Below are 57,671 nucleotides of genomic sequence, written 5' to 3'. Positions count from 1 at the left end.
CGCCGGTGGAAAGCCAAGGCCGTGGTGCACCGCGCCCAGGTGGCTCAAGCTCGTGAGGCCTATGCTCCGCCGTTGGGGATCGCCCTGCTTGCCGGGTTGACCCGTACCGAGTTGGGGATGCCAAATTCCGGCTTGCCGCCGCTGGTGTTCGGCCGGGGGCTGTGGTCCCCGGCGGCGGAAGAGATGACGCCGAAGAAGAAGCAACGCAGGAAACCGCGTAGCGCTTTGGATGCGCCCTGCCCTTCGCCGGTGTTCACCGCCAGCGTCCCCGGCGCCTGGCAGATCGTCGGCAATCAGGATAAGGCGAGCAGCGAACTGCTGTTGGCCCTGCTCGCCCGCTACCTGCCCGCGGTCCTTGCCGGACGGCTGGAACTGGTACTCGACCCACAGCTCGAATGCCTTCCGGCCAGTCTGATCCTGCTACCCGGGGTGAGTACCGGGCTGCCACCGGCTACAGCGGATCCACATGCAAGCCCGCTGGCAGCACCGGCGGCCGGCGAAGTGCGCTCCCTGTACGTGGTGGCCACCGCAGCACAGCCCTGCGCGGAGTCGATCGTGCTCGGGCTAAGCCGCGCCCCAGTGCCGCAGGGCACCTGGTGGGTGAATCCCCTGTTGCCGGAAGCCGTGCTCGAAGATCCGCAACTGGCCTTGCGGAAGGTGCAGCGGCTGAGCGCACCGCGTTTCGCCCGGCTGATCGATCGATGTCTGGCCCTCGCCGAAACCCACGGGTCCCTCAGCAGCGCTGCGCCGCCGAAGGTCGAGGGACAGCCTGCACAGCGCGGGCTGACCGCCCACATTGGCACCACCACGCAGCTTGATCCGGTGGTTCTGGACTTTGACTCCGACGGGCCGCACATGCTGATCTGCGGCACCACCGGTTCAGGAAAATCCGAGGCGCTACGCCGCATCGTCAAAGAACTAGCCGCCGGCTACTCCCCCGAAGATTTGGCCTTCGCCCTCGTCGATTTCAAGGGCGGAGCCGGGCTTTCGGTCTTCGCCGCATTGCCTCATGTCCAGCTCTTCGCCAGCGACCTCGACGCGGCAGCCGCGCAACGCACCCTGGCTCAATTAGAAGTCGAGGTCACCCGTCGCGAACGGCTGCTGGCCAGCTATCGCTGCAGCGACCTGCTCGAATATCAGCAGCTGAGCGATCCAGTGCCCGCCCTGCCAAGGCTGTTGGTGGTGATCGACGAATTCCGGGTGTTTAGCGAATCAATCCCGGAAGCCAGCCCACGAATCGACCGGCTCGCGGCCGTGGGCCGGGCTCTGGGCATTCACCTGTTGCTTAGCACCCAGCGGCCAGCAGGAACCGTGACCGGGCAAACCCGCGCAAACCTCAATACCGTGATCGCACTGCGCGTTAACGACCCGGGTGAATCTATTGAGCTGGTTGGTATCCGGGACGCTACCTCGCTGCTCAACCCCGGGCAAGCAATCATCCACTGCGCCACGCGGCAGACCCGAAAATTCCAATTTGCGCTCGCCTTCGACCCACCGCCTTATGGTGAGCTAGCCGAACGAGGACCAACGAATCTCGGCGCACGACAGCTCTGCACCTTTGGGACGCCCCCAACTGCCTACGAAGCTGTGGAGGCGCTGCACGACCAGATGGAAACCGTGGCTCAGCGCTGGGCAACGCTTAGATTACCGTGCTCACCGTTTGCCCCGGCACTTCCCGCGCAACCTGAACCTCCCGGTTCGGACTGGTCGCCCGAGCAAGCAGACGATATTTGGTGCGGGTTGATCGACCAGCTAGAGCACGGCACCCTCGATCCATTGGTGCTTGGTGGCGTGGCGAGGCGCAGTCTGTTGGTGTGCGGCCTTCCGGAGGCTGGGCCTCGTCAGCTATTGACCGGCCTGTGTCGGCTGCCGCGCAAAATACTGAGTTTCGGGCCCGCTTTGATCACAGATGAACGCAGCAGCCCGCACCTGCGACAAATTACCGGGGAGGACGTTTACGACTTTCTAGATGCGCTGGACTACCTCGAAGAACGGTGCGAAGACACGCGTCTACTCGTTCTAGTTCATGGTGCCGCGCAGCTGCAATCCTTGCTGCACCCACAGCATTTTCAACGCTTCGACGAAGTTCTCGGGGGTCTCTTGCGTCGAGGTGCAGCAGGCGGCACCACCGTCGTCCTCGCGGTGGATCGTGATCAGGCGCTGCTCAAAGCCGCAGGGCTGTGCACCGAGCAATGGTATTTTCCTTTTCAGGCCACCGAATCGTTGAAAATGGCCTGGCCTCGCCTCCCCGAAGCTGCAAGCGTGGTTGGACGAGGAATATTAGTGTGCGGTACAGACGCTGCACGCACCATCCAGTTAGGTTCGCCCCAGCCCGCGCCCTTCGAACAAGACGCGTGGAATGCGAATATCGATGACTCTGCGTACTTAGCCGAGCAAGGGGCTTTCCCACTTGGCAAACGTTCACTTGTAGATGCCACGATTAGTCTGTCTGCCTCGGCGATGACGCTCCTGATCTGTGGAGACCCTTTAATCCGAGAAGAGCTAAGCAAATGCCTGTGTCACCGGTGGTCACTAGAACGCTTGCGCGGAATCGACGAATTCGAATCACGGCTAGGCCAATTGGCACCAGGGAATATCGCGCTGGTGCTCGAAAATACGAACGACCCACGACTTGCCGGGTTGTTAAATTCTGCGCTGAGCCGCGCGGTGATCCCGGTACTTTTCGTACCGCCTTCCAGCCGGCTTGCCTACGAGATCGGGTCACCGGGCATGGCACTCGATGACCGTTGCGTTGCATTCGTCGAAGCCCACCATCCGCACGATATGCAACCCATGCCGTGGGAACCATTGAGTTCTCAAGAATCGGCACAGCGGGTAAACAAATGGCGCGCGGTCGCCAGTTACCGTGGGCAACCACGCGCCATCTATATCGACATGGGTGAACTCTAGGACTGCGGGCGGTCGCCTAGAAATACGGTTGTCTTGGGTGCAAACAACATCACGACGATAATTCCGGCGATCACGATGGCCGCAATCGCGATACCGCTAAATGGACCTTGCAAGAAGGAGAACGAGAGGATCAACTGGAACAATTGCCACACGATGATCGGTGCACGTGTGAAGGCCTTTCCCTTGAAGAAGTTGAAGGAAACGCTGATCTGCCAAGCGCCGGCTGCGAAGCACAGGACGAGCATGAAAATTCGGCCGCCCATGTTCAAGTCCCCCGCGTCAGCGAGATGCATTAGGTAGTTGACCGCGTAAACCAGGACCGCCACCGCTTCGAGCATTGTCAGGGCAGAGACGGCCAAAACGCTGGGAGGGCGGGACACGGAAGATTCGTTGTTGCTCACGACAACAATTTTCGTGCAAGCAACTCAGGAACTCAAACGCGCAACATCGAAGGCGAATATGGCACCGACCACAGCCCCTTCAGTTAGCGCAGTGAGCCTCGGAATTCCATGTGAGAAAGCACTCAGGCATTCAACCACATTTCACTTCCGTGACTCTTGTTTACTTTCTCGTAACATGAAAACCTAATGTGGTTGGTTAAACGAACACCCCTGCTCGTACCTCTCCAACTCATCGATGACCTTTCCGGTACACACAACGTAACGCACCTGCATTTCCTATTCGCAGTTGTTTTCTGTTTGTGACGATTTCCGGGAGGTCTTCGTTCCCCTAAATATTTCAAGGAGCATCAATAAGCATGGATTGGCGTAGCCGCGCGGCGTGTCTGGAAAAGGACCCGGAACTTTTCTTCCCGGTGGGTAACACCGGTCCGGCCCTATTGCAGATCGAAGAGGCCAAAAGCGTATGCCGTCGATGCGACGTCACGGAAACCTGCCTGCAGTGGGCCATCGAGTCCGGGCAGGATGCCGGCGTCTGGGGCGGCATGAGTGAAGACGAGCGTCGCGCCCTGAAGCGTCGTGCTGCACGGGCCCGTCGCGCTTCTTAGAGTAATAGCTGCACCCGAGGTAGTTCTCGCAACCCGGGTTGCTGTCCGAAATCCGTCAGTGGCAACTCTACTGGCGGATTTCGACTTTAACCCGTGAAATTCTCAGGCCAGCTGAGTAACCTACACTTAGTATCTGTGTTCGAAAGGAGCAAGGTCGTGTCCCAGACTCGCCATCAGTGCTCCCTTGTGGCAGGAGTTTTCTTTGATTAGCCCGGATCGACCAGACTCGCTCGTCGGACAAGTAATTGGTCACCGCTATCGGCTAGATACGCTGATCGCGCTCGGTGGGATGTCACGGGTATACCGGGCGATGGATCAGAATTTGCACCGGTCTGTGGCCGTCAAGGTACTGGACGAGAACTACGCTAGCGAATCGATGGTCCGCGAACGGTTCGAGTCCGAAGCTATTATCGCCGCGAACATCTCCCACCCGAACGTGGTGTCCATCCGTGACCACGCCGTTTCCGGCAGTCACGTGTATCTGGTGATGGAGTACGTTCGCGGACGCAATCTTGCCCAAGTTATCGAGGAACGTGGACGGTTTACTCCACGGCAGATGCTAAGCGTTCTCGAACGAATCTGCAGCGGCCTACGTGCCGCGCACCTCGAAGGCATCGTGCACCGGGATATGAAACCGGCAAACGTTTTACTTTCAGATACTGGCGAAATCAAAATCACCGACTTTGGTCTGGCTCGTGCGGCCAGCGCGCATACTCAGTCCGGGACGCTCGTCGCCACGCTCTCCCATGTCTCCCCCGAGCTAGTTTCAGGGGCGCCCTCCGATTCGCGTAGCGACATTTACGCCGTTGGAATCATGATCTATCAAATGCTCACCGGTCAGCTGCCATTCCCGGTATCCAACCCAGCAGCAATGATGAAGCAACATCTCGATTCGCCGATGCCGTTGCCTTCCACAATGGTTCCAGGGCTCAGCGAAGATCTCGATGAACTGGTGCGCTGCTGCACAGAAAAAGATCCGGATCTCCGTCCGCAGAATGCGGGCTTCTTGCTCGACGATGTCATCCAGATCCGTTCCACGCTGACCGATGAGGAGCTCGATCTTGACGCCGATTCGCTAGGTCAGATTTCGGACTTGGCCCCATTGGCTGCCGAAGCAATGCCTACCACTGTGCAGCAACGACTAGACGAGTGGCAGCGTTACCGTGACGAACAACGCCAACCGTGGTGGTTGAACGAAAATACGCTCGGCGAGACGGCCGCTTCGACGACCGAAGACTACTCTGCGGTTCCCCTCGAAGAGGCCACCACGGTCATCAGCACCTCTCAAGCAACCGAAGTATTGGACCTTCGAGAGGCCCAGCCCACCACTGTGACGCCTCAGCTGTCCCCCGGCGATCCGGTCCAGCCGTTACCGGCAACGAATGCCACCGCGGCTTATTCACGCGATGATTTAGCTGGGTTCGACGATTCAGCTTTGGTGGCTGAGAAACCCGTGGCACCAGCAATTACTCATGGTTCAGCTCGCGCGCAGAAGCAGGAGCAAAAACGTGCGGCGAAACAATGGCGCAAGACCGCGCAAATACCCACCCACCAACTGGTGAACCCTAAATCTGCCGGAAGGCGTTCGGTGATCTTGGTGGTACTCATTTTTATCATCGCATTAGTCGTTGCCGGTGCATGGTTCTTCGGCCGCGGCCCGGGAACCATTATTCGCATCCCATCGCTGACCGGAATGTTGCAAAACCAAGTTGTCGCCCAATTTGATGAGCAAGGCGTGCCGGTACGGGTGGACTCGGTCTATGACGATGAGATCGCTGTCGGCCGCGTAGTGCAATCCCAGCCGAGCACCGGCGAAAGCATGATGAAGTTTCAGGGCGTCGATTTACTGATTTCTCGCGGCCCGGAGCTCTTCGAAATTCCGGCGCTCGAAGGAGTGACTGAGGCGAACGCCACCGAGCAACTTTCGGATCTGGGATTGACCAAAGTGAAGACGAGCCAGGAGTATTCCTCCTCCATCGCTAAGGGACAGGTCATTTCAAGTTCGCCGACCGCCGGTGAAGTGGCGGGGCGGAAAAACACCGTGACTTTGGCGATCTCGCGAGGTCCGGCACCGGTGCAGATTCCTAACCTCGCGGGGATGTCACTGGAGCGCGCCGAGCAGGCACTGAGCGAAGTCGGCTTGAAGCTGAAGCTCGGCGAGCAGCAGTACTCGTCAACAGTTGACCAGGGGTTGGTCGCGGATCAGAGCCCGCGGCAACAGTCCGTTGAGTTTGGCAGCACGGTCACCGTTCATGTGTCCAAGGGGCCAGAATACCTTCAGGTGCCGTCGGTGATCGGTCAAAGCCTGGCCGAGGCGAGTGCAACGCTTGAGGAAGCCGGATTCACCGTCTCGACGCGATCGGTGCTTGGCGGCTTCTCGGACACGGTACGCATGCAGACGCCACTGAACCAGCGCGCCGTACGCGGCAGTGAAGTCAGCCTTTACGCGTTCTAAACCAAAGGCTTCGCTCGTTTAAATATCTCTGGCTTCCCGCGATTGCGGGAAGCCAGAGATATTTAGTGCCACGGGCGTTTAGCGACGACCACGGCTCTGCAGCGCACTGGAAACCAAGAATGCCATTTCCAGGGACTGCTTGTGGTTCAGGCGTGGGTCACAGACCGACTCATAGAGGTCATCGAACTGTTCCTGGCGGATCGGATCGGCACCGCCGAGGCACTCGGCCACGTCGTCACCGGTCATTTCCACGTGCAGGCCACCTGGGAAGGTGCCCAGCGAATCGTGGACCTCAAAGAATCCACGGACTTCGTCCATGACATCGTCGAATTTGCGGGTCTTGTAGCCGTTCTCGCTGGTGACGGTGTTTCCGTGCATCGGGTCGGTTACCCACAGTATCTGGGCGCCGGAGGCGGTGACCTTCTCGACCAAATTTGGCAGCTTTTCGCGAATGTTCTGCGCACCCATTCGGGTAATGAAGGTCAATCGCCCTGGTTCCCGGTTTGGATCCAGCTTCTCGATCAGTTCCAGCGCATCGTCTGGCGAGGTGTTCGGGCCAAGCTTGACGCCGATCGGGTTACGCACGCGTGACAGGAAGTCCACATGTGCGTGATCCAACTGGCGGGTGCGTTCGCCGATCCACAAGAAGTGTCCCGAAGTGTCATACGGCTGACCGGTACGCGAATCGGTACGGGTCAAGGCACGCTCGTAGTCCAGCAGCAATGCCTCGTGGGAAGCGAAGAATTCGGTGCGCTTCAGCGCTTCGAAGTCGGCTCCGCAGGCATCCATGAAGCGGATGGCAGAGTCGATCTCTCCGGCAAGCTGTTCGTAAGCAGAGTGCGCAGGGTTAGCCATGAAGCCGGCATTCCACGAATGCACGCTGCGCAAGTCTGCGAATCCACCCTGGGTGAATGCGCGGATCAGGTTCAGCGTTGCCGATGAGGTGTTGTAGGCCTGCACCAGACGCTTTGGATCACGTGCACGGGACTCGGGGGTGAAGTCATAGCCGTTGACGATGTCACCGCGGAAGGCCGGCAAGGTCACGCCATCGCGAGTCTCATCATTTGAGGAACGTGGCTTAGCGAACTGGCCCGCCATGCGTCCCATCTTGATCACTGGCATCGAAGCACCATAGGTAAGCACAACGGCCATCTGCAAAATGGTCTTCACACGCGCTGAGATCTTATCCGCGGTCGCCGCGTCGAAGGTCTCGGCACAGTCGCCACCCTGCAGCAGGAAGGCTTTACCCTGCGCTGCGGCGGCTAGGCGTTCGCGGAGGACATCCACTTCACCGGCAAATACCAGTGGTGGACGTGAACCCAGTTCGGATATCGAGGCACTATAGTCCGGGTGCTCACGCCAGGTGGGCTGTTGGGCAATAGGCAAATCACGCCACGCATCAAGTTGAGGGTCGGTGGCGGGGCCGGCTACAGAAGAGCCAGGCAATGGGGTTCGGTTTTCTTCGCTCACCTTAACAATTCTACGTCCGCGAGCATCAAAGCACCGCGATGAATGTAACAACTCGACGTAACACACGGATTCTGGAAGTCCGGCGTATTGCGCGAACAACTATTTTTTGATTTTCTTCGGGGCATAAACGTCGACATAGTTCTGCCCGGAAAGCTCGTTGATGGCCTTGCGGATTTCGTCTGCCACGTGACGCAGCGTCTGCGGGTCATCGACCTGTTCGGCATACCTGCTGAAGTCCAGGGGTTCTCCGACGCGGATCCCGATACGACCCGGACGCGGGATACCTTGCCCGATAGGTTGAACCCTGTCTGTGCCGATCATGGCGACCGGAATGACTGGAGCACCAGATTCCATGGCGAGTTTCGCGACTCCCAGCTTGGCTCGGTAAAGCCTGCCATCAGGCGAACGCGTGCCTTCCGGGTAGATCCCTAGCAACTTGCCTTCTCGCAGCGCACGGTTGGCGCTGTCCAGTGAGGCGGCGGAGCCTTTGCCGCCGGAACGGTCCATCGGTAGCTGATTAATATTGCGGAAGAACCAGGCGACGAAGCGTCCTTTGGGCCCTCTGCCGTTGAAGTAGTCGTCCTTCGCGAGAAAAATAACCGGGCGCTCAAGACTCGCGGGCAAGAAGACCGAATCACTGACCGACAGGTGGTTCGAGGCGAGGATCGCGGCACCTTGTTCGGGGATATTTTCGATGCCTTGGAGATCGATCTTGAAGAAGATACGCAACAATGGCCGGACCGCGAACCGTTTAAGAAAGTCGTAGAGCACGGGGTGGCATTTCCTTATTCTCGTCTTCGAACAGCTTTGCGCGGGAGACAACCGGACGGCGCCTTAGCCCACACCATACAATTGTGCACTACGCTCGACAGTGAACCGTTGAATTTTAGGGGTGCACATGATGAAAGATACTTCCTTGGTCCCGGAATCCGAGTCCGTTTCGGACGTGGCTGTATTGCTGATCCACGGTTTCACCGGCTCCACGACGGCCATGCGCCCATGGGCCGACTCGTTGCAGCGCCATGGTGTACACACGAGCGTTCCTATACTTCCCGGACATGAGACACGCTGGCAGGACCTGATCGGCCGACCCTACGGACAGTGGATCCAGGCGACGGAGGATACCTTCGATGACTTGGCGTCCGCGCATCAACATGTTTTTGTCGCCGGGCTGTCGATGGGCGGAGCGTTGGCACTGCATCTCGCATCACGCCGTAATGTCAGCGGAGTGTCTCTGGTGAACCCCGGGCTGGTCATCGATTCGCCGGTTGCTCCCTACGCGGGCTATCTGCGCCGAGTGGTTCGGACCGTCGCTCCGATAAGCAATGACATTGCTTATCCCGGGGCCGACGAGAATGCCTACGAACGGACGCCGGTTGCGGCAGTACATGAGGTGTACAAGCTCTTCGCGCAGACGCGTGCTCGGCTGCCATTGGTGGCCGCCCCAGTACAGTTGCTCCGTTCCGCCGTGGACAACGTGGTTTCGGATGCATCCGTTCATGCCTTGCTCAACGGGCTCGGGCCGGGAATTCTGCGCGAGCGAATTGCGTTATCACGTAGTAGGCATGTGGCGACATTGGATTATGATGCGCCGAAGATTTTCAAAGAATCGCTGCGCTTCATTACTGACGTCGCGGCACGGGAAGAGGCCCAATGAGCCCTGCAGAGAACGAGCCTTCAAAAGCCGAGGACCCGCGCTGGGATCAGTTGGTGGAGAATTTCAAAAGTCTCGACGCGCAAGCTCCTCGCGAGCCAAGCGCTGCCGAACGTGCCACCCACTTGGACAAGCTGTTTAACACCGGGCCGCTCGCTCGCGGACCACGCGACTATGAACCAGTCGATACTCCCGACGAATTCGTTCCTGAAGAGCCAGCCGCGCTGGGCAGTGGCGATCCAATGTTGAATTTGGCATGGGTAGGCGCCGCCGGCGGACCCTTTGGATTGCTGTTTTGCGTGATCTTTTTCCGAAGTGCACCGGGGTTTATTTATCTCGGTTTGGCCGCGGCGGCGATTCTTGGCATTTTTTACCTGCTGCGAAGACTACCGACTCAGCGCGATCCGGGAGATGATGGGGCAAAGGTCTAATCGACTTGGAACACTGCAACGGCTACGTTACTATCGAGTAATATAAATGTGACGCAGCTTACGAGGCGTTATAACCTAGGACACTTACCACAGGAGTTGAGTACCAGATGCGCGAATTTAGCTCGCCACTTCGCATCCACTCGCCGGAAAATTCGAACATCACCGATCTGCTCCTACGACATGCAAATTCGGCAGCGAATCCTGCCTTATTCTCCGTGCCGACCGCCAGTGGGGCTTGGCAGGACATCACCGCATCGCAGTTCGCAGCCGATGCCTCGGCCATCGCGCGTGGTTTCATCGCCTCCGGCATTGAGCAGGGCTCACGCATCGGGCTCATGGCCCGTACCCGCTATGAGTGGACACTCGTTGACTTCGCTATCTGGTACGCGGGATGCATCACCGTGCCCATCTACGAAACCTCCTCCCCCAGCCAGGTCGCTTGGATCGTCGCCGATTCCGAAGCCTGTGCCATGGTCGTTGAATCGCCCAACCACGAAAACGTCGTCCGTCAGGCGGCCCATCAAGAAACCCTCGAATCCTTGGACAACATCTGGCAATTCGAAGGTGGCCTCGATGAGCTGCGCAAGGCAGGCGAAAATGTTAGTGACGAAGAGTTAGAAGAACGACGCACCTCGGCCACGCTGAACGACGTGGCCACCCTGATTTACACCTCGGGCACCACCGGACGCCCCAAAGGTTGCGAACTTACCCACGGAAACTTTGTTGAGCTATCCGAAAATGCTGCAGCTGAACTTCCGCAGTGCGTATATCCGGGTGCCGCGACGATCATGTTCTTGCCGCTGGCGCACGTGTTCGCCCGGTACATCTCGGTACTTGCAGTTTCCGCCGGTTGCCGCGTGGGACACACCCCGGATGTCAAAAATCTCTTGCCTGATTTACAATCATTCAAGCCAAACTTCATCCTCGCGGTGCCGCGAGTCTTCGAAAAGGTCTACAACTCTTCGATGCTCAAGGCCGAAGACGCCGGCAAGGGCAAAATCTTCCATGCCGGCGTGGATGTTGCCGTTGCATATTCCAAAGCCCAAGGCGCCGGCAAGGTTCCACTGGTCCTTAAGCTAAAGCACAAGCTGTTCGATGCCCTGCTGTACAGCAAGTTGCGCGCAGCGATGGGCGGAAACATTCGCCATGCAGTCTCCGGCGGTGCACCACTAGGAGAACGCCTCGGTCATTTCTTCCACGGGATCGGGCTGACTGTCCTCGAAGGCTACGGGCTGACCGAGACTACGGCTCCGATCACCGTGAACACCATCGATCGCATCAAGATCGGCACGGTGGGCCCACCGCTGCCGGGCAACGCTGTGCGCATCGCAGAGGATGGCGAGATTCTAGCCAAGGGCATCTGTGTCATGCGCGGTTACCACAACCGCCCCGAGTTGGAAGCCGAAACCTTCGTCGACGGCTGGTTCCGCACCGGAGATGTTGGCGAGCTGGATGCCGACGGATTCTTGAGAATCACCGGGCGCAAGAAGGAAATCATCGTTACTGCCAGTGGCAAGAATGTAATTCCTGCACTGCTTGAGGACCAGATTCGCGCCGATTCGCTGGTCTCCCAGTGTGTTGTCTTAGGCGATGGCCGGCCGTTCATTTCGGCTCTGGTCACCTTGGACCCAGAGGCATTGCATGGTTGGTTGGAGCGCCACCAGCTCGATACCGCCCTGACCGTGGAAGAAGTCAGCAACCTCGACCAGGTAAAGACCCATGTGCAGAGCCTCATCGACAAAGCCAATACCTCGGTCAGCCGGGCAGAGGCGATCAAGGCCTTCCGGATTGTCCCAACGGACTTCACCGAATCCTCCGGACATCTGACCCCTTCTATGAAGATCAAGCGCGCCGTGGTCTTCAAGGATTACGAAGCAGTCATCGACGAAATCTATTCGGCAGATAAGCCCGTCGCATAGTTCAATACAGCATCGGCAAGTTCCCACGATTCGTGGGATGCAGCGGCCCAGGGCAACCTGCGGCCGCTTTGCTGTGTCTGTTCGGCAAAATTCATTGGGAGCACAACCCGTTCGAAGACCGGCGCCGGGGTGGCAGACGTTCTCGCGCCGAGCTGCACGTACACCAGGTTCTCGGCCAATGCCGTTCGGCCGTTGAGCAGTAGCCACTGCACTAGCTCCATCAGTGCAGGCTCTGCAGTTGCGGAGCCATCGCCCACCACAACCAGCACGTCGGCCTCGTTGAAGCGTCCGGCAAGGGCTGCCTTGACTCGTTCGGGACCCGCGACGCGGACCTGCGAGTTCAGCGTCAGCTGCGCCAACTGGCCTTCAAGAAACACGGCAAGTTCTGCGGCCGGCAGTGCCGCACTAAGCGCGAAGACGGTAATTTTCAAGTTCTCCCGCACTTTGCCCGCCGCGATGGCTTTCGCCCGCAACGCGGCTGGCTTCAGCGTCGGACCTGACTTACGCGCTATCCTCATGTCTCTCCTTGAACAAGAATTTGAGCTCTCCGGACTTCTTGGTGAAACCGAAGCCGTCAGAGAGCATAGTGCCACAACTGCCCGTTGGTGCACTACTCCGGTGGACCGCGCCCAAGCGCATTGATGCCAATGTGCAAAAGGTGTGGCCCCAAGGACCAGTTCAAAGTCCCCGGGGCCACACCTATTGCTCAGCGAATGCTGCGCCTTCGTTGACTTACTTGGGTTCGATGACGAGCAGCAGGTCGCCGCCCTGCACCTGGCTGGTTCCGTCCAACGTTACCTGCGAAACGACACCCGAAGCGTTGGCCGTGATGCCAGCTTCCATCTTCATCGCTTCGATGGTTGCTACCGATTGGCCTGCTTCGATCAGGTCGCCGACCTTGACGTTGACCGTCACGGCACCGGCGAACGGTGCCGCCACGTGGCCCGAATTGGTCGGATCGGCCTTTGGCGCACTCTTCACCGTCGACTCGACCGATTCGTCACGCACCTTGATCTGGCGCGACTGGCCATTGAGCGAGAACACCACGGTGCGCAAGCCCTTCTCATCGGCTTCGGATACCGAGATCAGCTTCACCAGCAGGCGCACACCGGTACCAAGGGACACCACGCGCTCGACCTCTGGGGTCAGGCCGAAGAGGTAGTCGCGGGTGTGCAGCACGGACAGGTCGCCGTAGTTCTCCACGGACTTCTCGAAGTCGCGGGTCGGACCGGCAAAGAGCAAGCGGTTCAAGGTCGCACGGATCGTCTCGTCATCGGCATTGAGCGCCGCCGAATCTTCGTCCGAGAGCTCTTCAACCCGTGGGCGCACGCTGCGGCCCTGCAATGCCTTGGTGCGGAATGGCTCTGGCCATCCTCCCGGAGGATTGCCCAGCTCACCCGAGAGGAACTGGATGACCGAATCCGGGATGTCGAAGTTCTGCGGATTGGCTTCGAAATCTGCCGCCGGTACGCCGGAGCCGACCAGCTGCAATGCCAGATCGCCAACGACCTTGGAGGACGGGGTCACCTTGACCACGTTTCCGAGCATGGCGTTGACCGAGGCATACATGGATTCGATGGCCTCGAAACGCTCGCCCAGTCCCAGTGCGATGGCCTGCTGACGAAGGTTCGAGAGCTGTCCACCCGGAATTTCATGCTGGTAGACGCGCCCGGTTGGTGCAGGCAGTCCGGATTCGAACGGCTTGTACATCGCGCGCACCGCTTCCCAGTACGGTTCCAGCGAAGCTACCGCGTCCAAGGAAAGCCCTGAATCGCGTTCGGTGTGCTCAAGCGCTGCCACGAGGGCGGAGGCAGAAGGCTGGCTGGTGGTGCCGGCCATCGCAGCCGAAGCCACATCCACTGCATCCACGCCGGCATCGATCGCTGCCATCAGGGTAGCAAGCTGTCCGCCAGAGGTGTCATGGGTATGCAGGTGAACCGGCACGTCGAAGCGTTCGCGCAACGCGGTGACCAGCTTCTTTGCGGCGGCCGGACGCAGCAGTCCTGCCATATCCTTGATCGCGATGATGTGTGCACCGGCATCGATGATCTGCTGAGCCAGGTTCAGGTAGTAATCAAGGGTGTACAGCTTCTCGTTGGAATCGAGCAGGTTGCCGGTGTAGCACAGGGCCACCTCGGCGACGGCGGTTCCGGTTTCGCGCACAGCCTTGATGGCCGGAGCCATCTGCGAGACATCGTTCAACGCATCGAAGATGCGGAAGATGTCGATGCCACTCTTCGCGGCCTGCTTTACGAACGCGTCGGTGACCTCGGTGGGGTACGGGGTGTAACCTACGGTATTACGGCCACGCAGCAGCATCTGCAGCGGGATATTCGGCAGTTCGGCACGCAGCAGCTCTAGACGCTTCCACGGATCTTCGCCCAGGAATCGAAGCGAGACATCGTAGGTCGCGCCTCCCCAGACTTCCATGGAGAACAACTGCGGCACGGTATGGGCGTAGGCAGGCGCAGCGGCGAGCAGATCTCGGGTACGCACGCGAGTGGCTAGCAATGACTGGTGCGCGTCGCGGAAGGTGGTGTCGGTAACACCCACGGCCTTCGCGTCGCGCAGCGCCTTGGCAAAACCTTCAGGACCCAGATCCAACAGCTTCTGGCGCCAGCCTGCCGGAGGTGCTACCGATTTCGAAGGGCCGTCGAATGGCGAACGCTCCGGCTCGGAGGATTTGTCCCCCGGGAAGCTCGGAAGCTTCTTGCGTGGATCTATGCCATCGATGCGTTCGCCGTTAGGCTTGTTGACGGTCACGTGAGCCAGGTAGTTCAGTGCCTTGGTGCCGCGGTCCTGAGATTCGTTACCGGTCAGCAGATCCGGGCGCGAGTCAATGAAGTCGGTCGCGACGTCTCCGGCGATGAACTGTGGATCGTTGAGAACATTCTGGATGAACGGAATGTTGGTGGCGACACCACGGACGCGGAATTCGGCCAGCGCACGGCGTGCGCGTGCGACGGCGGTCTTGTAGTCGCGGCCACGACAGGTGAGCTTAACCAGCATGGAGTCAAAGTGCGGGGAAACCTCTGCGCCGGCGTAGATGGTGCCGCCATCAAGACGCACGCCGGAACCACCAGCAGAACGGTAAACGGTAATGGTTCCCACATCTGGTCGGAAGCCATTTGCCGGGTCCTCAGTGGTGATGCGCGACTGCAGTGCCCAACCACGAACCTGGATGTTGTCCTGGCTGATCTCAAGATCGCTCAGCGATTCACCGGAGGCGATACGCATCTGAGCCTGGACGAGGTCAATATCAGTGACTTCTTCGGTAACCGTGTGCTCCACCTGGATACGCGGGTTCATTTCGATGAACACGTGCTGTCCTGCCCGCTCACCGACGGTGTCGACCAGGAATTCGACGGTACCAGCGTTCTGGTAGCCGAGGGTCTGCGCAAACTTCACGGCGTCACGGAACAGCGCCTGACGGATGGACTCATCCAGGTTCGGCGCCGGAGCGATCTCGACGACCTTCTGGTGACGGCGCTGCAAGGAGCAGTCACGCTCATGCAGGTGCACCACATTGCCCTGCTCATCGGCGAGGATCTGCACCTCAATGTGACGCGGGCGAAGGACTGCCTGCTCCAGGAATACGGTCGGATCGCCAAAGGCGGTACCGGCTTCGCGCATTGCCGCACCCATTAGCTCGGGCAGGTCTTCGCGCTTGTCGACACGGCGCATGCCGCGGCCGCCACCGCCGGCAACTGCCTTGACGAAGATCGGGAAGCCAATGCGGTCGGCCTCGGCTAGGAGGAAGTCAACGTCGTCGCTCGGTTCGGAGGATTCCAATACCGGGATGCCGGCCTTGCGCGCTGCCTTCAGCGCAGCGACCTTGTTTCCGGCCAGTTCAAGCACGTCCGCCTTTGGACCGATGAACTTAATGCCGTTTTCTGCAGCCTTGCGGGCCAGGTCTGGGTTCTCCGAAAGGAATCCGTAACCTGGGTAAATCGCGTCAGCGCCGGCTTCTTTGGCGACGCGGACGATTTCGTCAATGTCCAGGTAGGCGCGAACCGGGTGGCCCTCTTCGCCAATCTGGTAGGCCTCTCCAGCTTTCTGGCGGTGGATCGAGTTACGATCTTCATATGGGTAGACGGCAATTGTTTTTGCGCCTAGTTCGTAACCAGCGCGGAAAGCACGAATTGCAATCTCACCGCGGTTGGCGACCAAGATTTTCTCAAACATAGTTTCCCTACATCGATTCAGCACACCCATTTGGAAGACGGGGAAGCGTCCTTCGTGGGACGCTTCGTTCCCATTTTCCTGGGTGTAGGGCCTCGCATAACGGATATTTTTAACCGCTGCTGTGGATACCCTACCGTGACGGGGTGCACAATTACCAAACATTTCGCTCAGTGGTCTGACCACATGACTTACTAGCGTCTGCATACAGTTTTTATGACATGGTTACATCCGTGCTAAAAATCCCACGTTGCGGAGTCGGGGAAATACCGCGTGGCACACTATGATAAAGAGAGACTAAATATTCGGTGGGACGTTTAATCAGCAAGCAGTGAAAGGCGTGGTCTGGTCCGTGCATGTAGTGAGCATCAGCAGCCTCAAGGGTGGCGTAGGAAAAACCTCCGTAACACTCGGATTGGCCTCAGCAGCACTCGCAGCCGGAATTCCGACGCTCGTGATCGATTTAGATCCGCATGCAGACGCGAGCACCGGCTTAGGCGCCCGAGTCAACGGCAAACAGCCAATTGGGCAAATGCTCAAGAATGTTCGTCGTGCGCGACTTCAAGATAATGTCGCAGCCAGCGCATGGCAGTCTAAAGCTGCCGAAAAGAAATCGCGCACACGAATTCCGGTACTCGATGTCGCCGTGGGCGACGCGTTCACCGGAATTTATGATCGCCCAGATCTTCGTACTCGAGATTTGCGCCGTCTGTCGCAGCTATTGAGCCGCACCAGCGGATACCAGCTAGTACTTATCGATTGCCCACCATCGCTTAACGGTCTAACCCGCATGGCATGGAGCGCTTCAGATCAGTTATTGCTCGTCGCTGAGCCAAGCTTGTTCTCAGTAGCTGGAACCGAACGCACACAGCGCGCGCTTGAACTCTTCCGCCGCGAATTCGCTCCGTCCCTAGGCCCGGTTAGCGTCGTAGCCAACCGCGTGCGCAAGGATTCAGCCGAGCATACGTTCCGAGTCAACGAGATGCGCCAGATGTTCGGCGATTCCATGGTGAAGCCGGAGATCCCCGAGCACCCAGAATGGCAACAGATTCAGGGCGCAGCATATTCAGTGCATCAGTGGCCAAGCAAAGCCACTGCCCCAATGCTTTCTCAGTTCGATGCGCTACTCAAGGACCTCATGTCCTCGGCGCCGACGCAGAACGCACAGTCCTAGGGTTTAGAAACAAGAAAGCTTCGGCTCGAACAAACTTATGGAAGTTTGTTCGAGCCGAAGCTTTCGCAATTCTAGGTACTATTCAGCTAACGTTACGGGCGGCCTTGGCAGCGCGTCGGGAAGCGAGCTCATCGGTGACCAACTGGTCCCCCGTGCTTTCCGATGGCAGCATTGCCAACGTTCCTTCAACTTCGCGCCATACTCGGCCAACGGCGATACCGAAGACACCCTGACCGGCCTGGACCAGGTCTATGACTTCGTCGGCACTGGTGCACTCGTAAACCGAAGCGCCATCGCTCATCAAGGTAATCTGGGCCAGATCTTCCACACCACGTTCGCGGAGATGGCTTACCGCTGTGCGGATCTGCTGCAGCGAGACGCCGGTGTCCAACAGGCGCTTAACCACTTTCAGGACCAGGATATCGCGGAACGAATACAGGCGCTGAGTACCGGATCCTTTGGCTTCACGGACCGCCGGTTCAACCAGACCAGTACGAGCCCAGTAGTCCAGCTGTCGGTAGGTAATCCCGGCAGCCTTGCATACAACTGGTCCCCGGTAGCCGGCATGTTCATCCAGCTCGGGCAGATCATCAGTGAAGAGCAAACCTTGGGTATTGGATCGCTGAACGCCACCGGTGGTCCCATGGCGAGGACCGGTCTGGCTAGACTCCATCCAAATACTCCTAGCGTGTAAGCTCATTCAATTGAGAGGCCAGAGAATTTCATGCGACTGACCGGTGCGGGTGATGACGAACCTAGTATCGGTCAACAGGAATTTTCTCTATGCTTCGACGGTACGGCTATAAGGGGCGTTGGTCAAAGACCTTCAAGCTTAACTTTAAGGCGTGTCGCAAATGGCGAGCCGAAGACCAGCTAAGCCGAGAAATCTTCGGGGTCAATATTGTCAAGGAACTCTCTGAATTCACGCATTTGTTCCTCGGGAAGCTCTTCGTCTTCGGACTCGATTTCGATGGCGACCCCCGCTGATTCCATGACTTCTTCGGTGCACAGGATCGGGCATTGCGTACGTACCGCCAGCGCAACTGCGTCAGAAGACCGCGAGTCGACGCGCTTGCCGTTGGAGAGCACCAGCTCCGCGGTGAAAATTGCATTCTGCACCGAGACGATCTCGATTCGCACAAGTCTCACTTCAAGAGCTTCGAGCATGTTAACTATCAGATCGTGAGTCATCGGTCTTGGCGGGGTGAGCCCCTGTTCCGACATGGCGATAGCGGACGCTTCGGGTGCGCCAATCCAGAGAGGGAGATACAAATTCTGCTCATGACGCTTAAGTAGCAGCAGCGGCTGATTCGATGGAAGCTGAATCCGAATACCGGCAAATTCTAGTTCAAGCATGCACTCCCCCTAGCGTTGCGAACTCGTTCCTGCTATCAGCCTAGCGATCAAGCTGCGAAATCGCACGCTGCACGAGCGCTTCATGAAGCTCTAGGCACTGTCGCGAGATTTCTTGAGCTTCTTCGGTTGCCCTCGCGCGCGCGGAAACTTCAGGCTTTTTCAAGTCCGCACCAATGATGGACTCGATCAAGGAGAACTCGCGTTCTGCAGCGGTACGGAACTGGCGAAGGTGGCGAGGCTCAATACCGTGATTGGAGAGATCGACGGCGGACTTGGTGACCCGCACGCAGTGGGCATCGAATTTGCCCGATTCAGGCTCGACCAGGCCAAAGTTAACTAGCTCATGGACGAGCTCTTCGCTTGCTCCGGTCAGCCCCTGCAGCTCCGCTAGGGAGACAGGACGCGAATGACGGTCGACTGCCTCAACCATATCGCTATTGACTGCCTGCGGCGCTGTGGGCGCTCCACCGGGCAATGCTGCGGGAGCTTCACCACGGTCGATGGCATCGAGATGGTCCTTGATGACCTTTAGCGGCAAGTACTGATCGCGCTGTACTGAGAGAATGAAACGAAGTCGACTCACATCGGAGGCGGAATATTTTCGATATCCGGCCGAGGTGCGCTGCGGGATAATCAATCCCCTGTCCTCCAAGAATCGAATCTTGGAGGCGGTTACCCGTGGGAATTCGTCTTTCAGTTCAGAGAGCACCTCGCCGATATTCAGTGCTGCCGCCCTCACGTTCTCGTGGCGTATTGCCTCGAGTCGTGGGCTACGGGCTGCATCAAAGATTGGCAAAGGAGAATCTCCTCAAGTAGTTAAGCGGATTGACAGCCGCTTGCGAGGCTGCCAGGAAACTAGTTCTTCACTAGTTTAAACGTTAGGTACGCTCTGGTAGAAATTCAGACGGAACTTACCGATCTGCACCTGTACCGCGTTAGCCAAAGTCACCGAGTCGATACGGTCGCCGTTGATGTAGGTTCCATTCAATGAACCAATGTCGGTGAGCTTGAAGATGTCGCCAACGCGCTCAAACTTTGCGTGCCGCCGAGAAACCGTAACATCGTCCAAGAAAATGTCCGCATCCGGGTGGCGACCGGCAATGCTGGAATTGGTATCCAGCAGGAAGCGGGCTCCCTTATTAGGTCCGGTATGGGCAATCAGTAGCGCAGATCCCTCAGGAAGTGCTGAGACCGCTGCGCGTTCGTCCTCGGACAGGGGATAAATTACCGAGGGCTCTGCAGTCTTGTGAGCTGCCGGCAAGGAGATATTGGTCGTTTCGGAGGCAGACTCGTTGTGCGGGTCAACCGGCCCATGTTCAGACATTTGGGGTCCTCCAAGAAAATTTGCTCTCAAGCTCGCGCTTGACGACCTTCGGTTAAACGGGTGTTTGGTGGTTTGCACCAGACTATCTCCAGATTAGCCTACTCAACGCTCAAGAGATAACACGAAATTACACATTTTCAATGCTTGGCATGCTCAAACGTGCAATGATTCCTGCATGGAAGAGAATTCTAATGCCATTGCACCGGCAACACGCGGAGAATCCGCGCATACCAATAAGCACTCAAATTGGAAACTACGGCTCGTACTAGGTTCGCTTGCAATTCTCACTATCCTGGCAATTTACGCGATCGCTACGATATTTATGCCGGTATGGTGGGCAACTCGAATTTCCAGCCAAAATATTGGATCAGCCACCGGAGGCTGGATTTCGGGGTTCTCTCTCGGGTTCGTCTTTACATTGATCCCGCTTCTCGTACTTTGGCAGATTCGGTTCCGCAAGTTGAGCTGGCGATGGCGTGGAGTTATTGCGGTCCTGGCAATCATTCTCGCACTCCCCAATTGGCTGACGCTTGGAATCTTCTGGAACGGCTCGGATGCCGCGCAGAAGGCTCAGGCAATTTTGAATACCGGCGCTACCTGGTTCGGCGGCGCCACACTAGTTGGAGCCATCAGCGCCGCAGCCATCTTCTTGGTCATCTTCATTACCTGGATGATCTTGCGTCGACGGGGATCGCGCGTCAAAGATCTTGAAGCGCAGCATGAAGCACAGCGCCGCACAAGCTCACACGATGAAGCACAATGATCGAAAACAACATGACTGACATTCGGCTCAAACGCGCATACATCGACGCTGAAGCATCCGACGGATACCGGGTCTTGGTCGATCGTTTGTGGCCACGCGGGCAGACCAAAGAGAAACTCTGTGTGGAGCGGTGGGCCAAAGGCATCGCACCGTCAAATGAACTACGCAAGTCTTGGCACCACGATCCGGCGCGATTTGATGAGTTCGCGGAGCACTACCGTGAAGAGCTAAACCAGAACCCGGCTATTGACGAATTCTTGGAGCTGGTCGCCGAACACCCCGTCGTTACGTTCATCTTTGCGGCAAAAGACGAGGAAATTAATCACGCGGTGGTGCTTCGTGACTTTCTGCTTGCACAGCTGAAACAGTGACCTCATCTCGGGTCGAGGCTGGCGGAACAAAACATACACCTTCGACACACGCCATATCGGACTCCGAGACTTGCTGCAGATCAAATTTGAATTCCATTGTGCTCCCAAAACAGTGGCGGTTCTTAGCATAGAGAACAGCAAACAAGAACTGAATATTCCGGCAGCAATGACGATTGCCCCGCCACGTGATTCGTGACGGGGCAATCATTGACCTTGGGTAGCCTGATTCGGCTTCGTGAGCAGCCTAGTTCTTCGGAACCAGAACACCGTCGAAGAAGGTCGCCAGCTCGGCCGTCGCATCCAGCGGCAGGATATTAGCAACATACTGATCAGGGCGGACGATCACAATGGCACCGTTAGCCGAGATGTCACGCTTCGCGTAGATATCTGAGCCATCGAGCACCGCGTAGACCTTCTCGTAGTCCATCAGTCCGAACTTGCCGCTGTTAGGACGGAAGACCTTCGGCGCGTCATTGAGGTTGAAGGTGGTGTAATCCTGCTGGAAGACGACCTTCACGTCGAAAAGTGAATCAATATCGGCATCAGCCGGGGTGAACTTGACGATTGGTGATTCTGGCGATTCGAGCAGCCACTTCGACAGGTTGGTCACCTTCGAATCGGCACCGGCCACAGCTTGGTCGGCGAACACGTAGATACGGTATCGACCGTCTGCGCGGTGGTGGTGGCCCAAGTGCACAGGATTGTTGTCGCCTAGGCGCATGACCTCAGATGATTTGAAACGCTTGCCGATCGGGAAACCCTTGGCCAAGTCCTGATGATCTTTTTCGCCGGTGAGAATCGAGGGCTGGTATTCGGTCATGAAGCCTGCAGGGAATTCGGCGGTACGCACATAGAATTCAGCGATACCTTCCTTGCCTTCAAATTCTTCAGGCTTGGCCGCCATCAACGAGGACCATTCCTTATCGAAGTCGATCAGGTTCTTTGCGATGACCTGGCGCTCGCCCGAATAGGTGCGCAGCAGCTCTTCGGGCGCCCGGCCGGAGAGCACGTAGCCGAGCTTCCAAGCGAGGTTGAAACCGTCTTGCATGGACACGTTCATGCCCTGGCCGGCCTTGGCCGAGTGGGTGTGGCAAGCGTCGCCGGTGATGAAGACGCGTGGCTCCCGAGTACCGATTTCTTCGACCTGGACATCGTCGAAGCGGTCGGTCAGGCGGTGGCCAACCTCGTAAACGCTGTTCCACGCAACGTCTTTCACCTCAAGCGTGTACGGGTGCAGGATCGCCTTGGCATGCTCGATGACCTGGTCCAAGGTGGTTTCACGGACCTTGCCTTTGTTGTCTTCTGGAACCTCGCCTAGGTCCACATAAAGCCGGAACAGGTTTCCACCCTCGCGAGGGATCAGCAAGATCGAGCCAGCCTGGGAGTGGATGGCGCACTTGGTGCGAATGTCAGGGAAGTCGGTGAGCGCGAGAGTGTCCATAACGCCCCACGCATGGTTTGCTGCGCCGCCGGCGAGTTGCGCGCCGATGGAACGACGCACGCCGCTGCGGGCTCCGTCCGAGCCAACGACGTACTTGGCACGCACAACGCGTTCTTGGCCCTTGGTCTCGCCATCGGTGGAAATCAAGGTGGCCTTGACAGGGTATTCCTCACCGTCATGGACTTCGAGTGTCTTGAATTCCCAGCCGTAGTCTGGGGTGATTCGTGCTGGCGAGTTGTTTGCGTAGTCGGCAAAGTAGTCAATAACGCGAGCCTGGTTCACGATCAGGTGTGGAAATTCGCTAATGCCGTGAGCGTCATCAGGCGTACGGGCGCCGCGGATGATGTTCTCCGGGTTCTTCGGATCCGGCTCCCAGAAGATGGTTTCCTTGATCTGGTACGCCTCGGCGGTGATGTGCTCAGCAAAGCCAAAAGCCTGGAAAGTTTCGACGCTGCGCGCCTGGATGCCGTCGGCCTGGCCGATTTCCAAGCGGTGCGGGCGCCGGTCGATAATGCGCGTGTGCACCTCGGGGAACTGCGAAAGCTGCGCAGCAGTAATGATACCGGCGGGACCAGCACCGACGATCAATACGTCCATCGCGTCCGGAAGGTCGGCCGGTCGGTTGAGACCGGTTCCGGCGGCCGGCTCGATGCGTGGGTCGCCCGATACATATCCATTGTGGTGAAACTGCACAGCTTCATCCTCACTTCTCTGTGAACGCTTTGGCTCAAAACTTAGGTGTTCTATAATCGAACGTTAGATTCGCATATCGCACACTAACTATAAGTGAACTGTGAACGTCGACACAAGCCGAGATTACGCACATCTCACCTTTACCTAAGTCACTGGCTCAAAATCTACGCCGATAAAGCATTTCTGGATACACCCATTCCGACCCTCGCCCTGGTGTACCACCGTCCGTGAAGTGCCTTCGCCGCCCTCAGCGGACTTCGGTAACGATCCCGCCCGGTGCAACAAGCAGGCGCCGCACTTGGCAGGACTCGAAGAGTTTTTGCTGCCAACGCCGATCGTGTGTCACCGTGATGACGGTTCCGGCATAGTCGGCAAGGGCTTCTTCCACGCTTTCCACGAGTTCTGGAGACAGATGGTTCGTCGGTTCATCGAGCAATAGCAGCTCAGCCCCGCTAGACAGGGCGACCGCCAATTCCAACCGGCGCTGTTGACCCACCGAAAGGCTTTGCGGATGGCGTGAGAAATCCTGCGGCTCGAAAAGCCCCAAGTGCGCCAGCTTTACCCATGCTTGCGGTACATACTCGTCAATTGCCAAGGCAAAAGCTTCAACGACGCTTTGCCCGGGCAGAGCGCATAACTCCTGCCGCAACCATTGCACGCTCAAATGCGATGCGCGCGCCACGAGTCCATGGTCTATTGGAAGTTCACCGGCTAGCACTCGCAATAGTGCTGATTTACCCGCCGCGTTGGGCCCTGAGACCAGCCACCGCTCCCCCGTCCTGATGATGAACTTTTCTGCGTTTACCGCCGGCGCCTTACTGCGTGACGCACCATCAACTAGGATCAGCTCTTCGCGGGTCCCACCGTTTTGCTCGGCTGCCTCGGGCAAGGCGAAGTGCAGCTCCTTGGCCGGTTCCACGGCAGGTGCTGCAGTTAGCTCGTTGATACGCGACTTGGCCTGGCGTGTTTTGCTCGTCGAACCATGAGTACGGCTGCGCTGTCGAAAGGAACCGTGCCCAAATCCTGCCTTTTCGCGCTTTCGCGGTACAGCTGACACCCGAGACGCATTTTTGAGCACCAGCTTGCGAGCCCGTTCAAGTTCCTGGCTCCACTGCTCATGTTCGGCAATCAGCCGCTCGCGTTCTCGTTTTTTCTCACTTAAATATCCTAGGTAGCCATCACCGTAGTGCTGTAGCTTTCCCTGATGCACCTGCACGATTTCGTGGGCGAACCTGCGTAAAAACACCCGGTCATGGCTGACGACCACCAGCGCACCGCGATGGGCATGCAAGCTCTGCTCCAGCCATTCCAAGGCGGTATCATCCAAATCATTGGTCGGTTCGTCCAGGAGCAACAGCTGCGCCTCTGCGCACAGCACCGCGGCCAAGGTCAACCGAGACCGTTGGCCGCCAGAAAGGGTCGCCACTGGAGCGTTGCGATCAACTTCGCCGAGGCCAAGCTGTTCCAATGCACGGTTTAGCCGCTGATCCAGCGAGTAGCCTTGGCGTGCTTCATAGAGCTCTGTCACTTGCGACAGCTGAACTAGAAGTCGTGCGGCCTCGTCCTCAGGTGAACGTTCCAAACGTCGGCCAATGGCGGCGAGGAGACGTTCAAGGTCGCGGAAGGTGCGGTGATAGCCGTCGATGGCCTGCTGGACGGTGGCACCGGATACGAACTGTGGATGTTGGCTAGCCATGGCGATACCGCCGGGCACGTGAACGCGTCTTCGCCCGGATGTCGGCGCCAATGTACCGGAAAGCAGCCGCAGCAACGTTGATTTGCCGGCCCCGTTGTCGCCAAGTATGGCAAGTCTTTGGTGTGCGGCCACATGCAGCTCAATCTCCTGCAGCACATCGCGATCGCCGAAGCTGTGGCTGACCTGTTCGAGCGAACATTGGAAGCTTTCGAAGCCGTCGATGGGACGCGACGGATTTTCTGGATGTTCGGGTTCGCGGGACATGGGGATATCCTCCCTCGCGGACCGAAGCCAAAGGGGGCTATCGGCTACACGGATAGTCGTCGGCTAAGAGCCAAAATGGACCGGGCTCACGAAATAATCCCGGGATTGTCCCGGTATTCGTGCGAAGGATACACCGCGGAGTGTGACTCAACGCGGTGTTCCGGTCTATAAAAACAACGTTCCCATGCATTCCACAGTACGCGTGGACTTCACGGCTGCCAAGGCCGCTACCGATTAAACATCGGTAGCGGCCTTGGCCCACACGTCAGAGATCGATCTGTCCCGAGATGGCTACGTGCGTTGCGCCGCCGACCCAAAGCTGGCCGTCGGAGACCGAAATTTCAAGGTGACCGCGTCGATTCATCGCAGTTCCCTGGCGCACCGCGTACGGCGCCTGGGCACGATCGGTTTCCAGCATCCACGCTGCGACGGCCGCGTTGAAACTTCCCGTCACCGGATCTTCGCGCATATCGAAACCGTCTTCGGTGAAGAAGGTGCGCACCTCAAAATCTTCCCCTGTCGGGCTCTCTCCCGGCGCTAGGGCACCGATGACTCCGATGTTCCAATCACCTGGGTGGCCAGCGGCGTTGGGGTTCAGGCTCAGAACCGTTGCCGCATCGGATAGCTGCAGGCCTACCCACCCCGGGCCGTTGTCCACCCATTGGGCGGCGAGCACGCTTTCGGCGGCGACACCCAAGATCTCGATGACCTGTGCCAGATAGCCTGGCTCGACCTCCCCGGTGCGAGTGGCGGGAGGAGAAACGAAACTGAGCAGGTCATCCTCGATGCGAATCGGCACGAGACCCGCCTCGCATTCGGCAATAATCATTCCCGCCTGGCGCGGGACTCCGCCCTGATCCAACCATGCCCGGGCGGTACCCAAGGTGGGGTGGCCGGCAAAGGGAAGCTCCGTGCTCAGGCTCAAAATTCGGAACCGGTAGTCGGCCTGCCGCGAGGATGGCGGGTAGACAAAGGTGCACTCCGACAAATTCGACCACACCGAATAATCGCGCAGGTCATCGTCGCTCAGTCCCACCGCGTCCAGCACGACGCCTACCGGGTTGCCCTTATAGTGTTGTACGCCAAAGACATCGACCTGTCGGAAACTACGCAGCATGAGTTGGGACCTTTCACCCGAGTATAAAAAATACTAGCGAAAGCCGCGCTCACTTGCGTTTCGACATGCCAAAACCCCGGCGAAAACGTATTTTCGCCGGGGTTTTTCAGCTGGTCGGGCTAACAGGATTTGAACCTGCGACCTCCTGACCCCCAGTCAGGCGCGCTACCAAGCTGCGCCATAGCCCGATGCTCTCGCAGCCGTTATCCCCGCGCCTTTCGGCTCGGGGTGCCGTCTACGAAAAGCTCCTCAATCACCCTACCTCATATGCGGGGTAATTTTCGAACCGTTACCGGGTGCGGCTGCGACGCTCTCGGATACGCATCGAAACTTCGAGCGGAGTGCCTTCGAAACCGAAGGTCTCGCGCAGGCGACGGGCGATGAAGCGGCGGTATCCCGGATCCAGGAATCCGGAGGTGAACAGCACGAACTTCGGCGGACGGGCCGAGGCCTGGGTGCCGAAGAGGATCCGCGGCTGCTTGCCACCGCGCACCGGGTGCGGGTGCGCCGCAACCAGCTCGCCGAGGAACGCGTTGAGCTTGCCGGTCGGAACACGCTTATCCCAGGATTCCAGCGCGGTATGCAACGCCGGAACCATCTTGTCCTTGTGCCAGCCGGTCAGCGCGGACATGTTCATGCGCGGCGCCCACTCGATGTGGGCCAGGTCGCGCTCGATCTCCTGCTCCAGGTAGTAGCGGCGATCCTCGTCCACCTCATCCCACTTGTTGAACACAAGCACCAGCGCGCGGCCGGCGTCGACGGCCAACTGGATGATGCGCACGTCCTGCTCGGAAACGGTTTCGTTCGCGGCCAATAGCACCACCGCAACTTCCGCCTTTTCCAGGGCAGTCTGGGTGCGCAGCGAGGCGTAGTAGTCCGAGCCTTGCGCCATATGCTGGCGGCGGCGGATACCTGCGGTATCCACGAAGCGCCAGACTTCGCCGCCGAGTTCGATGAGCTCATCAACCGGGTCGCGGGTGGTGCCGGCGTAATCGTCGACGACGACACGCTCGGAGCCTGCGAGCTTGTTCAGCAGCGAGCTCTTGCCCACGTTGGGGCGGCCGATCAGCGCGATACGGCGCGGACCGCCCGAAGGGATCACTCCACCGTGGGCGGAGTGCTTGGGCAGCTTCTCCATGACCGCGTCCAGCAGGTCCGCGGTGCCGCGGCCGTGCAGAGCGGAGACCGGCCATGGCTGGCCGAAGCCGAGGCCCCACAGCGTGGCGGCTTCGGCTTCTTGGTTGAAATCGTCGACCTTGTTGGCGACCAGGAAGACCGGCTTGCGCTTCTTCCGCAGCATCTTCACCACTGCCTCGTCGGTCGCGGTGGCACCCACGTGGGAGTCGACAACGAAGAGGATCGCGTCGGCCACATCGGCGGCGATTTCGGCCTGGTCGGCAACGGAGGCGTGGATGCCCTTGGCATCGTGCTCCCAACCACCGGTGTCAACCACGCTGAACGGGCGGCCCAGCCACTCGGCCGAGTAGGAAACACGGTCACGGGTGACCCCCGGTACGTCTTCCACGACCGCTTCGCGGCGGCCGAGGATGCGGTTGACCAAGGTCGACTTGCCTACGTTGGGGCGTCCGATGATGGCCAGGACCGGTGGGATGACAACGTCTGAATCGTCTTCGGAGTCATCGTCCAGGCCCGAAAGCAGGGCGGAGTCCTCCGCGTCCAGGTCATAGTCTTCGAGGCCGGAGAGCAGGGCGCGGGTACGGATTTCCGCGTCTTCCTCGCTCAGTTCGGCTAGGCGCTCGGCGATATCGTCGTCTACGACCGGGGTGTACTCCCCGTCGTGGGAGGTGTTGTGCTCGCTCATGATTTTCCCTTCAAGGCGATAGGTCCGACCCGTTGTTTCGGGCGGGACGTGAATCTTCATCGGCTCTCGCCGAGGATGGGCGCCGATTATGGCTTAGTTGGTACTACTTTTTCGCAGCCGTGGCGATTGCGTCAAGCACGGCTGCGACGGTCTGCTCAAAATCCAGGTCCGAAGAGTCCACGGTGATGACTCCGTCGGCGGCCTGGGTGAAGTTCACTACCGTCGAATCTTTTTTGTCCCGTTCCAGCACCTGGGCTTGGAGCTGGTTCGCGTCTTGGGTTCCGCCGAGCTGGATTCCGCGGCGGCGCAGGCGCGCTTCCTCAGAAGCGGTCAGCAGGATGCGGGCTTCCGCGTCCGGGGCGACAACGGTGGTGATATCGCGTCCCTCGGCGACGATGCGCTCGTTGGCAGCGATGATTTCGCGTTGCCGGCGCACCAGCTCGGCGCGGGCCTCCAGATTGGTTGCCACCGCCGAAACCTGCTCGGAAATGCGGGGTTCACGAATTGCGTCGGTCACCACGGTATCCCCGATGACCACCTGCTCGCGGTCCGGATCCACCGAAATCTCCAGCGTCGCCGCGCGCACCGCTTGGGCGATCGCGTCTGCGTCGCTCAAATCGGTTCCCGCTTCGAGCACCGAATAGGTGATCGCCCGGTACATTGCACCGGTATCAAGATAGGCCGCGCCCAGTGCGCGGGCCACGGCCTTGGAGACCGAGGACTTGCCCGAACCGCTGGGTCCGTCGATGGCAACGACAAGGTTCGTCGGGTTAGCTGCGTGCGTCACTGGGCTACTTTCCATCCGTTGTTCGTCAATACGTTTATCAGTTCATCGCGCCGGCCAGGGAGCACCGACACGTCCACCAGGCCTACCTGGTGTCCGGCGGAGTGCTCCATGCGCAGATCCTCCAGGTTGATCCCCGCTGCCCCGATGTCTGCCATCAGCGCGGCGATCTGCCCCGGCTTGTCATCCACCACAACGGTGACCAACGCAAAGGCTTGCGGCGGCGCACCGTGCTTGCCCGGAATCCGCGCCTGCCCGGCGTTGCCCTCGCTCATCAGCTGCGACAGATCCAGCAGCGCCCCAGGGCCCTGCGGGTTGTGCAGCGTGTTGATCAGCCTGTCCAGGTCTTCCTTCATCCCCGAGAGGATCGGGATCAGCGCGGTGGCGTTATGCGCGAAAATCTGGATCCACAACTTCTCATCGCTGGCCGCGATGCGGGTCATGTCGCGCAGTCCGTTGCCTGCCAGGCCCAGCTGGTGGGCCTCGGCGTTGAGCAGCCGCGAGGCGATCATCGAGCTGGCTGCCTGCGGGAAGTGGCTGGTCAGCGCGACCGACTCGTCGTGGGTCCGCACATCCATGCGATGCAGGGTTGCCCCCAGATCGATGGCCAGCGCCTCGGCGGTCTTCACGCTGGCCGCGGTAGCCTGCGCATGCGCGCAGATGACCCACGGCATCGAGGTGAACAGCGCCCCGCGCGCGGCGGCCGGACCGGATTTCTCCCGTCCTGCCATCGGGTGCGTTCCCACATAGCGGGCGAGTTCGGCCTCACCCAGCCGCTGGTCGGCGCATACGGCGTCGAGGATCGAGCCCTTCACGCTGGCGATGTCCACCACCGTCGCGTTCGGGTAGGCCAGCAATGCTTCGGCCACCAGCGCGGCGGTGACATCCGGCGGAGCGCCGATGACCACCAGCTCCGGGGCGATGCGCGTCTGCGCATCCAGCGGCTGGCCAGCTCCAATGTCCTGGGCCACGCCCGCCGCGGTCGGCGAGATGTCCTGCAGGTAGACCGCCACGCCCTTGGCGCGCAGTCCTAGGCCCACCGATGTGCCCAGCAGTCCGGTGCCGATCACCAGCACCGGGCCGGCAAGGTGAGAGGTGGGCATGGGCTACATCCCCACCATGGCCATCAGGTGTCCGATTTCCTGGTTGCCCAGTGGCCGGATGGTTCCCTGCTTCTGGTCGCCCAGCTGGACCGGGCCGATGCCCACGCGCACCAGGCGCTCTACCGGGTGGCCCACCGCGTCGAACATGCGGCGCACGATGCGGTTGCGGCCCGAGTGCAGGGTCACCTCCACCATCACGGACTTCGGCGTGGTGTCAATCACTTTAAGATCGTCAACCTTGATCCAGCCATCTTCCAAGCGGATGCCTTCGCGCAGGGCATTGCTCGCGGCGCGCGAAATCGGGCCGGGAATCTGCACCAGGTAGGTCTTCGGGACCTCGTACTTCGGGTGCTGCAGGCGGTTTGCCAGTTCCCCGTCGTTGGTCAGGATCAGCAGGCCTTCGGTCTTGTAGTCCAGGCGCCCGACATGGAAGAGGCGCAGCGACTCGTGCTCGTGGCGGAAGTAGTCGGCGATGGTGCGACGGCCTTCTGGGTCATCCATCGTGCACATCACGTGCTTGGGCTTGTTGAACACGAAGTACTTATTCGACTGGTTCAGCTGCAGACGCATGCCATCTACGTGGATGGAGTCTTTTTTCGGGTCCACGCGGGCACCGAGTTCGACGATCAGCGAGCCGTTGACCTCAACCCGGCCCTCGGTGATCATCTGTTCGCAGACGCGGCGCGAAGCGACCCCGGCGTTGGCCATGGCCTTCTGCAGACGGATCCCGTCCTGGTTCTCCACGCGGTTAGCCTGGTTTTCGACACGTGCCTGGGCGCGAGCGCGCTGGGTAGGACGAGCGTAGCTGGACTGCACCGAGTTGCCGAAGCGCTCCTTGCCGAAGGCGCGCTCGGAGTTCTTCCCGAAGGCCGCCGAGCTCGACTTGTCGCGGCTTTCACCCGGCTTGCCGGATCTGGCTCCCGGCTTGGAGCCGTAAGGCTTTGCACCGGACGCGTTCTTCGCACCGAATGATTTGTTGCCCTCGGAGCGGTTGCCGTACGACTTCTCGCCGGAGGAACGACCGCCCTCGGAACGATTGCCGTACGACTTCTCGCCATAGGACTTATTGCCCTCGGAGCGGTTGCCGTACGACTTCTCGCCGGAGGAACGACCGCCCTCGGAACGATTGCCGTACGACTTCTCGCCATAGGACTTGTTGTTATCGGAGCGGTTGCCGTACGACTTCTCGCCGTAGGACTTGTTGCCGGCGGACTTGCCGCCGAAGCTCTTGGGGCCACGCGGATTGCGCGGTGCCGAGGAACCCTTGTTCATGGTTCGTACTTCCCTTGTCTGTTACGTATCGCGGGCGCACCGCTCAGCCAAGCGGGACGCATCTGGTGTCCGGTCGGCATCCGTTATATACGCGGATGCCTAATCGTCGTAGGTTGCCGAATCGAGCGATTCAAGGTCGGCTACTCCGGGAAGATACGGGGAGAGCGCCGGAAGTTCCTCCAGCGTGCCCAGTCCCAGTCGTTCCAGGAAGTACTCGGTAGTCTGGTACAGCGTCGCTCCGCCGTCGCCAATTTCCGGGTACTCCGTGATCAACCCCCGAGTCAGCAGTGTGCGCACCACCGAATCGACGTTAACGCCTCGAATCGCCGAAATACGTCCACGCGAGACCGGCTGTCGGTAAGCGATGACAGCCAGGGTTTCTAGGGCGGCCTGCGAAAGGCGTGCTGTTTGCCCGTCGAGCACATAACTGGAGACGAAATCGGCGTAATCGGTCCGCGTATAAAAGCGCCAGCCAGAGGCGACACGGCGTAGTTCAAATCCACGCGGACGATCTTTACCATCATACTCGGTCGCCAGCTCTTCCAAGGTGGTGGCAATCCGGGCTACCGGCAGCTCGAAGATTTCGGCCAAACGTGCCGTTGATACGGGCGAATCGGCGACCATCAGCACCGCTTCGAGCCCCGATTTGAGCCCTCCGGGGAGCTCGTCGATGGGTGCAATCTCACTCATGATCTGGCTCACCAGCACTCCCCTCGTAGCTATCTTGCACCGCTTGGACGTCAAAGTCCTGCTCGCCGGCCAACGAAATCTCCAGCCGGCCCAGCGGATCCTGTTGCGCGAATACGATGACCTTCTGCCTGAACATCTCCAACAATGCCAGAAAACGCACCACCACGACCAACTGTTCGCTGGTGTCTGCGATCAGCGCCGCAAAATCCAAGGTGCCGCGCTCGGTGAGCATCGCGGTGATCACCTCCGCCTCGGCGCCGATGGTGACATTCGCCCCGTGCAGGTGCGAAAGCCCTACCTCGGTCACCGGCTCTGGCTTCGGGATCAGAGCCGTGGCGGCGAGCTGCGCGAATTTCTCCGGGCCGATGTTGAAGATCAGCTCCGGCAGCAGCGCGGCGAATTGCGGCTCCAGCGACACCTCTCGCGGCCGGCGCGCCGATTCCTCGTGGTAGCGCTGCCCGAGGAATTCCGCGGCGTGCTTGAACGCCTTGTACTGCAGCAGCCGGGCGAAGAGCAGATCCCGTGCTTCGAGCAGTTCGAAGTCTTCCTCGTCGGCCATTTCGCCGCGCGGCAGCAGCCGGGCCGCCTTGAGATCGAGCAGCGTGGAGGCGACCACCAGGAATTCGGTGGTCTCGTCGAGCAGCTTCAGCCCGTCCCCGGCGCCCTGCAGCTCCTTGAGATAGGCGATGAATTCGTCGGTGACCTCGGCCAGCGCCACCTCGGTGATGTCCATTTCGCGCTGCGTGATCAGGTGCAGCAGCACGTCGAAGGGGCCGTTGAAATTTTCCAGTGCAAGCCGAAAACCGCCAGCCGTCTCATCCGTGGCGGATGGGTCGGTGGCGGTTTTTTCGGTGGCCTGCGCGCTCATTAAGGGGCGCCACCACGGTAGATCAGTTCCTTCGCGAGATTCCGGTACGCCACGGCGCCAGGGTGATTGCCCGCATAGGTGGTAATCGGTTCGGCGGCGACGTTGGCATCGGCGAATTTGATGGTGCGCTTGATAACCGTCTCGAAGAGCTTGTCCCCGAAGGCTTCCTCCAGGCGGGACATGACCTCGCGGCTGTGCAGGGTGCGGGCGTCGTACATGGTGGCCACCACGCCGTCGACCTCGAGCACCTGGTTCAGCCGGTCCTTGACCTTGTCGATGGTTTCCATCAGCAGTGCCACCGCACGCAGCGCGAAGAATTCCGCGGTCAGCGGGATGATCACGCCGTGCGCCGCGGTCAACGCGTTGACGGTCAGCAACCCCAGGGAGGGCTGGCAGTCGATGAGCACCACGTCGTAGTCGTCGATCACGTTGCGCAGCGCGCGTTCCAACGCCTGCTCGCGAGCGACCTCATTGACCAGCTGCACCTCGGCGGCGGAGAGATCGATATTGGCCGGCAACAGATCGATATTCTCCACCTCGGTGCTGCGGATCGCATCGGTGATATCGGTTTTACGGTCCATCAGCACGTTGTAGACGGTCATGTCCAGCTCGTGTGGATTCATGCCGAAGCCTGCGGAGAGCGCACCCTGCGGATCGAAGTCCACCAGCAGCACCTTGCGGCCGTATTCGGCGAGCGCGGCGGCCAAGTTGATGGTGGAGGTGGTTTTACCCACGCCACCCTTCTGGTTAACCATCGCGATCACCCGCGCCGGGCCGTGCGATGGAAGTTCTTGCGGGGTCGGGAATTCGGTTAGCGGTTTACCGGTGGGACCGAGCGGGCGGGGCTCCTTGAGCATTCCTGTGCCGCGCTGTTTGCTTCCCTGCTGTTCGCTCACGATGGGTGAACCACACTTCCCGTTCGGATCGGACGATGTACTTGGTTAAAGGTTAACGGTTCGGTTCAAAAATTCTCGGGTTTGCGGTTCTCATACGGCGAGCCTTTACCTTGAACCTTAACTCAAATGTTGTAAGGGAGCTGAATGCCTCTCGGGCCAGCCGCAGCCGAAGAACACGTGGGCATTTCGCCACCCATGCACCGGCCGGCAGGGCGATGTGCTCAGTGCTCAATCCGGTGTGCTTCGCAATCAAGGCTCGACGATGGCTGCATCACGATTCTTTCACCAAATAATTGCCTGTCAGCCCATCGACTCCCCGATCTCCGCACTAGAACATCCGCCCTCTGGCGTTGTTATCGATAAACTGCTTCGGGAAACTTCATCTATGGATGTCGCGCACCCATCGCCACCTGGCCATGTGAATCATCTGGAGGAATCATGAGCACACCACAGCAGCTAACCGTCAAACAGCTTGAGCGCGCATTTTCCTCGGTCGCGGAACTCATCAAAGGCACTGAGTCCGGAGAGTACTCGGCGCCCACCCCATGCACCGATTGGACGGTGCGCGAGCTGATCGCGCACCTGGTCGGCATGAACCTCGTCTTTACCGCCCTCATGACCGAGCAGTCACCGCCGCAGCGCACGACCGACGTCCTGGGCGATGATTCGCTTGCCGCCTACCTCGATTCGTCCACCCGGCTGCTCGCCGCCTTCGATCATCCCGGAGCCCTTGAACGCAGTTATCAGAGCCCCATGGGTTCGGCCACCGGACAGGAGCGGTTGCAGATACGCATGTACGACCTGCTCGCGCACGGCTGGGATCTTGCCCAAGCCACCGGCCAGCAACTCGAGCCACTAGAGGACTTGGCCGAACAATCTTTGCAGTTCGTTCGGCGCCAGCTCGCAGATCAGCCCCGAACCGGGCGCTTCGATCCGGTGCAGGCCATCGCAGATGATGCGCCGGCGATCGAAAGGCTCGTAGCATTCCTTGGCCGTCGCGTCGAAGAGAATCCAATCCCGTAGTTTGAAAACCGCCCGGCTCAAAAGGCTTGCAGCAGTTCAGCTCCCGTGTTCGACTGGAACACCACGGTGCAGAATCCAGCAACGAAGGACAGAGCCATGATCAAAGGAATACTTGCCAATTGCACGGTCACCGATCTTGCACGTGCCGAAGAGTGGTACACCGTCTTATTCGGTCGCGAACCGGATCACCGGCCCATGCCTGGCTTGCTGGAATGGCATCTTGGAGTAGGTTACGGGGTGCAGGTTTGGTCCGAACCTGACCGTGCTGGCAACTCGACCATCGTGCTCGATGAGTCCGACCTTGATGCAGAAGCCGCTCGTCTGCTTGAGACCGGAATCGCGCATCAGGGTCCGCAATTGGGCGGAGGCGCGCATATCCTGCAGCTGGAGGATCCCGACGGAAATCGCGTAGTTCTCGCCGGAGCCCTGGTCATTCCGCTGCCCTGAATTCCGCGGCATAAAGACAACACGCCAACATCGAAAAAGTCCGCGGTTCCTCTTTAGAGGAACCGCGGACTTTTTGGGTTATGCATCAATCGAGACTAGTGGGCGTCTGGATTCATGGAGAGCTCATCGAACGGGCGGTCGCCGGCAAGCACCGCGCGGGCCTGCCCCATGTCCAGTTCCTTGGTCCACTTGCCGATCAGCAACGTGGCCACCGCGTTACCGGTGAAGTTGGTCAGTGCGCGAGCCTCGGACATGAACTTGTCGATGCCCACGATCACGCCCATGCCGCCAAGCAGTTCCGGACGGTGCGCCTGCAGTCCGGCGGCCAATGTGGCCAGCCCCGCACCGGTGACGCCGGCCGCGCCCTTGGAAGCGATAATCATGAACAGCAGCAGGCCGACCTGCTGGCCGAGGTTCATCGGCATATCCATGGCGGTGGAGACGAACAGCGCGGACATGGTCAGGTAGATCGCGGTTCCGTCGAGGTTGAAGGAGTAGCCGGTTGGCACGGTGATGCCCACTACCGGCTTCGAGACACCGACGTGCTCCATCTTGGCGATCAAGCGCGGCAGCGCCGACTCGGAGGACGAGGTGGAGAAGATCAGCAGGTATTCGCGGGCCAGGTACTTCAGCAGCGAGAAGATGTTCAGGCCGGTGACCAGGCGCAGAATAGTTCCGAGGATGACCACGATGAACACCGCACAGGTCAGGTAGAACGCGCCCATCAGGATGGCCATCGAGCCGATGGCGGCCCAGCCGGTGGCGCCGACCACGGCGGCGATTGCGCCGAAGGCACCCAGTGGAGCAACCCACATGATCATCATCATAATGCGGAAGACGACCTGCTGAATGCTCTTGATGCCGTTCAGCACCGGCTCGCCCGACTTGCCCATGGACTGCAGGGCGAAGCCGACGATGAGCGCCAGGACCAGGGTTGGCAGCACCGGCAGATCACCGGGAATCAGTTCCAGCAAGAAGGCGACGGTCGGATTCTCGGCGCCTCCGGCACCGGCCTCGTAGGGCTTGAGCTCCAGGCCTTCGCCGGGGTGGATCAGATTGCCCACCAGCAGGCCCAGGGCCAGCGCGAAAGTAGACATGGTCATGAAGTACAGCAGCGCCAGACCGCCGACCTTGCCCACAGTGGCTGCTTTGGCGATCGAGCCGATGCCTAGGACAATGGTGCAGAAGATGACCGGTGCGATGATCATCTTGATCAGCGCAACGAAGCCGGTGCCCAGCGGCTTCAGCGCCTTGCCGAGGTCCGGGGCGATCAGCCCGACGGCCGCGCCGAGCACCACGGCGGCGATCACCATGATGTAGAGCCAGTGGGTGCGGTCCTTTTTCTTGACCGGTGCCTGCGACGCAGGGTCCTGCGGAACTTGTTCTGTGACAGCCATGGAGATTCCAGCCTTAATATGCCGAGGGGCCAGCTCAACGTCATTATCGGGCTGGCGCGTAAAATCGTTCTTGTCCCATCGTGCGCGCCAAAGTGATCCGCCTCTCTATTGCGTTCATATTGTTCACACAGCCGAAACTTAAACTTCCCCGACGAAGGAGTCAGCCAGATGGCCAGCAACCCGCAGGAGGGTGCCGCTGCCAATGCGCCGGTCCCGTTGACCCGCGACGGCTGGTCCTTCGCCGCACGAATATTCGCCGCGCAGATGCTGCTGGTCATCGTGGTGGTGGTGTGGCTGGGCATCGCTTCCTACCAGCAGCAGGCCCGGGTGGTGCTCGATGTACGCCAATCGACCGTGGCCACGGTGTCCACCACCTTGGCCAACGACCCGTTTGTGGTAGACGCCTTGCAGCAGCCGGACCCCGGCGCCGGCTTGCAGCCTTACACCCAGGACATCTTGTCCCACGCGCCGACGATAGATTTCATCACGATCATGACACCGGACCTGCTGCGCGTGACCCACCCGAATCCAGCACAACTGGGCAAACGCTATTCCGGTTCCACCTCGCAGGCGCTGCGCGGGCAGGTCTATTCGGAGCAAGCGGTGGGAACCCTCGGCCGCTCGGTGCGCACCATCGCCCCGGTCTACGCCGCGGACGGCACCCTGGTCGGCATGGTCGCGACCGGCATCACCCTGGAGAGCCTGCAGGTGCTCTACCGCGAGGAGCTCCCGCAGATCCTGCTGGTTTCGCTCTTCGCCCTGCTCTTGGCCGGTTTTACCTCCTGGTCCTTCTCCCGGTACATCCAGAGCGCCACCCTCGGCTTCGGCCCGCACGGGCTGCGCCGGCTCTACGCCTTCTACTTCTCCGCACTGCATTCGGTCCGCGAGGGGCTGATCCTGCTGGATCGCAAGCACCGCATCGTGCTCTACAACTCCGAGGCGGCCCGGCTGCTGCAGCTTCCGGCGCAGACCCCGTCCGGCGGGTTGGAATTGGCCGACGCCGGCTTGCCCGACACCCTGCGCGAGCTGATGGCCGGCGGCCGAGCCGCCCGCGATGAAATCCATCTGGGCCACGGATCGGTGCTCGCCGTGTCGCAGAGCAACGCCCGGCTGACCGGCACCCAGCTGCCCGGCCGCTACCGCCTGCCCTTGCGCTGGCTGCGCGTGCAGCCGCCCACCGGGCAGGTGCTCACCCTGCGGGATCTGACCGAGGTGCAGGAGCTGACCGGCGAGGTGCAGTCGCTGAAGACCTTCTCCACCGCCCTGCGCGCGCAAACCCACGAACATGCAAACCGCCTGCACACCATCGCCACCCTCATCGAAAACGGCAGCTCGGACAAGGCGCTGGCCTTCGCGGTCGACGACCGGCAGCACTCCCAGGCGCTCACCGACGCGATCGTGCGCAATATCGACGATGTGTACCTCTCCAGCTTGCTGGTGGCCAAGTCCGCCCAGGCGCACGAGCGCGGGGTGACGCTGAGCATCAGCGCCGAAGGCGTGGTGCGTCCGGACACCTTCCACGCCACGGACATCGTCACCATCGTGGGCAACCTGCTCGACAATGCGCTGGACGTCTCGGTGGGCACCGCGGAATCCACCGTCTGGGTGGAGGTCACTGCCCTTGAGGACGAGGCCATCATCGCGGTGGCCGACTCCGGCCCGGGCATCGAACCCGAATTCTTGGAGAACCTGCTGCGCTTCGGGGTGAGCACCAAGCAGGGCAGCGCACCGCGCGGGCTCGGTTTGGCCCTCGTCCAGCAGGCGGTGGCGCGGCTTCATGGAACAATGACGATAGACAACGACGCCGGTGCGATCTTCACCGTTACCCTGCCGGTACCGCCCAAGGAGGAGCACGCGTGAGCCACACCGAGCCGACCGCCGAATTCCTGGTGCTGGTGGTCGACGACGAACCGGAAACCGCACGCGCCCACGCCACTTATGTGGATCGGGTGCCGGGCTTCCGCACCGGAGCCATCGCGGCCAATGGGCACGGCGCCCTGCAATTGCTGGCCGAGGCGCACGCCGCCGGCACGCCCTATGATCTGGTCCTGCTGGATATGACCCTGCCGGATCTGCACGGCATCGACGTGGCCCGGCGCATGCGGGGGCGCGGCTACACGCTGGACATCATCGCGATCACCGCGGTTCGGGACTTGGCGGTAGTGCGTTCGGCCGTGGCCACCGGCATCACCCAGTACCTGATCAAGCCCTTCAGCTTCGCGGTGTTTGCCGAAAAACTCGAAAACCACCGGGCGTTCATCGCCACCATGCGTTCCACCGGCTCCTCCACCTCGCAGGCCTCCATCGATACCGCATTTTCCGCGCTGCGCACCACCAGCGCCTCGGTGTCCCTGCCCAAGGGGCTGATCAGCCAAACCCTGGAGCAGGTGCGCACCCATCTGGCAGCCAGCCCCGCCCGAGCCTTCTCGGCCACCGAGCTCGGCGAAGAACTGGGGCTCTCGCGGGTGACGGCGCGCCGCTACTTGGAGCATCTGGCGATGTCCAATTCGGCGGTGAAGCAACCTCGGCACGGCACCCGCGGGCGGCCGGAATTCGAATACCGGCACAATTCGAGCTAGCGCCGTCCGTGGCGGAATAAGGTTTCCGCCACCTTTTCTCGCGGTGTTCGGCACGATTCGCTGTGATTCCAGAGGCAAATGGTGACCGACTGCGCGGCCTGGTTGGCGATCTCGATGGTGCTCGTCTTAGGACTTTATCCACGCACAAGGCAAGGGCCTGGCCCCGCAGAATTTCTGCGGGGCCAGGCCCTTACAGCGTTAACCGTCGGAGGTTCCGGGCTAGGCCTGCGGACGCAGGTACCGGGTCAGGTCATCGAGCACCGTGGGGTCTTCGATGGTCGAGGGCACCGTGTAGTCCTTGCCGTCCGCGATCTGCCGCATGGTCTTGCGCAGGATCTTGCCCGAACGGGTTTTAGGCAGTCCGGCGACGACGGTGACCTCGCGGAAGTCGGCGACCGGGCCGATGTGCTGGCGCACCAGCGCGACGATCTCCTTCTTCAGCGTCTCCTCATCGGTGTCGACGCCGGTTTTGAGCACCACGTAGCCGCTGGCCCGCTGCCCCTTGAGCGCGTCGCTGATGCCGATCACCGCGCATTCGGCCACCGCGGGATGGCTCGCCAGCACCTGTTCCATCGCCCCGGTGGACAACCGGTGCCCGGACACGTTGATCACGTCATCGGTGCGGCCCATCACGAACAGATACCCGTCTTCGTCCAGGAATCCCGAGTCGCCGGTCAGGTAGAAGCCCTCGATCTGGCTCAGGTAGGTGTTGATGAACCGCTGGTCGTTGCCCCACAGGGTGGTCAGCGCGCCCGGCGGCAGCGGCAGCTTGATCACGATGTTCCCCTCGGCACCGGCGGGCACCAATTCACCCAGTGCGTCGCGGATCTCCACGTTGAATCCGGGGACCGGGGTGGTCGGGCTGCCGGCCTTGGCGCTCAGCTCCTCCAACCCCAGCGGGTTCGAGGCGATCGGCCAGCCGGTTTCGGTCTGCCACCAGTTATCCACCACCGGGATTCCCAGCAGGTCCACCGCGAAATGGTAGGTGTCCGGGTCCAGCCGCTCTCCGGCGACAAAGAGCGCACGCAGCGTGGACAGGTCGTGGGAGGCGATCATGGCACCGGAAGGGTCCGCCTTGCGCACCGCGCGCAGGGCGGTCGGCGCGGTGAACATCGTGGTGACCTTGTGGTCCTCGATGATGCGCCCGAACACGCCCGCGTCCGGGGTGCCGATCGGCTTGCCCTCGTAGAGCACGGAGGTGGCCCCGGCGATCAGCGGGGCATACACGATGTAGGAGTGCCCCACCACCCAGCCCACATCCGAGGCGGTGAACATGACATCGTCCGGGTGCACGTCGTAGATCGCATTCATCGAATACTGCAGCGCGGTGGCGTAGCCGCCGGTATCGCGCACCACGCCCTTCGGTGCCCCGGTGGTCCCGGAGGTGTACAGCACGTACAGCGGATGCGTGGAGGGAACCGATACCGGCCCGGCCGGCTGCGCGAGCTTGGCCAGCTCGTCCCAATCCAGCCAGTTCACCCCCGCCGCGCTCTGGTATTCACCGGGCGCATGCGCAAAGCCTTCGCGGTGGGCGACGATGACATCGCGCACCGATTTGTCGGCGAGCGCCAGCGCTTCGGCGACGGCCGGCAGGTATTCGATATGCCGCGAGGGTTCGATGCCGCCGGAGGCGGTGACGATGGCGACCGGCGCGCAGTCGTTGATGCGCGCGGCCAGTTCCTTGGGCGCAAATCCGCCGAAGACCACCGAGTGCACCGCACCGAGCCGCGCGCAGGCGAGCATGGAGATGGCCGCCTGCGGGATCATCGGCAGGTAGATCAGTACGCGGTCCCCGGTTTCCACCCCACGGGATTTGAGCACGCCGGCGAAGATTTCCACCTCGCGAAGCAGTTCGCTGTAGCTGTACTCGGTCTTCGTCCCCAGCATTGCCGAGTCGTAGACCAATGCCGTGGCGTCTCCGCGCCCGGCAGCCACATGCCGATCCAGCGCATTGGCCGACAGGTTAAGCTCGCCGTCCGGGAACCAGTTGTACAACGGCGCCTTCGAGTCGTCGACGGCTTGGGTGGGTTCCCTATCCCATTGGACATCTTGTGCGGCGGTGAGCCAGAACGCGGCCGGATCGGTAGCGGCCAGTTCAAAGGCCTGACGGTATTCCTGTGCCATGTTTCCCTCCTGGGGCCGGGCGTCATCACCCGGCGGCTGTGCGGTAGCTTCGATTCCAAGCGTATGAGCGCAGTCACATGTTCGCAAGTCTTATGTATACATTTCTCGTTATTTAACGAAAAGTATTCGGACCTACTGTCGCTTTTTTGCTATTCGTGTATACAATCGAACCATGAAAGCAAGCGATAAGGTCTACGAGAGCCTGCGCCGAGACATCGTCGAATGGCGCTTGTCACCGGGCACGGTGCTCGCCGAGGTGGAGCAGTCGGCCAGGCTCGGAGTCTCCCGAACCCCGGTGCGTGAAGCCCTGGCCCGCTTGGTTGCCGACGGGCTGGCGGTGCAGCAGCGCGGGCGCGGTGCGATCGTCTCCGAGGTTTCCGAATCCCACGTCGAGGACCTGTTCGTCTTGCGCCGGGCGCTGGAGTGCGAAAGCGCGCGGCTCGCGGCCCGCTCAAGCCAGAGCGAGGCCTTCGCCGAGCTGGCGCGGCGCTTCGAAACGGCCGCTAGGCAGCTGCGTGCAAGCACCCCCACCGAGGGCTACTACGAGCTGGTGGGCGAACTCGACGAAATGATCGACGACGCAGCAAATAACGCCTACCTGTCCAACGCGCTGCGCACGCTGCGCGTCCACCTGCAACGGGTGCGCCGGCTGGCCAAGGACAACCCCGAACGGCTAGAGCAATCCGCCGGAGAGCATGCGGCGATCGCCCGGGCCATCGCCTCAGGCAAATCCGAGGTCGCCGCGGCGGCCACCACCGTGCACCTGCACCAATCCTTTGAACACATCATGACCCACGCGGTCGCCTCTGAAAGGACACCATGATCAATCATCCAGTTCGCGTTTACCGCTCCGAGGAAAATCTGGCCCGCGAGGATCAGCTTGCCCACAAGATCGCAACCGTCGCGGTCGACCCGGTAGAGGTCACCGCCGAGGTCACCGACATGATCATCAACCGCATCATCGACAACGCCTCGGTAGCCATCGCCTCGCTGAACCGCGGCCCGATCATCGCCGCCCGCACCCAGGCACTGGCCCACGCGCCGTCCACCGGTGGGGCGGGCGCCAACGTTTTCGGCATCACCGAGAAGGTCTCCCCCGAATGGGCGGCTTGGGCCAACGGCGTGGCCGTGCGCGAGCTGGACTACCACGACACCTTCCTCTCGGCCGAATACTCCCACCCGGGCGACAACATCCCGCCGATCCTCGCCGTCGCCCAGCACACCGGGGCCTCGGGCAAGGACCTGATCCGCGGCATCGCCACCGGCTACGAGATCCAGGTCGACCTGGTCAAGGCGATCTGCCTGCACAAGCACAAGATCGACCACGTAGCCCATCTGGGCCCCTCGGCCTCCGCCGGCATCGGCACCCTGCTCGGCTTGGATCTGGAAACGATCTTCCAGGCCGTCGGCCAGGGCCTGCACACCACCACCGCCACCCGCCAGTCGCGCAAGGGCGAGATCTCCACGTGGAAGGCCCACGCCCCGGCCTTCGCCGGCAAGATGGCCGTCGAGGCCGCCGACCGCGCAATGCGCGGGCAGACCTCCCCGGTCCCCATCTACGAAGGCGAAGACGGCGTGATCGCCTGGATGCTCGATGGCAAGGACGCCGCCTACGAGGTGCCGTTGCCCGAGGCCGGCGAGGCCAAGCGCGCGATCATGGACACCTACACCAAGGAGCACTCCGCCGAATACCAGGCGCAAGCCTGGATCGACCTGGCCCGCAAGCTGCACGGTGAGCACCCGGAAGCCACCGATCCGAAGAACGTGGCCTCGGTGCTGATCAAGACTTCCCACCACACCCACTACGTGATCGGTTCCGGCGCCAACGACCCGCAGAAGTACGATCCGACCGCCTCGCGTGAAACCCTGGACCACTCGATCCCTTACATCTTCACCGTCGCGCTGCAGGACGGCGCCTGGCACCACGTGGACTCCTACGCCCCGGAACGTGCCGGACGCGCGGATACCGTCGAGCTGTGGCACAAGGTCACCACCGAAGAAGATGCCGAATGGACCCGCCGCTACCACTCGCTGGACATCGCGGAGAAGGCCTTCGGCGGCAGCGTCGAAATCACGCTGAACGACGGCACCGTGATCACCGATGAGATCGCCGTTGCCGACGCGCACCCGCTGGGTGCCCGCCCGTTCGCCCGCGAGCAGTACGTCAACAAGTTCCGTACCCTGGCTGCCGGTCTGGTCGACGAGCAGGAGATCGACCGCTTCATCGCGGCCGCCGAAAACCTGGAAAACCTCGGCGCCGGCGAGCTGGAACAGCTGAACATCGTCGCCGCCACCGGAGTGATCGACCAGTCGAACGCACCGAAGGGCCTGTTCTAACATGCTGTACTCAACTCTCACCCCCGCCGCGAAGCGGGTCGCGCTGCGCGAAATGCTCACCCCGGGTGCCGCCCGCCAGTTCCCCGGGGCGTTCAACCCGCTCTCGGCGAAGCTGATCGGCGAGAAGAACTTCGACGGGGTCTACATCTCCGGCGCGGTGCTCGCCAACGACCTGGGCCTGCCGGACATCGGGCTGACCTCGTTGACCGAGGTGGCCACCCGCGCCGGGCAGATCGCCAGGATGACGGACCTGCCGGCGATCGTGGACGCGGACACCGGATTCGGCGAGCCGATGAACGTGGCCCGCAGCATCCAGGAACTCGAATACGCCGGCCTGGCCGGCTGCCACATCGAGGACCAGTTCAACCCGAAGCGCTGCGGCCACCTGGACGGCAAGAACGTGGTGGACACTGACACCATGCTCAAGCGCATCGCCGCCGCCGCGGACGCACGCATCGATGAAAACTTCCTGATTATGGCGCGCACCGACATCCGCGCGGTCGAGGGACTGGACGCGGCGATCGACCGGGCCAAGGCGATGGTCGACGCCGGGGCGGATGCGATCTTCCCCGAGGCGATGAAGAACGTTGCGGAATTCGAAGCGGTCTGCAACGCGGTCGACGTGCCGGTGCTGGCGAATATGACCGAGTTCGGCAAATCCGAGCTGTTCAACCGCCAGGAGCTTGCCGACGCGGGCGTCGCGCTGATCATCTACCCGGTGACCTTGCTGCGCAGCGCCATGGGCGCCGCCGAGCGTGTGCTCGACGCAATCAGCGAGGATGGGACTCAGGAGCGCGAAGTGGATAACATGTTAACTAGGTCACGCCTCTACGAGCTTGTCGACTACGAGGCGTACAACCGGTTCGACACCGGGATCTTCAACTTCCAAGTCCCCACCCTGGACATCGATACCAACAACTCGAACCTCTAGCACGGGAATCCATCAACGAAGAGGATGAACTCATGACCACCACCGAGGAAATCAAGAAGGGCCTAGCAGGGGTCGTCGTGGACTACACGGCCGTCTCCAAGGTCAATCCGGACACCAACTCGCTGCTCTACCGCGGCTACCCCGTGCAGGATCTCGCGGCGAACAAGTCCTTTGAAGAGGTCGCGTTGCTGCTTTGGACCGGCGAGCTGCCCAGCGAGTCGGAGCTGACCGAATTCTGCGCCTTTGAGCGGGCTAATCGTGCGCTCGATCCGCGGGTGAAGGCAGCCATCGACCTGCTGCCCACCGACTGCCACCCGATGGATGTCGGGCGCACCGCCGTCTCGGTGATCGGCGCGAACCACCTGGAGGCGGAGAATTCCTCCCCCGAGGCGGAACTGCGCAAGGCGAAAGAGCTTTTCGCCGCCTTCCCGGCGGTCGTCGCCTACGATCAGCGCCGCCGCCGCGGCCAGGAAGTGGTACCTCCGCGCGAGGACCTGGACTACTCGGCGAACTTCTTGTGGATGACCTTCGGCGAGGAAGCCGCCCCGGCGGTCGTCGACGCGTTCCGCGTGTCGATGGTGCTCTACGCGGAGCACTCCTTCAACGCCTCCACCTTCACCGCACGAGTGATCACCTCGACGCTCGCGGATCTGCACTCGGCGGTCACCGGCGCCATCGGCGCCCTGAAGGGTCCGCTGCACGGCGGCGCCAACGAGGCGGTGATGCACACCTTCGACGAGATCGGAATCGACAAGAACGAGTCGCGCAAGGATGCCGCAGCCCGCGCCAAGACGTGGATGGAGCAAGCCCTGGCCGAAAAGAAAAAGGTCATGGGCTTCGGCCACCGCGTCTACAAGCATGGCGACTCGCGCGTGCCGACCATGAAGGCCGCGCTGGATAAGATGATCGAGCACTACGATCGCTCCGAAATGCTCGGCCTGTACGACGGGTTGGAATCCGCGATGGACGAGGCGAAGGCGATCAAGCCGAACCTCGACTATCCGGCGGGCCCGACCTACCACCTGATGGGCTTCGACACCGAAATGTTCACGCCGATCTTCATCGCGGCGCGAATCACCGGCTGGACCGCTCACATCTTCGAACAGCGCGCCTCCAACGCGCTGATCCGACCGCTGTCCGCATACAACGGCCCGGAGCAGCGCGCCCTGTAAACACCTAGGGCAGCTACGGTTCATTCGGCGGGGTCGGACCTACGGGTCCGACCCCGCTCTTGCGTTTCCGGCACGTTCAGTCTATTGTTTTTCGATAGGTATACATCGCTAAGCGACAATTGGAGAGTGTCACATGGGTAAATTGAGCACTTTGGCGTTGCGAATCGTGCTGGGGCTGGTAGTCCTCGGCTCGCTCTTCATCCAATGCTTCATGATCCCCCTGGCGGCCATGGAGCTGGCGGACCGTCCAGCAGAGTTCGCCTACCTGCGCATCTCATTGTTCAGCTACGCGGTACTGGCCCTGCTGATCGTTCAGATCTGCTGCGTCTGCGTCTGGAAACTGGTCGCCCGGGTGCGCCGCGGAACGGTCTTCACCCACGCCTCATTCAAATTCGTCAACATCATCATCACTGCAATTGCCTCCGGGGCGGTGCTGACATTCATCCTCGGGACGATCATGGCCCCGGGCGAGGCGGTGGCTCCCGGCGTAGTGCTCCTGGTCGGCGGATTCGGTGTCCTGCTAGCGGGCATTGCCCTGATCGTCTTGGTGCTGCGCCACCTGCTGTCGCAGGCGGCGAGCACCGAAGCCCAAGCGGCCCTGCTACGCACCGAGTTGGGCGGGGTGATTTAGTGGCCATCCGAGTGGATATCGATGTGATGCTTGCCCGACGCAAAATGGCGGTCGGCGAATTGGCCGAGCGGATCGGCATCACCCCGGCCAATCTTGCGGTCCTGAAGAATGGACGTGCCAAGGCGGTGCGCTTCAGCACACTGGAAGCGCTGTGCCAGGTCCTGGATTGCCAGCCGGGCGACCTTCTGATTTTCGAAGCCGAAAGCCACGATCCGCGCGGATCCGGTTCTCCGCTGCCCCAATCCACGTTTCCATCCGACGCGTCGAAAATAGGCTAGCCCCAGGGCTCGAAATCGATCGATTGCACCGCCAGATTATCCGCCGCCAGAATGATCTTCGCGGTGAACCGCTCCCCTGCAGCCAAGGCCGGGAGCCAGAGCGGGGAATCCTCCCACATCTGCCTCACCGGCAGTTCGCCGACAGGGAACCACAACGGTTCAAGTTCCTCGCTGGGCACGGGCATCCCGCTGGCGATTCGCGCAGTGAAGACCGCACAGTCCATATTCGCGCGCGGATTCGCCGGAAAAGTAAAGGTCACCCGGGCGGCGAACGTCAGATCTGCCGATTGCACACAAACCCCGGTCTCTTCGCGGAACTCCCGCATCGCAGCGTGCTGCGCAGACTCCCCGGGATCGATCTTTCCTCCCGGCAGCACGATGTTCCCCTGCCCAAAGCCGCGCAGCTTGCGTCCCAATAGCAGCTCGGTGCCCCGGGTGCCTTCGTGCAGCAGCGCCAAGAGCGCGACGGGTTGCGGCTGGGTCACCATCACGCTGGTCTCCGCACCGCTAGTTCACACGCGGGTGCGCGAAGAGGTACGCCTCCCGCAGTGAATCGACGGTGACCTTCGTGTAGATCTGCGTGGTGGTGACCGAGGCATGGCCAAGCAGCTCCTGCACCACGCGCACATCCGCACCACCCTCCAGCAGATGGGTGGCGAAAGAGTGGCGCAGCGTGTGCGGGGAAACATCGCCTGGAATCCCGGCTCGTTCGGCGGCTTTGGACAGGATCAGCCACACCGACTGGCGCGAGAGCCGCCCGCCGCGCTGATTCAAGAACAACGCGGGAGTGCCCTTGCCTTTGGCGGCCAGCCCCGGACGTGCCCGCACCAGATAGTCGCTCACCGCGCGTTGCGCATATCCGCCCACCGGAACAACGCGTTCCTTGGAGCCCTTGCCGAACAGCCGCACCACCGCGTCGGCGGCGAAGTGCAGGTCATCGACGTCCAGGGCGACGACCTCGGAAATGCGCGCCCCGGTGGAGTACAAGAATTCGAGAATCGCCCGATCGCGCAACCCCGCGGGGGTATCGAGAGCGATCGAGTCGAGGATCTGGGTGACGGCAGAAATACTGATCGCCTTGGGCAGCGACTGGCCGACGGCCGGAGGCTGCACCTCGCGGGCCGGATTCGGGGAGCAGATTTCCTCCAGCTCCCAATACTTATGCAGCTGCCGGATGGCCACCGTATGCCGGGCGACCGAACGCGCCCCCAGCGCCTGGTGTTCCGCATCCCCTCGGGCCAGCTGCTGCAGGTAGCCGCTGACCTCATTCTCGGTGAGGCGTGCCGGGTCGGTGATGCCGCGCGCTTCCAACGCTTCTTGGTACCGGGTCAGATCCCGCCGGTAGGACTCCAGCGTATTCTTCGCCAGTCCGCGTTCGATGGCCAGATGCTGCAAGTAGCGGCGTAGCTCGGAAGCGAACTTCGAGGACTTCGGGCTTGGTACCGCGGCGCGCTCGGGACTGCTCATCGCTACGATGAGGTTTTGCTGCGCAGCCCCGGGTGCGCTTCGAAGGCGCTGTTCGCCTCGCGTAGCGAGGCATAACCGGTGGCTCGGGCCGCGTGCGCTGCCAGCAGGCCGACGACCGCCGAGGGGTTGTGGATCTCCCCGGCGAGCACTGCGGCAACAGCCTCGTCCAAGGGCACCCAGCGGGTGATGATTTCGGCTTCTTCTTCGGTCCGTGCATGGCGTTGGTCCGCCGGCACCAACTGCACATCGCGCGCCAAGAAGATGCGCAACGCCTCTGAGGAAGATCCCGGAGAGAGGAACACGTCGGTGAGCACCGACCAGGTCTGCGCGGTGCTATCCGCTTCTTCCCAGAGCTCGCGCTTCGCCCCGTCCAGCGGCGGCTCGCCTGCCACATCGAGCAGGCCAGCGGGAAGCTCCCATAGCCGCATGCCTACCGGATGACGGTATTGGTTAACGAGAAGGACCCGTTCACGCTCATCGAGGGCGAGAATCGACACGGCACCAGGGTGCACGATGTAGTCTCGCTCGATGCGGGTTCCATCATCCGAAAGCTGCACCGTGTCGTGGACGACATTCCAGATGCGTCCTTCATAAACGGTTTCGCTGGCGATGAGCTCTCGTGGTGAAAGTTCATCGGCTATCGGTTGTGGTTCCACGCGAACGGGCCCTTCTATTGGTATTACCTTGCTGGTACTACCTTAGACGGTTTAGAACCGGGTTTCGCTTAGGCGTTGCGCTTGGCCAGCGCCGCGGCGACCAGACCTGCAAACAGCGGGTGCGGACGAGTTGGGCGGCTGGAGAGTTCCGGGTGGGCCTGCGTGGAGACGTAGTACGGGTGTACGTCCTTAGGCAGTTCCACGAACTCGACAAGCTGGCCATCCGGGGAGGTTCCGGAGAAGACCAGACCTGCTTCTTCGAGCTGCGCACGGTAGGCGTTGTTGACCTCATAGCGGTGACGGTGTCGCTCTGCGACCTCGGTCTTGCCATAGGTTTCGGCCAAAACCGATCCTGCTGCGAGCTTTGCGTCATACAGTCCCAGACGCATGGTGCCGCCAAGATCGCCCTTGCCGTCAACGATGTTCAGCTGCTCTTCCATGGTCGCGATGACCGGGGTGGAAGATTCTGGATCGAATTCGGTCGAGGAAGCCCCTGGCAGGTCGGCCATATTGCGGGCGTACTCGATCACCATCGACTGCAGCCCCAGGCAGAGGCCGAGGGTCGGAATCTGGTTTTCGCGAGCGAAGCGCAATGCTCCGAGCTTGCCTTCCAGACCGCGAATGCCGAATCCACCGGGGACACAGATCGCTTCGACGCCCTCAAGTGACGTGCGTGCACCGTCTTCGGTGTCGCAATCATCCGATGGCACCCAGCGAATCTTGACCTTGGCTTCGTTGGCGAAACCACCGGCCTTCAGCGCCTCGGTAACCGACAGGTAGGCATCTGGCAGATCGATGTACTTGCCCACCAGGGCGATGGTCAATTCATGCTTCGGGTTGTTCACCACGTCCAGCAGGCGGTCCCAGCCCTCCCAGTCCACGTCGCGGAACTTCAGCTCCAAGGTCTGCACGATATAGGCGTCAAGGCCCTGGGAGTGCAGGATCTTGGGAACTTCGTAGATGCTTGGCGCGTCGGCGCAGCTAATGACCGCTTCGGTTTCCACATCGCAGGTACGGCCGAGCTTGGCGCGCATCTCGTCGGGGATTTCACGGTCCGAGCGGATCACCAGAGCGTCGGGCTGAATGCCGATGGAGCGCAGGGCTGCCACCGAATGCTGAGTTGGCTTGGTCTTCAGCTCATGGCTTGGACCGATGTATGGAACGAGGGAGACATGCACGAAGAAGGCGTTCTTCCGGCCGATATCCTGGCGGACCTGGCGGGCCGCTTCAAGGAATGGCTGGGATTCGATATCTCCGACGGTGCCACCAATTTCGGTGATGATCACGTCCGGGGCGGACTTGCCGGCACCGGGTTCGGTGGCGGCCAAACGCATGCGGCGTTTGATCTCATCGGTGATATGCGGGATGACCTGAACGGTATCGCCCAGGTATTCGCCGCGACGTTCGCGTTCCAGAACGGTTGAGTAAACCTGGCCGGTGGTCACATTCGCGCTGCCTGGAAGGTTTTCATCCAGGAAACGCTCATAGTGGCCAATGTCCAGGTCGGTTTCTGCGCCATCGTCGGTAACGAAGACTTCACCGTGCTGGAAGGGGTTCATTGTACCTGGATCGACGTTCAGGTACGGATCGAGCTTCTGCATGGTCACTGAGAGACCACGAGCTCGAAGTAGATGTCCAAGGCTGGATGCCGTCAATCCCTTACCCAGGGAGGAGGCCACACCGCCGGTGACGAAGATATGCTTTGTCGTTTCAGACGACCGAGAATCACGAGTTAAATTACGCTGCACCACGGGATTTCATCCTATCACCATTGCTCGCTTGCGCGAATACCGACCATCCACTTTGCAACTCTACGACACGCAACCGCGATGCCAAAGTCCGTTTCCGCAATCTATCGTGCGCTCTTCGTCACCAGGGCGTCGACCATCTTTCGCGCGTCGGCGAGCAGCTCTTCGGCATGCGCCTGCGCGGTATCGGAATCCTCCTGACCTGCCAACATACGCGCCAATTCGCGCACACGCTCGGACTCGTCCAAGGTGATTACATCGCTGGCGGTAAACCCTGCACCGGCTGTGGATTTTCCATTTGAGGTCTTGATCACCCGGATATGGCGATCTGCGTAAGCGGCGACCTGAGGCAGGTGTGTGACCACAATGACCTGCACATGGCGGGCCAGCATGGCTAACCTCTCACCAATGCTTACCGCCGCCTTGCCGCCCACGCCCGAGTCGACTTCGTCGAAGATGAAGGTTGGCACCGGGTCGACCGCGGCGAGTACTACCTCGATGGCAAGCATGACGCGTGAGAGTTCGCCTCCACTGGCCCCCTTGCCCAGCGGCCGCGGCGAGGCGCCGGCGTGCGGAGCAAGCAGCATCTCGATCTGGTCTTGGCCGTAGGCACCAAGCTCAGGCAATTCACTGATCTCAACAAAGAGCCTCGCATCCGGCATGGCCAACGCCGTCAATTCCTCACTGACCCGCTTGGAGAGCTTTGCGGCCGCCTTACGACGAGACTCGGAAAGTTCGGTAGCCAGCGACGCAGCCTTCTGCTCCAGCTCGACCACCGTGCTTTCGAGCTCCTCGATGCGGCAGTCATCGGAACCAAGCTGCTCCAGCCGCTGTCGGGACTCATCAGCCCAGGCAAGCACCTCATCGATGCTTGGTGCGTACTTGCGCAGCAGCTTATTCAGTTCCGCGCGGCGGGATTCAATCAGTGCCAGCCGCTCCGACCCCTCTTCATCGAGGTCCGAAACATAGCTGGCCATATCGCTAGAGAGCTCAGAGGCGAGAATGCCCAATTCTGCGGCGCGATCGGCAAATGCAGCCAATGCAGGATCATCGCCGCTTGACTGCGCGAGCACACCGCGAGCGGATTCGGCCAGGGTGGTGATCCCGGGGGTCTCAAAATCTTCGCTGTCGACGATCGCGCGGGCCTGCTGGCTGGCGCTACGCAGCGATTCGACATTGCCCAGCTTGATTGCGGTTTCGCGCAGTTGTTCGTCTTCGCCCGGCATTGGCTCCAGCGAATCGATCTCGTCGAGAGCCAGTCGTAGATTTTCGGCTTCGCGCACCCGATCTCGCGAGTCTTGCTTCAGCGCCGAGAGTTCCTTGCTGGCGGCGCGCCACTGCCGATAGGTGCGCTGATAGCTGCTTAACGTGCGGGCAAGGGCCGAGCCAGCAAAACGGTCCAGTGCGTCGCGCTGCGCGCCGGCTTCCTTCAGACGGATCTGATCGGACTGGCCATGCACCGCGACAAGCTCTTGGCCCAATTCGGCCAGCAGACCTACCGGAGCGCTTCGCCCTCCGACAGTCGCCTTCGAGCGCCCCTGCGCGGACAGCGACCGAGTGAGGATCAGTTCGCTCTTCTCCCCCACCTCGTCCACAAACGCGCCGGCATGGGTGGCGGATTCAAGTACGTGATTGTCGGGCTCCAGATGCACGACCGCTTCGGCCAGCGCATGCTTGGCGCCGTTTCGCACGGCTCCTGCATCGGCCCGCCGTCCAAGCAATAGTGACAAGGCGGTGATGACCATGGTCTTACCCGCACCCGTTTCACCGGTGACTACCGTCAACCCCGGCCCCAGTGGCAGGGTCGCCTTAGTGATCACGCCAAGGTTGGAGATCGAAATTTCCTGAATCATAGCCCGCTCCCGGTCGTTCTAGTTCATGCGTTCCAGTTCTCGTCCTAATAGTACTTGCTCAATCGTAAGTTTGTTCTAATATCGTTGCTGCGGGTCGTGTTTCCTACTGCTTAGTTTCGTCACGTGCTATCAAGGGGATGCTTGGTTCGTCCTTGTGGTGCGGCTCAATGCTTTGAAAGCCCGGGCCGGTCACCTGCAGCGCGGTGGTCGCCGGACGACGATCGTCCTCGTCGGCAGGCCCACGCCAACCCTGAATGGGCAATTCAAACTTCTTCACCAGACGTTCGGAGAAAGGAGTGGTGTTCAAACGAGCCATGCGTACCGGTATTTCGCTGCGCGTAACCTCGATGCGTGCACCCGGAGGCAGGTCGATGGTACGACGCCCGTCGCACCACAGCACCGCACCGGCCTCTGAACGAGTGAGCGTCTCCACAGCCATAACCGAGTCCGGGGAAACCACCAGCGGTTTGGCAAACAGCGCATGCGCACTAATCGGGACCATAATCAGCGCGGCAACCTCTGGCCAAACTACCGGGCCTCCAGCCGAGAACGCATAGGCGGTAGATCCGGTGGGGGTAGCCATCACGACGCCATCGCAGCCGAATGTGGAGATCGGTCGACCGTCTACCTCGATTACCACTTCGATCATGCGTTCACGATTGGCTTTTTCAACGGCGGCTTCATTCAGCGCCCAAGTTTCGGCCAGGCAGACATTGTCCAACCACACCTTAACCTCGATGGTCATCCGCTCTTCGACGGAATATGCACCTGAAACGAGATCCCGTACGGTGCTCGCCAGCTCGGAGCGCTCGGCCTCCGCAAGGAAACCGACATGCCCTAGATTCACGCCGACCAATGGCAACGGCGCTTGGCGGACCAGTTCCGCGGCGCGCAGCACCGACCCGTCGCCGCCAAGGACTACGCCCAGATCCACCTCATCGATGGTGCAGTCCTGGTCCAAGATCTCCATCGGAACCTGCAGCCCGTGGCTGGCATCGAGCACTGCTTCGTGATCCTTTTGACGCATTACCGGCATCACACCTGCCGCATCGAGCAACCCACAGGTTTCGATGGCCGCGGCGATCGCTTCTTGGCGCCCGGTGTGGGTGAAAACTAGAATGCGTCGCAAGGCAGGCTGCCCCTCTCTGGTTCGAGCTATGCGCTTGGCGCTGAGTATGTCACCGCACAAGCAAGTCACTTCTAAGAGTAGTCAACCGCGTCCCACATTTCGGTTTCACTGACCGATTGTTGATGACCGGTTGGAACTTTTCCGAGCCAGAGGAAGAATTCAACGTTGCCGTCTTGTCCGGGCAGCGGGCTGCGGGCTACTCCGCAAAGCTCCAGCCCGGCTTCCTGCGCGGATATTACAACACCTTCGATGGCGCTGCGGCGTAGCTCGGGAGATGAAACCACACCGGTGCGGTTCAAGTGGTCTCGGCCAACTTCAAACTGCGGCTTGACCATCAACATCAAGGAACCGCCCGCGCGTGTCGCTCCCGCAAGCGCAGCGATCACCAAGCGCAAGGAGATGAAGGACAAGTCTGCCACTACAAGGTCGACTTCTCCCCCGATATCTTCGGGTTTCAGATAACGAACGTTAAGCCCTTCAAAAACCGAAACCCGTCGGTCTTGGCGGATCTGATCGACGAGCTGGCCATGCCCAACATCGGCTGCCACTACGTGCTTAGCCCCGCGGCGCAATAGCACATCGGTGAACCCGCCGGTCGAAGCTCCGGCATCGAGACAGCGCATAGACATTGGGTCGACGGTCGTAAACACATCTAGTGCTCCGGCAAGCTTGTGCCCGGCTCGGGAAACGTATTCTTCGCCGATACTGGCCAGCACATCGAGCCTGGCCGTGATCGGAATTTTTTTAGCAGCCTTGGTGACGCACACTCCATCGAGCAGCACCCGGCGGGCCTCGATGAGCTTTGCGGCCTCGGTGCGCGAACGGGCCAGAGATCGAGAAACAAGTTCCTGATCTAGTCGGTTCATCCGTGGAGCTCCGTGGAATTGAGTTCGGCTTGGAGGGAATCGAGCAGCTGCTCGTAAACTGCGGCGTGCGCGATCACATCCTGCTGCGCCAGCGAGGATAATGTTGCGTCTACCCGCTGGTCGTCAATGTGGACTACCGGCTTGGACCCAGGGGTTTCCATGTTCACGTCGTTCACCTCTGTGCTCGTCGCAGGGTATCCAATCCGCGGGCGGTGAATTGGATTTCTGGGCTGACATGTTCTTGCTGCCGCGAATGAGCCAGCCACCATGCGTGACACGCGGCCCGCCAGGCATTCAGGTCCGATTCGTTCCCGTTGACCTCAATGGATTCGCCTTCCACCTTAGCTACGGACTCGCCGACTTGAACCCCGTACCCGAGGACCTTGATCGTCGGATACGGCCGGTAGAGGTCCGCGAGGCTTGAAATCAAGTAGTTTGGGCGTTCGGCTACTGGTGCCCCGAGCGCCGTACGCGGGGAATCTACGCCGGTCAGCACCAGCGCGGTTGAGAACCCCGCCCGATATCCACCGAGAATATCGGTGTCCAGACGATCACCGACTACCAATGGGCGCCGAGAATCGAGTCGGTCCGCGGCGCGGGAGAATAGATAGGATTCAGGCTTGCCGGCCACACGTGGGGTCACGCCGGTGGCCAGTTTTACCGCGTGGACCAACGAACCGTTACCCGGGGCGATGCCCTCGGCGCGCGGAATCGTGAGATCCGTGTTTGTGGCAACCCACTGGGCGCCGTTGTTGATGGCATAGCTTGCCTCGGCTAGATCGTTCCATGCGACGTTAGGATCGAAGCCTTGGATCACCGCCACCGGTTCGTCTTTGTGCGATTCGACGACTTCCAGTCCCCGCACCGCAATGCATTCACGCAGATACGGGGACCCGACCACTAGGACCTTGCTGCCCGGGTTCAATTCGCGTGCCAGCATTTCGGCGCCGGCATCGGCAGAACCGAAAACCTGCTCAGCACCGGTTTTCACACCAAGCTGACGCAGGTGGGCCGCGACCGACATCGGCGACCGCCCCGCATTATTGGTGATGAACGCCAGGGCGACGTTTACTTCGGCTAGTGCATTCAACGACTCGACGGCGTCGGGGATCCCATTGGGACCCGCATAGACGACGCCATCGAGGTCGGAAAGCACAGAATCAAATCCGGAGATCAGCATTCGGTACTAGTTCCTACTTCTGGGAGTCGGTTTCGGTCTCGATCTCGGCGTCGGCCTCTTCGGCTTGAACCTCGACCAGTGCGTCTTCTTCATCGATGCCGGTCTGCTCGGCAACTGAGGCGTCTTCGTCAATGCCGTCTAGTTTGGCATCAACTTCGTCTTCCTCGGCTTCGTCCGAGTCGGCCTCTGCGACAGCATCGTCCTCATCAGCTACGACGACGATGTTTTCATCAACAACGTCCTTGGCGCGTGGACGCTCATCCTCTTCGTCCATCTCTGGAGCCAGATCCACAATGAAGGATTCGGTTTCTTCCTCGATGCCTAGGGCCCGCTCGGCAGTAGCGACCTGAGCAAACCAGCGCTTTGACTCTTCGCCACGTCCAGCTGCGGAAAGCAGATCAGCGTAGGCGGTGAACAAACGAGGGCTGAAGGAATAAGCACGGTTGAAGTCTAGCTGCTCCAAGGACTCCAGTTCCGACAGGGCCTTATCCAGTTGTCCCAAGTCACCGAAGCAGCCGGCCGCAACCATATGCATTTCGACCTTCACTGCGGTTTCCAGATTCGCGCATTCCTCGGAGTGAGCAAGTTCAATAGCTTTTTCGGCACGGCCCAGGCCTCGCAACGAGTCGGCAATCAACGGCAGGTTATAGTCCGAACCGGAGATCCGACGGTGAGTGCGAAGTTCACGCAATGAGTCAGCATATTTGCCTGCGTGGTAGGCAGCGATGCCAACTGCTTCGCGGACAACCGCAACACGGCCGCCACGACGGGAAGCTGCCAGTGTGTGCTCGTAGGCCAGCTCTGGTTCTTCTTCAAGCAGACGCCCTGCCATTACAAGGTGCTTAGCAACCCAGCTTGCCGAACGATCTTCGAGGTAGCGAAGCTGGGCGCGTGCAACGCGATCCAGCTCTTTACCGGTAACGTCCTCGTCGATTTCTGGCGACTGCTCACGGTCGGGGCGGTTCGAGATTCGCAGGTCGCCCGGGTTGTGAGCGCGAGGTGCCTCTGGTCCCCGGTCGTCAAAGCGGCTTCCGCGATCGGGGCGGTCGCCCTTGCTTCGGAAGTCACCGCGGTTGTCATCACGCTTGAAGCCGCCACGGTTATCGTCGCGTCCGCCACGGAAGCCGCCTTCGCGGTTGTCATCACGCTTGAAGCCGCCACCGCGGTTGTCATCACGCTTGAAGCCGCCACGGTTATCGTCACGGCTGCCACGGAAGCCGCCTTCGCGGTTGTCATCACGCTTGAAGCCACCACCGCGGTTGTCATCACGCTTGAAGCCACCACCGCGGTTATCGTCACGCTTGAAGCCACCGCGATTGTCGTCGCGCTTGAAACCACCACGGTTATCGTCACGGCTGCCACGGAAGCCGCCTTCGCGGTTGTCGTCACGCTTGAAACCACCGCCACGGTTGTCGTCACGCTTGAAACCACCACCGCGGTTGTCATCGCGTTTGAAGCCGCCACGGTTGTCATCGCGACCGCCACGGAAGCCGCCTTCGCGGTTATCGTCACGCTTGAAGCCGCCACCGCGGTTGTCATCGCGTTTGAAGCCGCCACGGTTGTCATCGCGACCGCCACGGAAGCCGCCTTCGCGGTTATCGTCACGCTTGAAGCCGCCACCGCGGTTATCGTCACGCTTGAAGCCGCCACGGTTGTCATCGCGACCGCCACGGAAGCCGCCTTCGCGGTTGTCGTCACGCTTGAAGCCGCCACCGCGGTTATCATCACGCTTGAAGCCACCACTACGGTTATCTTCAGTGCGCTTGAAGCCATCGCGCGAATTGTTGCGGTTTGATTCTGAGTTCCGGAAGTCGCCCTGTCCGCGTTCGGAACTACGGCGGAATTCGTTAGACATGTAATGTCCCCTTCAGCGGCTATCTCAAAACCGCAACCTTCGTGATCGCATTTGCGATGCACTTCACTATTTACTATTCACCATGCCGTCCGGCATGTACATCTATATCAAGTCTACGGGAGCCAACTGCCCTTACCATAAGAATCTGGAGCAATGTGGGCAGACACTCAGTATGGACTATGGATCCTCACCGTTAAAGTGCAAAAAGGGGCTCCACCCCACCAGGCAGAACCCCCACACCAACCCCCGCACCAACCCGCGGGTTAAACAGGTGAGGCCCCCACACCAACAGGTGCAAGGGCCTCAAACCATCATCATTACTGACTTCACTTACTTC

At 60.7% G+C, this 57,671-nt stretch carries 50 protein-coding genes, 1 tRNA gene and 1 pseudogene (1 of these 52 running past the window's edge); 19 read left to right on the top strand and 33 right to left on the bottom strand.

Annotated elements, in window-relative coordinates:
• Positions 1-2,910 carry the 3' portion of an FtsK/SpoIIIE domain-containing protein gene (locus ACT3TP_RS03445; protein ID WP_444619367.1) on the top strand. It extends 762 nt beyond the left edge of the window, so 2,910 of the gene's 3,672 nt are visible here — the last part of the coding sequence; its start codon lies beyond the left edge, outside the window; the stop codon is at positions 2,908-2,910.
• Here ACT3TP_RS03445 and ACT3TP_RS03440 read toward each other — a convergent pair.
• On the bottom strand, positions 2,907-3,311 hold the full coding sequence (locus tag ACT3TP_RS03440) for a hypothetical protein (protein WP_096284163.1): 405 nt from the start codon (positions 3,309-3,311) through the stop codon (positions 2,907-2,909). The genes ACT3TP_RS03445 and ACT3TP_RS03440 overlap by 4 nt on opposite strands.
• 356 nt (positions 3,312-3,667) lie before the next feature.
• Between ACT3TP_RS03440 and ACT3TP_RS03435 the strand changes: the two genes are divergently transcribed.
• Together ACT3TP_RS03435 and ACT3TP_RS03430 are read left to right on the top strand one after the other, a co-directional pair.
• The gene (locus ACT3TP_RS03435) at positions 3,668-3,916 is read left to right on the top strand and encodes a WhiB family transcriptional regulator (RefSeq protein WP_096256388.1); all 249 of its coding nucleotides are present in this window, start codon (positions 3,668-3,670) and stop codon (positions 3,914-3,916) included.
• Positions 3,917-4,100: 184 nt separating this feature from the next.
• Positions 4,101-6,371: a protein kinase domain-containing protein gene (locus tag ACT3TP_RS03430; protein WP_444619365.1), complete on the top strand. Its 2,271-nt coding sequence runs from the start codon at positions 4,101-4,103 to the stop codon at positions 6,369-6,371.
• A 78-nt stretch (positions 6,372-6,449) separates the two neighbouring features.
• On the opposite strand, the gene ACT3TP_RS03425 is transcribed toward ACT3TP_RS03430, so the two are convergent.
• Both ACT3TP_RS03425 and ACT3TP_RS03420 read right to left on the bottom strand, forming a co-directional pair.
• The gene (locus ACT3TP_RS03425) at positions 6,450-7,841 is read right to left on the bottom strand and encodes a class II 3-deoxy-7-phosphoheptulonate synthase (protein WP_444619363.1); all 1,392 of its coding nucleotides are present in this window, start codon (positions 7,839-7,841) and stop codon (positions 6,450-6,452) included.
• A 99-nt stretch (positions 7,842-7,940) separates the two neighbouring features.
• On the bottom strand, positions 7,941-8,612 hold the full coding sequence (locus tag ACT3TP_RS03420) for a lysophospholipid acyltransferase family protein (protein WP_096284167.1): 672 nt from the start codon (positions 8,610-8,612) through the stop codon (positions 7,941-7,943).
• Between the two features lie 127 nt (positions 8,613-8,739).
• Between ACT3TP_RS03420 and ACT3TP_RS03415 the strand changes: the two genes are divergently transcribed.
• From ACT3TP_RS03415 to ACT3TP_RS03405, 3 genes are all read left to right on the top strand, one after another.
• Positions 8,740-9,498 (top strand): alpha/beta hydrolase, encoded by a 759-nt coding sequence (locus ACT3TP_RS03415; RefSeq protein WP_096284169.1) that lies wholly within the window; start codon positions 8,740-8,742, stop codon positions 9,496-9,498.
• 53 nt (positions 9,499-9,551) lie between these two features.
• Positions 9,552-9,926, top strand: a complete 375-nt coding sequence (locus tag ACT3TP_RS03410) for a hypothetical protein (RefSeq protein WP_444617038.1) — start codon at positions 9,552-9,554, stop codon at positions 9,924-9,926.
• Positions 9,927-10,033: 107 nt separating this feature from the next.
• Positions 10,034-11,845, top strand: coding sequence for an AMP-dependent synthetase/ligase (locus ACT3TP_RS03405; protein ID WP_096284173.1), 1,812 nt, complete (start codon positions 10,034-10,036; stop codon positions 11,843-11,845).
• On the opposite strand, the gene ACT3TP_RS03400 is transcribed toward ACT3TP_RS03405, so the two are convergent.
• Together ACT3TP_RS03400 and ACT3TP_RS03395 are read right to left on the bottom strand one after the other, a co-directional pair.
• A complete protein-coding gene (locus ACT3TP_RS03400) occupies positions 11,818-12,363 on the bottom strand; it encodes a hypothetical protein (protein ID WP_444619361.1) in 546 nt (181 codons plus the stop codon). The two genes, ACT3TP_RS03405 and ACT3TP_RS03400, sit on opposite strands and share 28 nt — an antisense overlap.
• A gap of 214 nt (positions 12,364-12,577) precedes the next feature.
• Positions 12,578-16,030: a pyruvate carboxylase gene (locus ACT3TP_RS03395; RefSeq protein WP_444619359.1), complete on the bottom strand. Its 3,453-nt coding sequence runs from the start codon at positions 16,028-16,030 to the stop codon at positions 12,578-12,580.
• A 349-nt stretch (positions 16,031-16,379) separates the two neighbouring features.
• Between ACT3TP_RS03395 and ACT3TP_RS03390 the strand changes: the two genes are divergently transcribed.
• Positions 16,380-17,201: a ParA family protein gene (locus tag ACT3TP_RS03390; RefSeq protein WP_444619357.1), complete on the top strand. Its 822-nt coding sequence runs from the start codon at positions 16,380-16,382 to the stop codon at positions 17,199-17,201.
• 82 nt (positions 17,202-17,283) lie between these two features.
• Here ACT3TP_RS03390 and ACT3TP_RS03385 read toward each other — a convergent pair whose 3' ends face one another.
• The 4 genes from ACT3TP_RS03385 to ACT3TP_RS03370 form a co-directional block, all read right to left on the bottom strand.
• Positions 17,284-17,874, bottom strand: a complete 591-nt coding sequence (locus ACT3TP_RS03385) for a MerR family transcriptional regulator (protein WP_096284180.1) — start codon at positions 17,872-17,874, stop codon at positions 17,284-17,286.
• 200 nt (positions 17,875-18,074) lie between these two features.
• On the bottom strand, positions 18,075-18,557 hold the full coding sequence (locus ACT3TP_RS03380; protein ID WP_105554319.1) for a bifunctional nuclease family protein: 483 nt from the start codon (positions 18,555-18,557) through the stop codon (positions 18,075-18,077).
• 40 nt (positions 18,558-18,597) lie between these two features.
• The gene (gene ftsR, locus ACT3TP_RS03375; protein ID WP_444619354.1) at positions 18,598-19,353 is read right to left on the bottom strand and encodes a transcriptional regulator FtsR; all 756 of its coding nucleotides are present in this window, start codon (positions 19,351-19,353) and stop codon (positions 18,598-18,600) included.
• Positions 19,354-19,428: 75 nt separating this feature from the next.
• Positions 19,429-19,881: an FHA domain-containing protein gene (locus tag ACT3TP_RS03370; protein WP_105554321.1), complete on the bottom strand. Its 453-nt coding sequence runs from the start codon at positions 19,879-19,881 to the stop codon at positions 19,429-19,431.
• A gap of 175 nt (positions 19,882-20,056) precedes the next feature.
• Between ACT3TP_RS03370 and ACT3TP_RS03365 the strand changes: the two genes are divergently transcribed.
• Together ACT3TP_RS03365 and ACT3TP_RS03360 are read left to right on the top strand one after the other, a co-directional pair.
• Positions 20,057-20,644, top strand: coding sequence for a hypothetical protein (locus tag ACT3TP_RS03365; protein WP_444619352.1), 588 nt, complete (start codon positions 20,057-20,059; stop codon positions 20,642-20,644).
• An 11-nt stretch (positions 20,645-20,655) separates the two neighbouring features.
• Positions 20,656-21,015, top strand: a complete 360-nt coding sequence (locus ACT3TP_RS03360) for a DUF488 domain-containing protein (RefSeq protein WP_105554357.1) — start codon at positions 20,656-20,658, stop codon at positions 21,013-21,015.
• A gap of 244 nt (positions 21,016-21,259) precedes the next feature.
• Here ACT3TP_RS03360 and ACT3TP_RS03355 read toward each other — a convergent pair whose 3' ends face one another.
• From ACT3TP_RS03355 to ACT3TP_RS03305, 11 genes are all read right to left on the bottom strand, one after another.
• Positions 21,260-23,149: an FAD-binding monooxygenase gene (locus ACT3TP_RS03355; protein ID WP_105650710.1), complete on the bottom strand. Its 1,890-nt coding sequence runs from the start codon at positions 23,147-23,149 to the stop codon at positions 21,260-21,262.
• 247 nt (positions 23,150-23,396) lie between these two features.
• Positions 23,397-25,109 (bottom strand): ABC-F family ATP-binding cassette domain-containing protein, encoded by a 1,713-nt coding sequence (locus ACT3TP_RS03350; protein ID WP_444619349.1) that lies wholly within the window; start codon positions 25,107-25,109, stop codon positions 23,397-23,399.
• A 265-nt stretch (positions 25,110-25,374) separates the two neighbouring features.
• Complete coding sequence (locus ACT3TP_RS03345) at positions 25,375-26,226, bottom strand: PhzF family phenazine biosynthesis protein (protein WP_444619347.1); 852 nt, start codon at positions 26,224-26,226, stop codon at positions 25,375-25,377.
• A gap of 111 nt (positions 26,227-26,337) precedes the next feature.
• A tRNA-Pro gene (locus ACT3TP_RS03340) sits at positions 26,338-26,414 on the bottom strand.
• 101 nt (positions 26,415-26,515) lie between these two features.
• Positions 26,516-28,048 (bottom strand): ribosome biogenesis GTPase Der, encoded by a 1,533-nt coding sequence (der, locus tag ACT3TP_RS03335; protein WP_105554326.1) that lies wholly within the window; start codon positions 28,046-28,048, stop codon positions 26,516-26,518.
• Between the two features lie 103 nt (positions 28,049-28,151).
• Positions 28,152-28,850, bottom strand: coding sequence for a (d)CMP kinase (gene cmk, locus ACT3TP_RS03330; protein ID WP_444619344.1), 699 nt, complete (start codon positions 28,848-28,850; stop codon positions 28,152-28,154).
• Positions 28,832-29,935 (bottom strand): prephenate dehydrogenase, encoded by a 1,104-nt coding sequence (locus tag ACT3TP_RS03325; RefSeq protein ID WP_096284203.1) that lies wholly within the window; start codon positions 29,933-29,935, stop codon positions 28,832-28,834. Before ACT3TP_RS03325 ends, cmk begins: the two co-directional genes overlap by 19 nt.
• Before the next feature lie 3 nt (positions 29,936-29,938).
• Positions 29,939-31,207, bottom strand: a complete 1,269-nt coding sequence (locus tag ACT3TP_RS03320; RefSeq protein WP_444617019.1) for a pseudouridine synthase — start codon at positions 31,205-31,207, stop codon at positions 29,939-29,941.
• 99 nt (positions 31,208-31,306) lie between these two features.
• Complete coding sequence (scpB, locus tag ACT3TP_RS03315; protein WP_096284271.1) at positions 31,307-31,897, bottom strand: SMC-Scp complex subunit ScpB; 591 nt, start codon at positions 31,895-31,897, stop codon at positions 31,307-31,309.
• Complete coding sequence (locus ACT3TP_RS03310; protein WP_444617017.1) at positions 31,890-32,765, bottom strand: segregation and condensation protein A; 876 nt, start codon at positions 32,763-32,765, stop codon at positions 31,890-31,892. The genes scpB and ACT3TP_RS03310 overlap by 8 nt, the downstream gene beginning before the upstream one ends.
• A complete protein-coding gene (locus ACT3TP_RS03305; protein ID WP_176484102.1) occupies positions 32,765-33,622 on the bottom strand; it encodes a ParA family protein in 858 nt (285 codons plus the stop codon). The genes ACT3TP_RS03310 and ACT3TP_RS03305 overlap by 1 nt, the downstream gene beginning before the upstream one ends.
• Positions 33,623-34,099: 477 nt before the next feature.
• Here ACT3TP_RS03305 and ACT3TP_RS03300 point away from each other — a divergent pair, with 477 nt between their 5' ends.
• Together ACT3TP_RS03300 and ACT3TP_RS03295 are read left to right on the top strand one after the other, a co-directional pair.
• Positions 34,100-34,684 carry a TIGR03086 family metal-binding protein gene (locus tag ACT3TP_RS03300; RefSeq protein ID WP_096284211.1) on the top strand — a complete coding sequence of 195 codons (585 nt, stop codon included), beginning with the start codon at positions 34,100-34,102 and terminating at the stop codon, positions 34,682-34,684.
• A 96-nt stretch (positions 34,685-34,780) separates the two neighbouring features.
• Entirely contained in the window at positions 34,781-35,131 is a 351-nt protein-coding gene (locus ACT3TP_RS03295) for a VOC family protein (protein ID WP_096284273.1), read from the top strand.
• A gap of 95 nt (positions 35,132-35,226) precedes the next feature.
• On the opposite strand, the gene ACT3TP_RS03290 is transcribed toward ACT3TP_RS03295, so the two are convergent.
• Positions 35,227-36,528: a cation:dicarboxylate symporter family transporter gene (locus ACT3TP_RS03290; protein ID WP_096284213.1), complete on the bottom strand. Its 1,302-nt coding sequence runs from the start codon at positions 36,526-36,528 to the stop codon at positions 35,227-35,229.
• A gap of 168 nt (positions 36,529-36,696) precedes the next feature.
• Here ACT3TP_RS03290 and ACT3TP_RS03285 point away from each other — a divergent pair, with 168 nt between their 5' ends.
• Together ACT3TP_RS03285 and ACT3TP_RS03280 are read left to right on the top strand one after the other, a co-directional pair.
• Positions 36,697-38,388 carry an ATP-binding protein gene (locus ACT3TP_RS03285; RefSeq protein WP_444619341.1) on the top strand — a complete coding sequence of 564 codons (1,692 nt, stop codon included), beginning with the start codon at positions 36,697-36,699 and terminating at the stop codon, positions 38,386-38,388.
• Positions 38,385-39,107, top strand: a complete 723-nt coding sequence (locus tag ACT3TP_RS03280) for a response regulator (protein ID WP_444619339.1) — start codon at positions 38,385-38,387, stop codon at positions 39,105-39,107. Before ACT3TP_RS03285 ends, ACT3TP_RS03280 begins: the two co-directional genes overlap by 4 nt.
• Before the next feature lie 219 nt (positions 39,108-39,326).
• Here ACT3TP_RS03280 and ACT3TP_RS03275 read toward each other — a convergent pair whose 3' ends face one another.
• A complete protein-coding gene (locus tag ACT3TP_RS03275) occupies positions 39,327-41,231 on the bottom strand; it encodes an AMP-binding protein (RefSeq protein ID WP_444619337.1) in 1,905 nt (634 codons plus the stop codon).
• Positions 41,232-41,403: 172 nt separating this feature from the next.
• Here ACT3TP_RS03275 and ACT3TP_RS03270 point away from each other — a divergent pair, with 172 nt between their 5' ends.
• The 6 genes from ACT3TP_RS03270 to ACT3TP_RS03245 all read left to right on the top strand — a co-directional run bounded on the left by ACT3TP_RS03270 (position 41,404) and on the right by ACT3TP_RS03245 (position 46,580).
• On the top strand, positions 41,404-42,054 hold the full coding sequence (locus ACT3TP_RS03270) for a GntR family transcriptional regulator (RefSeq protein WP_096284221.1): 651 nt from the start codon (positions 41,404-41,406) through the stop codon (positions 42,052-42,054).
• Positions 42,051-43,568: an MmgE/PrpD family protein gene (locus ACT3TP_RS03265; RefSeq protein WP_444617006.1), complete on the top strand. Its 1,518-nt coding sequence runs from the start codon at positions 42,051-42,053 to the stop codon at positions 43,566-43,568. The genes ACT3TP_RS03270 and ACT3TP_RS03265 overlap by 4 nt, the downstream gene beginning before the upstream one ends.
• Position 43,569: 1 nt before the next feature.
• Positions 43,570-44,499 carry a methylisocitrate lyase gene (gene prpB / locus ACT3TP_RS03260; protein ID WP_096284225.1) on the top strand — a complete coding sequence of 310 codons (930 nt, stop codon included), beginning with the start codon at positions 43,570-43,572 and terminating at the stop codon, positions 44,497-44,499.
• Positions 44,500-44,531: 32 nt separating this feature from the next.
• Positions 44,532-45,671: a bifunctional 2-methylcitrate synthase/citrate synthase gene (locus ACT3TP_RS03255; protein WP_096284227.1), complete on the top strand. Its 1,140-nt coding sequence runs from the start codon at positions 44,532-44,534 to the stop codon at positions 45,669-45,671.
• A 133-nt stretch (positions 45,672-45,804) separates the two neighbouring features.
• Positions 45,805-46,302, top strand: coding sequence for a DUF2975 domain-containing protein (locus ACT3TP_RS03250; RefSeq protein ID WP_096284228.1), 498 nt, complete (start codon positions 45,805-45,807; stop codon positions 46,300-46,302).
• Entirely contained in the window at positions 46,302-46,580 is a 279-nt protein-coding gene (locus ACT3TP_RS03245; protein WP_255248355.1) for a helix-turn-helix domain-containing protein, read from the top strand. Before ACT3TP_RS03250 ends, ACT3TP_RS03245 begins: the two co-directional genes overlap by 1 nt.
• Here the strand turns inward: ACT3TP_RS03245 and ACT3TP_RS03240 are convergent.
• The 11 genes and pseudogenes from ACT3TP_RS03240 to ACT3TP_RS03190 all read right to left on the bottom strand — a co-directional run.
• Positions 46,577-47,068 (bottom strand): 8-oxo-dGTP diphosphatase, encoded by a 492-nt coding sequence (locus ACT3TP_RS03240; protein WP_444619463.1) that lies wholly within the window; start codon positions 47,066-47,068, stop codon positions 46,577-46,579. The two genes, ACT3TP_RS03245 and ACT3TP_RS03240, sit on opposite strands and share 4 nt — an antisense overlap.
• A 19-nt stretch (positions 47,069-47,087) precedes the next feature.
• On the bottom strand, positions 47,088-48,047 hold the full coding sequence (gene xerD / locus ACT3TP_RS03235; protein WP_096284232.1) for a site-specific tyrosine recombinase XerD: 960 nt from the start codon (positions 48,045-48,047) through the stop codon (positions 47,088-47,090).
• A 2-nt stretch (positions 48,048-48,049) separates the two neighbouring features.
• Complete coding sequence (locus ACT3TP_RS03230; RefSeq protein WP_096284234.1) at positions 48,050-48,703, bottom strand: NUDIX domain-containing protein; 654 nt, start codon at positions 48,701-48,703, stop codon at positions 48,050-48,052.
• Positions 48,704-48,771: 68 nt separating this feature from the next.
• Positions 48,772-50,454 (bottom strand): CTP synthase, encoded by a 1,683-nt coding sequence (locus tag ACT3TP_RS03225; RefSeq protein ID WP_096284236.1) that lies wholly within the window; start codon positions 50,452-50,454, stop codon positions 48,772-48,774.
• 101 nt (positions 50,455-50,555) lie between these two features.
• Positions 50,556-52,304 carry a DNA repair protein RecN gene (gene recN / locus ACT3TP_RS03220; protein WP_096284238.1) on the bottom strand — a complete coding sequence of 583 codons (1,749 nt, stop codon included), beginning with the start codon at positions 52,302-52,304 and terminating at the stop codon, positions 50,556-50,558.
• A 103-nt stretch (positions 52,305-52,407) separates the two neighbouring features.
• The gene (locus ACT3TP_RS03215) at positions 52,408-53,433 is read right to left on the bottom strand and encodes an NAD kinase (RefSeq protein ID WP_096284240.1); all 1,026 of its coding nucleotides are present in this window, start codon (positions 53,431-53,433) and stop codon (positions 52,408-52,410) included.
• Positions 53,434-53,504: 71 nt separating this feature from the next.
• Positions 53,505-54,299, bottom strand: coding sequence for a TlyA family RNA methyltransferase (locus ACT3TP_RS03210; RefSeq protein ID WP_444619334.1), 795 nt, complete (start codon positions 54,297-54,299; stop codon positions 53,505-53,507).
• Positions 54,296-54,466 carry a hypothetical protein gene (locus ACT3TP_RS03205; protein WP_176484100.1) on the bottom strand — a complete coding sequence of 57 codons (171 nt, stop codon included), beginning with the start codon at positions 54,464-54,466 and terminating at the stop codon, positions 54,296-54,298. The genes ACT3TP_RS03210 and ACT3TP_RS03205 overlap by 4 nt, the downstream gene beginning before the upstream one ends.
• A 5-nt stretch (positions 54,467-54,471) precedes the next feature.
• A complete protein-coding gene (locus tag ACT3TP_RS03200) occupies positions 54,472-55,479 on the bottom strand; it encodes an HAD-IIA family hydrolase (protein WP_176484101.1) in 1,008 nt (335 codons plus the stop codon).
• A 13-nt stretch (positions 55,480-55,492) separates the two neighbouring features.
• Positions 55,493-56,311, bottom strand: a complete 819-nt coding sequence (locus ACT3TP_RS03195; RefSeq protein WP_255248356.1) for a hypothetical protein — start codon at positions 56,309-56,311, stop codon at positions 55,493-55,495.
• A gap of 186 nt (positions 56,312-56,497) precedes the next feature.
• Positions 56,498-57,334 (bottom strand): annotated as a pseudogene (locus ACT3TP_RS03190) (hypothetical protein); the annotation flags it as partial.
• Positions 57,335-57,671 lie beyond the last annotated feature (337 nt).

It is taken from the genome of Glutamicibacter sp. AOP38-B1-38 (assembly GCF_052377485.1).
Lineage (GTDB): Bacteria > Actinomycetota > Actinomycetes > Actinomycetales > Micrococcaceae > Glutamicibacter.
This window is presented reverse-complemented; position numbering and strand designations above follow the sequence as displayed.

Coding starts and splice junctions, on each gene's coding strand:
- ACT3TP_RS03435 (WP_096256388.1), top strand. CDS start 3,668: ATGGATTGGCGTAGCCGCGCGGCGTGTCTGGAAAAGGACCCGGAACTT.
- ACT3TP_RS03415 (WP_096284169.1), top strand. CDS start 8,740: ATGATGAAAGATACTTCCTTGGTCCCGGAATCCGAGTCCGTTTCGGAC.
- ACT3TP_RS03405 (WP_096284173.1), top strand. CDS start 10,034: ATGCGCGAATTTAGCTCGCCACTTCGCATCCACTCGCCGGAAAATTCG.
- ACT3TP_RS03400 (WP_444619361.1), bottom strand. CDS start 12,363: ATGAGGATAGCGCGTAAGTCAGGTCCGACGCTGAAGCCAGCCGCGTTG.
- ACT3TP_RS03395 (WP_444619359.1), bottom strand. CDS start 16,030: ATGTTTGAGAAAATCTTGGTCGCCAACCGCGGTGAGATTGCAATTCGT.
- ACT3TP_RS03385 (WP_096284180.1), bottom strand. CDS start 17,874: ATGGAGTCTAGCCAGACCGGTCCTCGCCATGGGACCACCGGTGGCGTT.
- ACT3TP_RS03380 (WP_105554319.1), bottom strand. CDS start 18,557: ATGCTTGAACTAGAATTTGCCGGTATTCGGATTCAGCTTCCATCGAAT.
- ACT3TP_RS03370 (WP_105554321.1), bottom strand. CDS start 19,881: ATGTCTGAACATGGGCCGGTTGACCCGCACAACGAGTCTGCCTCCGAA.
- ACT3TP_RS03365 (WP_444619352.1), top strand. CDS start 20,057: ATGGAAGAGAATTCTAATGCCATTGCACCGGCAACACGCGGAGAATCC.
- ACT3TP_RS03360 (WP_105554357.1), top strand. CDS start 20,656: ATGACTGACATTCGGCTCAAACGCGCATACATCGACGCTGAAGCATCC.
- ACT3TP_RS03350 (WP_444619349.1), bottom strand. CDS start 25,109: ATGTCCCGCGAACCCGAACATCCAGAAAATCCGTCGCGTCCCATCGAC.
- ACT3TP_RS03345 (WP_444619347.1), bottom strand. CDS start 26,226: ATGCTGCGTAGTTTCCGACAGGTCGATGTCTTTGGCGTACAACACTAT.
- der (WP_105554326.1), bottom strand. CDS start 28,048: ATGAGCGAGCACAACACCTCCCACGACGGGGAGTACACCCCGGTCGTA.
- cmk (WP_444619344.1), bottom strand. CDS start 28,850: ATGGAAAGTAGCCCAGTGACGCACGCAGCTAACCCGACGAACCTTGTC.
- ACT3TP_RS03325 (WP_096284203.1), bottom strand. CDS start 29,935: ATGCCCACCTCTCACCTTGCCGGCCCGGTGCTGGTGATCGGCACCGGA.
- ACT3TP_RS03320 (WP_444617019.1), bottom strand. CDS start 31,207: ATGAACAAGGGTTCCTCGGCACCGCGCAATCCGCGTGGCCCCAAGAGC.
- scpB (WP_096284271.1), bottom strand. CDS start 31,897: ATGAGTGAGATTGCACCCATCGACGAGCTCCCCGGAGGGCTCAAATCG.
- ACT3TP_RS03310 (WP_444617017.1), bottom strand. CDS start 32,765: ATGAGCGCGCAGGCCACCGAAAAAACCGCCACCGACCCATCCGCCACG.
- ACT3TP_RS03305 (WP_176484102.1), bottom strand. CDS start 33,622: ATGCTCAAGGAGCCCCGCCCGCTCGGTCCCACCGGTAAACCGCTAACC.
- ACT3TP_RS03300 (WP_096284211.1), top strand. CDS start 34,100: ATGAGCACACCACAGCAGCTAACCGTCAAACAGCTTGAGCGCGCATTT.
- ACT3TP_RS03295 (WP_096284273.1), top strand. CDS start 34,781: ATGATCAAAGGAATACTTGCCAATTGCACGGTCACCGATCTTGCACGT.
- ACT3TP_RS03290 (WP_096284213.1), bottom strand. CDS start 36,528: ATGGCTGTCACAGAACAAGTTCCGCAGGACCCTGCGTCGCAGGCACCG.
- ACT3TP_RS03285 (WP_444619341.1), top strand. CDS start 36,697: ATGGCCAGCAACCCGCAGGAGGGTGCCGCTGCCAATGCGCCGGTCCCG.
- ACT3TP_RS03275 (WP_444619337.1), bottom strand. CDS start 41,231: ATGGCACAGGAATACCGTCAGGCCTTTGAACTGGCCGCTACCGATCCG.
- ACT3TP_RS03270 (WP_096284221.1), top strand. CDS start 41,404: ATGAAAGCAAGCGATAAGGTCTACGAGAGCCTGCGCCGAGACATCGTC.
- ACT3TP_RS03265 (WP_444617006.1), top strand. CDS start 42,051: ATGATCAATCATCCAGTTCGCGTTTACCGCTCCGAGGAAAATCTGGCC.
- prpB (WP_096284225.1), top strand. CDS start 43,570: ATGCTGTACTCAACTCTCACCCCCGCCGCGAAGCGGGTCGCGCTGCGC.
- ACT3TP_RS03255 (WP_096284227.1), top strand. CDS start 44,532: ATGACCACCACCGAGGAAATCAAGAAGGGCCTAGCAGGGGTCGTCGTG.
- ACT3TP_RS03250 (WP_096284228.1), top strand. CDS start 45,805: ATGGGTAAATTGAGCACTTTGGCGTTGCGAATCGTGCTGGGGCTGGTA.
- ACT3TP_RS03240 (WP_444619463.1), bottom strand. CDS start 47,068: ATGGTGACCCAGCCGCAACCCGTCGCGCTCTTGGCGCTGCTGCACGAA.
- xerD (WP_096284232.1), bottom strand. CDS start 48,047: ATGAGCAGTCCCGAGCGCGCCGCGGTACCAAGCCCGAAGTCCTCGAAG.
- recN (WP_096284238.1), bottom strand. CDS start 52,304: ATGATTCAGGAAATTTCGATCTCCAACCTTGGCGTGATCACTAAGGCG.
- ACT3TP_RS03210 (WP_444619334.1), bottom strand. CDS start 54,299: ATGAACCGACTAGATCAGGAACTTGTTTCTCGATCTCTGGCCCGTTCG.
- ACT3TP_RS03200 (WP_176484101.1), bottom strand. CDS start 55,479: ATGCTGATCTCCGGATTTGATTCTGTGCTTTCCGACCTCGATGGCGTC.
- ACT3TP_RS03195 (WP_255248356.1), bottom strand. CDS start 56,311: ATGGCAGGGCGTCTGCTTGAAGAAGAACCAGAGCTGGCCTACGAGCAC.